55 protein-coding genes and 3 tRNA genes (1 of these 58 only partly in view) are annotated in these 54,984 nt (G+C 71.5%); 35 read left to right on the top strand and 23 right to left on the bottom strand.

Features of this window, described 5'->3' with window-relative positions:
• The 4 genes from Q7T15_RS05355 to Q7T15_RS05340 all read left to right on the top strand — a co-directional run.
• Window positions 1-1,088, top strand: the 3' portion of a protein-coding gene (locus tag Q7T15_RS05355; RefSeq protein ID WP_304694028.1) for an alpha-hydroxy acid oxidase. 118 nt of this gene lie to the left of the window's left edge; the window shows 1,088 of its 1,206 coding nt (coding positions 119-1,206); its start codon lies beyond the left edge, outside the window; its stop codon occupies window positions 1,086-1,088.
• A 17-nt stretch (window positions 1,089-1,105) separates the two neighbouring features.
• Entirely contained in the window at window positions 1,106-2,107 is a 1,002-nt protein-coding gene (locus tag Q7T15_RS05350) for an acetamidase/formamidase family protein (RefSeq protein WP_304694026.1), read from the top strand.
• A 67-nt stretch (window positions 2,108-2,174) separates the two neighbouring features.
• Window positions 2,175-2,744, top strand: a complete 570-nt coding sequence (locus tag Q7T15_RS05345) for an acetate uptake transporter (RefSeq protein ID WP_304694025.1) — start codon at window positions 2,175-2,177, stop codon at window positions 2,742-2,744.
• A gap of 24 nt (window positions 2,745-2,768) precedes the next feature.
• On the top strand, window positions 2,769-3,530 hold the full coding sequence (locus Q7T15_RS05340) for an SDR family NAD(P)-dependent oxidoreductase (RefSeq protein ID WP_304694023.1): 762 nt from the start codon (window positions 2,769-2,771) through the stop codon (window positions 3,528-3,530).
• On the opposite strand, the gene Q7T15_RS05335 is transcribed toward Q7T15_RS05340, so the two are convergent.
• Complete coding sequence (locus Q7T15_RS05335) at window positions 3,527-4,222, bottom strand: GntR family transcriptional regulator (protein WP_304694020.1); 696 nt, start codon at window positions 4,220-4,222, stop codon at window positions 3,527-3,529. The two genes, Q7T15_RS05340 and Q7T15_RS05335, sit on opposite strands and share 4 nt — an antisense overlap.
• A gap of 123 nt (window positions 4,223-4,345) precedes the next feature.
• Here Q7T15_RS05335 and Q7T15_RS05330 point away from each other — a divergent pair, with 123 nt between their 5' ends.
• Together Q7T15_RS05330 and Q7T15_RS05325 are read left to right on the top strand one after the other, a co-directional pair.
• The gene (locus tag Q7T15_RS05330) at window positions 4,346-5,350 is read left to right on the top strand and encodes a magnesium and cobalt transport protein CorA (RefSeq protein ID WP_304694019.1); all 1,005 of its coding nucleotides are present in this window, start codon (window positions 4,346-4,348) and stop codon (window positions 5,348-5,350) included.
• Between the two features lie 54 nt (window positions 5,351-5,404).
• The gene (locus tag Q7T15_RS05325) at window positions 5,405-6,367 is read left to right on the top strand and encodes an alpha-E domain-containing protein (RefSeq protein WP_304694017.1); all 963 of its coding nucleotides are present in this window, start codon (window positions 5,405-5,407) and stop codon (window positions 6,365-6,367) included.
• A 394-nt stretch (window positions 6,368-6,761) separates the two neighbouring features.
• On the opposite strand, the gene Q7T15_RS05320 is transcribed toward Q7T15_RS05325, so the two are convergent.
• The 3 genes from Q7T15_RS05320 to Q7T15_RS05310 all read right to left on the bottom strand — a co-directional run bounded on the left by Q7T15_RS05320 (window position 6,762) and on the right by Q7T15_RS05310 (window position 8,833).
• Entirely contained in the window at window positions 6,762-7,001 is a 240-nt protein-coding gene (locus Q7T15_RS05320) for a hypothetical protein (protein WP_304694014.1), read from the bottom strand.
• Window positions 7,002-7,088: 87 nt separating this feature from the next.
• Complete coding sequence (locus tag Q7T15_RS05315; RefSeq protein WP_304694040.1) at window positions 7,089-8,405, bottom strand: MFS transporter; 1,317 nt, start codon at window positions 8,403-8,405, stop codon at window positions 7,089-7,091.
• 5 nt (window positions 8,406-8,410) lie between these two features.
• A complete protein-coding gene (locus Q7T15_RS05310; RefSeq protein WP_304694012.1) occupies window positions 8,411-8,833 on the bottom strand; it encodes a MarR family winged helix-turn-helix transcriptional regulator in 423 nt (140 codons plus the stop codon).
• A gap of 151 nt (window positions 8,834-8,984) precedes the next feature.
• On the opposite strand from Q7T15_RS05310, the gene Q7T15_RS05305 reads away from it, so the two are divergent.
• The gene (locus Q7T15_RS05305) at window positions 8,985-9,857 is read left to right on the top strand and encodes an alpha/beta fold hydrolase (RefSeq protein ID WP_304694010.1); all 873 of its coding nucleotides are present in this window, start codon (window positions 8,985-8,987) and stop codon (window positions 9,855-9,857) included.
• On the opposite strand, the gene Q7T15_RS05300 is transcribed toward Q7T15_RS05305, so the two are convergent.
• On the bottom strand, window positions 9,854-10,216 hold the full coding sequence (locus Q7T15_RS05300; RefSeq protein ID WP_304694008.1) for a LuxR family transcriptional regulator: 363 nt from the start codon (window positions 10,214-10,216) through the stop codon (window positions 9,854-9,856). The two genes, Q7T15_RS05305 and Q7T15_RS05300, sit on opposite strands and share 4 nt — an antisense overlap.
• Before the next feature lie 45 nt (window positions 10,217-10,261).
• On the opposite strand from Q7T15_RS05300, the gene Q7T15_RS05295 reads away from it, so the two are divergent.
• Both Q7T15_RS05295 and Q7T15_RS05290 read left to right on the top strand, forming a co-directional pair.
• Window positions 10,262-11,152: a sulfurtransferase gene (locus Q7T15_RS05295; protein WP_304694006.1), complete on the top strand. Its 891-nt coding sequence runs from the start codon at window positions 10,262-10,264 to the stop codon at window positions 11,150-11,152.
• Between the two features lie 9 nt (window positions 11,153-11,161).
• A complete protein-coding gene (locus tag Q7T15_RS05290) occupies window positions 11,162-12,211 on the top strand; it encodes a lipoate--protein ligase family protein (RefSeq protein ID WP_304694004.1) in 1,050 nt (349 codons plus the stop codon).
• A gap of 41 nt (window positions 12,212-12,252) precedes the next feature.
• Here the strand turns inward: Q7T15_RS05290 and Q7T15_RS05285 are convergent, their stop codons facing one another.
• The 5 genes from Q7T15_RS05285 to Q7T15_RS05265 form a co-directional block, all read right to left on the bottom strand.
• Entirely contained in the window at window positions 12,253-13,101 is an 849-nt protein-coding gene (locus tag Q7T15_RS05285; RefSeq protein ID WP_304694002.1) for a polysaccharide deacetylase, read from the bottom strand.
• Window positions 13,098-14,075 (bottom strand): agmatinase, encoded by a 978-nt coding sequence (gene speB, locus Q7T15_RS05280; RefSeq protein WP_137736809.1) that lies wholly within the window; start codon window positions 14,073-14,075, stop codon window positions 13,098-13,100. Before speB ends, Q7T15_RS05285 begins: the two co-directional genes overlap by 4 nt.
• A gap of 62 nt (window positions 14,076-14,137) precedes the next feature.
• The gene (locus Q7T15_RS05275; protein ID WP_304693998.1) at window positions 14,138-14,905 is read right to left on the bottom strand and encodes an SDR family NAD(P)-dependent oxidoreductase; all 768 of its coding nucleotides are present in this window, start codon (window positions 14,903-14,905) and stop codon (window positions 14,138-14,140) included.
• Window positions 14,905-15,585, bottom strand: a complete 681-nt coding sequence (locus Q7T15_RS05270; RefSeq protein WP_304693996.1) for an SDR family NAD(P)-dependent oxidoreductase — start codon at window positions 15,583-15,585, stop codon at window positions 14,905-14,907. The genes Q7T15_RS05275 and Q7T15_RS05270 overlap by 1 nt, the downstream gene beginning before the upstream one ends.
• Before the next feature lie 47 nt (window positions 15,586-15,632).
• Window positions 15,633-17,105, bottom strand: a complete 1,473-nt coding sequence (locus Q7T15_RS05265; RefSeq protein ID WP_304693994.1) for an APC family permease — start codon at window positions 17,103-17,105, stop codon at window positions 15,633-15,635.
• A 117-nt stretch (window positions 17,106-17,222) separates the two neighbouring features.
• Between Q7T15_RS05265 and Q7T15_RS05260 the strand changes: the two genes are divergently transcribed.
• Both Q7T15_RS05260 and Q7T15_RS05255 read left to right on the top strand, forming a co-directional pair.
• Window positions 17,223-18,632, top strand: coding sequence for a PucR family transcriptional regulator (locus tag Q7T15_RS05260; protein ID WP_304693992.1), 1,410 nt, complete (start codon window positions 17,223-17,225; stop codon window positions 18,630-18,632).
• A gap of 80 nt (window positions 18,633-18,712) precedes the next feature.
• Complete coding sequence (locus tag Q7T15_RS05255) at window positions 18,713-19,021, top strand: hypothetical protein (protein ID WP_304693989.1); 309 nt, start codon at window positions 18,713-18,715, stop codon at window positions 19,019-19,021.
• 132 nt (window positions 19,022-19,153) lie between these two features.
• Here the strand turns inward: Q7T15_RS05255 and Q7T15_RS05250 are convergent, their stop codons facing one another.
• From Q7T15_RS05250 to Q7T15_RS05225, 6 genes are all read right to left on the bottom strand, one after another.
• Window positions 19,154-19,441, bottom strand: coding sequence for a GNAT family N-acetyltransferase (locus Q7T15_RS05250; protein WP_304693987.1), 288 nt, complete (start codon window positions 19,439-19,441; stop codon window positions 19,154-19,156).
• 87 nt (window positions 19,442-19,528) lie between these two features.
• On the bottom strand, window positions 19,529-20,551 hold the full coding sequence (locus Q7T15_RS05245) for a LacI family DNA-binding transcriptional regulator (RefSeq protein ID WP_304693985.1): 1,023 nt from the start codon (window positions 20,549-20,551) through the stop codon (window positions 19,529-19,531).
• Window positions 20,552-20,561: 10 nt separating this feature from the next.
• Window positions 20,562-22,031 (bottom strand): GH1 family beta-glucosidase, encoded by a 1,470-nt coding sequence (locus tag Q7T15_RS05240; protein ID WP_304693983.1) that lies wholly within the window; start codon window positions 22,029-22,031, stop codon window positions 20,562-20,564.
• Entirely contained in the window at window positions 22,028-22,981 is a 954-nt protein-coding gene (locus Q7T15_RS05235; protein ID WP_304693981.1) for a carbohydrate ABC transporter permease, read from the bottom strand. Before Q7T15_RS05235 ends, Q7T15_RS05240 begins: the two co-directional genes overlap by 4 nt.
• On the bottom strand, window positions 22,978-24,024 hold the full coding sequence (locus Q7T15_RS05230; protein ID WP_304693979.1) for a carbohydrate ABC transporter permease: 1,047 nt from the start codon (window positions 24,022-24,024) through the stop codon (window positions 22,978-22,980). Before Q7T15_RS05230 ends, Q7T15_RS05235 begins: the two co-directional genes overlap by 4 nt.
• 122 nt (window positions 24,025-24,146) lie before the next feature.
• The gene (locus tag Q7T15_RS05225) at window positions 24,147-25,439 is read right to left on the bottom strand and encodes an ABC transporter substrate-binding protein (protein ID WP_304693977.1); all 1,293 of its coding nucleotides are present in this window, start codon (window positions 25,437-25,439) and stop codon (window positions 24,147-24,149) included.
• A 209-nt stretch (window positions 25,440-25,648) separates the two neighbouring features.
• Here Q7T15_RS05225 and Q7T15_RS05220 point away from each other — a divergent pair, with 209 nt between their 5' ends.
• Both Q7T15_RS05220 and Q7T15_RS05215 read left to right on the top strand, forming a co-directional pair.
• On the top strand, window positions 25,649-26,458 hold the full coding sequence (locus Q7T15_RS05220; protein ID WP_304693975.1) for a D-alanyl-D-alanine carboxypeptidase family protein: 810 nt from the start codon (window positions 25,649-25,651) through the stop codon (window positions 26,456-26,458).
• Window positions 26,459-26,522: 64 nt separating this feature from the next.
• On the top strand, window positions 26,523-26,990 hold the full coding sequence (locus tag Q7T15_RS05215) for a hypothetical protein (RefSeq protein WP_304693973.1): 468 nt from the start codon (window positions 26,523-26,525) through the stop codon (window positions 26,988-26,990).
• 15 nt (window positions 26,991-27,005) lie between these two features.
• Here the strand turns inward: Q7T15_RS05215 and Q7T15_RS05210 are convergent, their stop codons facing one another.
• Both Q7T15_RS05210 and pgm read right to left on the bottom strand, forming a co-directional pair.
• A complete protein-coding gene (locus Q7T15_RS05210) occupies window positions 27,006-28,259 on the bottom strand; it encodes a MalY/PatB family protein (RefSeq protein WP_304693971.1) in 1,254 nt (417 codons plus the stop codon).
• A complete protein-coding gene (gene pgm, locus Q7T15_RS05205; protein WP_304693969.1) occupies window positions 28,243-29,853 on the bottom strand; it encodes a phosphoglucomutase (alpha-D-glucose-1,6-bisphosphate-dependent) in 1,611 nt (536 codons plus the stop codon). Before pgm ends, Q7T15_RS05210 begins: the two co-directional genes overlap by 17 nt.
• Window positions 29,854-29,950: 97 nt before the next feature.
• On the opposite strand from pgm, the gene Q7T15_RS05200 reads away from it, so the two are divergent.
• Window positions 29,951-30,610 carry a pentapeptide repeat-containing protein gene (locus Q7T15_RS05200; RefSeq protein ID WP_304693967.1) on the top strand — a complete coding sequence of 220 codons (660 nt, stop codon included), beginning with the start codon at window positions 29,951-29,953 and terminating at the stop codon, window positions 30,608-30,610.
• A 48-nt stretch (window positions 30,611-30,658) separates the two neighbouring features.
• Window positions 30,659-31,609, top strand: a complete 951-nt coding sequence (gene pheA, locus Q7T15_RS05195; RefSeq protein ID WP_304693965.1) for a prephenate dehydratase — start codon at window positions 30,659-30,661, stop codon at window positions 31,607-31,609.
• Here the strand turns inward: pheA and Q7T15_RS05190 are convergent.
• On the bottom strand, window positions 31,606-32,742 hold the full coding sequence (locus Q7T15_RS05190) for a diacylglycerol kinase family protein (protein ID WP_304693963.1): 1,137 nt from the start codon (window positions 32,740-32,742) through the stop codon (window positions 31,606-31,608). The two genes, pheA and Q7T15_RS05190, sit on opposite strands and share 4 nt — an antisense overlap.
• A gap of 73 nt (window positions 32,743-32,815) precedes the next feature.
• On the opposite strand from Q7T15_RS05190, the gene serS reads away from it, so the two are divergent.
• From serS to Q7T15_RS05145, 9 genes are all read left to right on the top strand, one after another.
• The gene (gene serS, locus Q7T15_RS05185) at window positions 32,816-34,081 is read left to right on the top strand and encodes a serine--tRNA ligase (RefSeq protein WP_304693961.1); all 1,266 of its coding nucleotides are present in this window, start codon (window positions 32,816-32,818) and stop codon (window positions 34,079-34,081) included.
• Between the two features lie 20 nt (window positions 34,082-34,101).
• Window positions 34,102-34,968: an HAD family hydrolase gene (locus tag Q7T15_RS05180; protein WP_304694038.1), complete on the top strand. Its 867-nt coding sequence runs from the start codon at window positions 34,102-34,104 to the stop codon at window positions 34,966-34,968.
• A 35-nt stretch (window positions 34,969-35,003) separates the two neighbouring features.
• Window positions 35,004-35,088: transfer RNA gene (locus tag Q7T15_RS05175), tRNA-Ser, on the top strand.
• Between the two features lie 37 nt (window positions 35,089-35,125).
• Window positions 35,126-36,412: an LCP family protein gene (locus Q7T15_RS05170; RefSeq protein ID WP_304693959.1), complete on the top strand. Its 1,287-nt coding sequence runs from the start codon at window positions 35,126-35,128 to the stop codon at window positions 36,410-36,412.
• 14 nt (window positions 36,413-36,426) lie between these two features.
• Complete coding sequence (locus Q7T15_RS05165) at window positions 36,427-37,704, top strand: LCP family protein (RefSeq protein ID WP_304693957.1); 1,278 nt, start codon at window positions 36,427-36,429, stop codon at window positions 37,702-37,704.
• A gap of 48 nt (window positions 37,705-37,752) precedes the next feature.
• Window positions 37,753-37,842: transfer RNA gene (locus tag Q7T15_RS05160), tRNA-Ser, on the top strand.
• 178 nt (window positions 37,843-38,020) lie between these two features.
• Window positions 38,021-38,542, top strand: a complete 522-nt coding sequence (locus Q7T15_RS05155) for a DUF1877 family protein (protein ID WP_304693955.1) — start codon at window positions 38,021-38,023, stop codon at window positions 38,540-38,542.
• A gap of 75 nt (window positions 38,543-38,617) precedes the next feature.
• Window positions 38,618-38,947: a type II toxin-antitoxin system RelE/ParE family toxin gene (locus Q7T15_RS05150; protein ID WP_304693953.1), complete on the top strand. Its 330-nt coding sequence runs from the start codon at window positions 38,618-38,620 to the stop codon at window positions 38,945-38,947.
• Between the two features lie 11 nt (window positions 38,948-38,958).
• Window positions 38,959-39,291, top strand: coding sequence for a helix-turn-helix domain-containing protein (locus Q7T15_RS05145; protein ID WP_304693951.1), 333 nt, complete (start codon window positions 38,959-38,961; stop codon window positions 39,289-39,291).
• Window positions 39,292-39,314: 23 nt separating this feature from the next.
• Here the strand turns inward: Q7T15_RS05145 and Q7T15_RS05140 are convergent, their stop codons facing one another.
• Window positions 39,315-40,988 carry a cell wall metabolism sensor histidine kinase WalK gene (locus Q7T15_RS05140; RefSeq protein ID WP_304693949.1) on the bottom strand — a complete coding sequence of 558 codons (1,674 nt, stop codon included), beginning with the start codon at window positions 40,986-40,988 and terminating at the stop codon, window positions 39,315-39,317.
• 104 nt (window positions 40,989-41,092) lie between these two features.
• Window positions 41,093-41,689: a GNAT family N-acetyltransferase gene (locus Q7T15_RS05135; RefSeq protein WP_304693947.1), complete on the bottom strand. Its 597-nt coding sequence runs from the start codon at window positions 41,687-41,689 to the stop codon at window positions 41,093-41,095.
• A gap of 156 nt (window positions 41,690-41,845) precedes the next feature.
• Between Q7T15_RS05135 and Q7T15_RS05130 the strand changes: the two genes are divergently transcribed.
• From Q7T15_RS05130 to Q7T15_RS05090, 9 genes are all read left to right on the top strand, one after another.
• Window positions 41,846-41,918 (top strand) — tRNA-Arg (locus Q7T15_RS05130).
• A 72-nt stretch (window positions 41,919-41,990) separates the two neighbouring features.
• On the top strand, window positions 41,991-43,025 hold the full coding sequence (locus Q7T15_RS05125; protein WP_304693945.1) for a hypothetical protein: 1,035 nt from the start codon (window positions 41,991-41,993) through the stop codon (window positions 43,023-43,025).
• A 122-nt stretch (window positions 43,026-43,147) separates the two neighbouring features.
• A complete protein-coding gene (locus Q7T15_RS05120; RefSeq protein WP_304693943.1) occupies window positions 43,148-43,927 on the top strand; it encodes an electron transfer flavoprotein subunit beta/FixA family protein in 780 nt (259 codons plus the stop codon).
• Between the two features lie 9 nt (window positions 43,928-43,936).
• Window positions 43,937-44,905 carry an electron transfer flavoprotein subunit alpha/FixB family protein gene (locus tag Q7T15_RS05115; protein WP_304693941.1) on the top strand — a complete coding sequence of 323 codons (969 nt, stop codon included), beginning with the start codon at window positions 43,937-43,939 and terminating at the stop codon, window positions 44,903-44,905.
• 6 nt (window positions 44,906-44,911) lie between these two features.
• Complete coding sequence (locus Q7T15_RS05110) at window positions 44,912-45,862, top strand: cytochrome b/b6 domain-containing protein (protein ID WP_304693939.1); 951 nt, start codon at window positions 44,912-44,914, stop codon at window positions 45,860-45,862.
• Entirely contained in the window at window positions 45,859-47,037 is a 1,179-nt protein-coding gene (locus Q7T15_RS05105) for an acyl-CoA dehydrogenase family protein (protein WP_304693937.1), read from the top strand. Before Q7T15_RS05110 ends, Q7T15_RS05105 begins: the two co-directional genes overlap by 4 nt.
• Window positions 47,034-48,134 (top strand): 3-hydroxyisobutyryl-CoA hydrolase, encoded by a 1,101-nt coding sequence (locus Q7T15_RS05100; protein ID WP_304693935.1) that lies wholly within the window; start codon window positions 47,034-47,036, stop codon window positions 48,132-48,134. The genes Q7T15_RS05105 and Q7T15_RS05100 overlap by 4 nt, the downstream gene beginning before the upstream one ends.
• Window positions 48,131-49,138 (top strand): 3-hydroxyisobutyrate dehydrogenase, encoded by a 1,008-nt coding sequence (gene mmsB / locus Q7T15_RS05095; RefSeq protein WP_304693933.1) that lies wholly within the window; start codon window positions 48,131-48,133, stop codon window positions 49,136-49,138. The genes Q7T15_RS05100 and mmsB overlap by 4 nt, the downstream gene beginning before the upstream one ends.
• Window positions 49,135-49,911, top strand: a complete 777-nt coding sequence (locus Q7T15_RS05090) for an enoyl-CoA hydratase (protein ID WP_304693931.1) — start codon at window positions 49,135-49,137, stop codon at window positions 49,909-49,911. The genes mmsB and Q7T15_RS05090 overlap by 4 nt, the downstream gene beginning before the upstream one ends.
• A 53-nt stretch (window positions 49,912-49,964) precedes the next feature.
• Here the strand turns inward: Q7T15_RS05090 and Q7T15_RS05085 are convergent, their stop codons facing one another.
• Both Q7T15_RS05085 and acs read right to left on the bottom strand, forming a co-directional pair.
• Window positions 49,965-50,495, bottom strand: a complete 531-nt coding sequence (locus Q7T15_RS05085; protein ID WP_304693929.1) for a MarR family winged helix-turn-helix transcriptional regulator — start codon at window positions 50,493-50,495, stop codon at window positions 49,965-49,967.
• A 230-nt stretch (window positions 50,496-50,725) separates the two neighbouring features.
• A complete protein-coding gene (acs, locus tag Q7T15_RS05080; protein WP_370689104.1) occupies window positions 50,726-52,780 on the bottom strand; it encodes an acetate--CoA ligase in 2,055 nt (684 codons plus the stop codon).
• Window positions 52,781-52,886: 106 nt separating this feature from the next.
• On the opposite strand from acs, the gene Q7T15_RS05075 reads away from it, so the two are divergent.
• Both Q7T15_RS05075 and Q7T15_RS05070 read left to right on the top strand, forming a co-directional pair.
• Window positions 52,887-53,804, top strand: a complete 918-nt coding sequence (locus Q7T15_RS05075) for a pseudouridine-5'-phosphate glycosidase (protein ID WP_304693924.1) — start codon at window positions 52,887-52,889, stop codon at window positions 53,802-53,804.
• A gap of 17 nt (window positions 53,805-53,821) precedes the next feature.
• Window positions 53,822-54,733: a carbohydrate kinase family protein gene (locus Q7T15_RS05070; protein WP_304693922.1), complete on the top strand. Its 912-nt coding sequence runs from the start codon at window positions 53,822-53,824 to the stop codon at window positions 54,731-54,733.
• The last annotated feature ends 251 nt before the right edge of the window (window positions 54,734-54,984 follow it).

The following is a 54,984-nucleotide window of genomic DNA, read 5'->3' as shown; positions in this document are numbered from 1 at the left end:
CGGACGGCGCGGCCGAGGCCGAGATCTCGCTCGCTCGAGCTCGCCAGGCGTACCTCGACATCGAGTTCCACCCATCGATCCTCCGCGACGTCTCCGAGGTCAGCACCGAGCGCACCGTGCTCGGCGGACCGAGCGCGCTCCCGCTCGCGATCGCCCCGACCGGCTTCACCCGGATGATGCAGACCGAGGGCGAGATCGCCGGCGCCCGCGCCGCCGACGCATTCGGCATCCCCTTCAGCTTGTCGACGATGGGCACGGCATCGATCGAGGCGGTGCGCGAGGCGATCCCCGACGGCCGCGCCTGGTTCCAGCTGTACCTGTGGCGCGACCGCGAGCGATCGATGACGCTCGTCGAGCGCGCCGCGCAGGCCGGCTACGACACCCTGCTCGTGACCGTCGATGTGCCCGTCGCCGGGGCGCGACTGCGCGACAAGCGCAACGGCATGTCGATCCCGCCCGCGCTCACCCTGGGAACGATCGTCAACGCCATCCCGCGGCCGGCCTGGTGGATCGACTTCCTCACGACCGAGCCGCTCGCGTTCGCGAGCCTGTCGGAGTGGGACGGCACCGTCGCCGAGCTCATCGACACGATGTTCGACCCGAGCGTCACCTTCGACGACCTGCGCTGGATCCGCGAGATGTGGAGCGGGAAGCTCGTCGTCAAGGGCGTCCAGTCGCTCGACGACGCCGTCGCCCTCGCGGCCCTCGGCGTCGACGGCATCGTGCTCTCGAACCACGGCGGCCGCCAGCTCGACCGTGCTCCCGTGCCCCTCCAGCTGCTGCCGGCCGTCGCGAAGGAGGTCGGCTCCGACCTCGAGATCCTCGTCGACACGGGCATCATGTCGGGCGCCGACGTCGTCGCGGCGGTCGCGCTCGGCGCACGCAGCACCCTCATCGGCCGCGCCTACCTCTACGGGCTCATGGCGGGCGGCCAGGAGGGCGTCGAGCGCGCGCTGAGCATCCTCTCGGATCAGATCACGCGCACCATGCGACTGCTGGGCGTGACGAGCCTCGACGAGCTCGGCCCGCAGCACGTCACGCTGCTCAACCCCCGCACCTCCCCCCGTACCTCCTCCCACATCGACTGATCGGAAGGACCGCCCTCATGCGCGAGATCGCGTTCACCCCGGAGCGTTCGCAGTACGTCTACACCTTCGGCGGCGCCGAGCCGGCGATGCGCATCAAGCCCGGCACCGCGATGCGCCTCTGGTCGGAGGACGCCTTCAACTTCGCCCTCACCTCCGTCGACCACCTGCCCAGTCAGCACATCGACATCCGGTACGTGAACCCGCAGACGGGGCCCTTCTACGTCGACGGCGCCGAACCGGGCGACACCCTCGCCCTCCACATCGTCGATCTCACCCCCGCCCGCAGCTTCGGGGCGTCGTCGACGATCCCGTTCTTCGGAGGGCTCACGGGCACCGATCGCACTGCCCTGCTGCAGGATGCCCTTCCCGAAGCCACCTGGATCTACGAGGTCGACACGGCTCGCCAGACCGTGGGCTTCCAGGCCCGGTTCGGCGACTTCGAGGTGTCCCTGCCGCTCGAACCGATGCTCGGGACGGTCGGACTCGCGCCCGGTGCGAGCGAGGTGCGGACGAGCCTCGTGCCGGAGCGCTTCGGCGGGAACATGGACACCCCTGAGATGAAGATCGGCACGACCGCCTACCTCGGCGTGAACGTCGAGGGCGCCCTGTTCTCCATCGGCGACGGCCACTACCGCCAGGGGGAGGGGGAGGCGTGCGGCACCGCCGTCGAGGGAGCCATGAACTCGGTCATCATCGTCGAGCTCATCAAGGGCTCCGCGCCGCTCTGGCCGCGGCTCGAGAACGACGACTACTGGATGGTCGTCGGCTCCTCCCGTCCGATGGAGGACTCGTGGCGCATCGCCCAGCTGGACATGGTCACGTGGTTCACCGAGATGTTCGGGCTCCACGCGATGGATGCCTACCAGCTCCTCACGCAGACCTCGCTCGCGCCGATCGCCAACGCCGTCGACGCCAACTACAGCGTCGTCGTCAAGGTCGCGAAGTCGCTCATGCCCGGCGGCGTCGCCTACGACGGCATCCACCACGAACTTCGCCAGGCGGCTCGACAGCTGCGCTAGCGATGGCCGCGCACCGCGGCGGAGCACCATTCCATCCACCCCTACCCACAATGAAGTGGAGAATCGCATGAACGAACAGAAGGCCGCCAACCCGGCCGTCCTCGGGCTCCTGGGCTACGGCGTCTCGACCGTGCTCCTGAGCCTCGCCAACAGCGGCCTGTACGCCGTCGACGGGATGGTGCTCATCATGGGCGTCTTCTTCGGCGGCATCGCTCAGACGATCGTCGCCGTCATGGCCTTCCGACTCGGCGACACGTTCGGTGTGACCGCCTTCGGCGGGTACTCGTTCCTCTGGCTGTCGTTCGCCTTCCTCAACATCGGCGCCATCAACGGATGGTGGACGGTGTCGTCCGTCGCGATCGGGTGGTACCTGCTCCTCTGGATGGTCTTCACGATCGGCCTCGTGTTCGCCTCGGCGGTCGCCCCGCGGATGCTCACGATCATTCTCGCGCTCACCGCGGTCCTGCTCGGCTCCCTCGGCATCGGCGCGCTCACGGGTAACGCCGCCATCAGCCTGTTCGGCGGGATCGAAGGAGTCATCACCGGCGCACTCGCCATCTACCTCGCATTCGCGTTCCTCATCAACGAGATGTACGCGAAGGCCGTCCTGCCCGTCGGCGCACCACTGCGCGCCTGACCGACCGAACCGAAGGAGAACGACATGGATCTGGGAATCACCGGCAAGACCGCCCTCGTCACGGGAGGCACCAAGGGGATCGGCCGCGCCATCGTGGAGGGGTTCGCGGCGGAGGGGGCCGACGTCGCCTTCTGCGCGAGGGACGCCGCGGAGGTGGAGAGCACGCAGGCCGCGATCGAGGCGATGGGCGTCAAAGCCATCGGGACCGTGCTCGACGTCGGGGATGCGGAGGGCGTCCGCGCCTGGGTCGCCTCGACGGCGAACGAGTTCGGAGGCATCGACATGGTCGTCGCCAACGTCAGCGCCCTCGCCATCCCCGACACCGACGAGAACTGGGAGGCGTCGTTCCGCGTCGACCTCATGGGAACCGTGAACCTCGTGAAGGCCGCCCTGCCGCACCTCGAGGCGAGCGATGTGAAGTCGGCGGTCGCGATCTCGAGCGTGTCCGGCCGCGAGGCGGACTTCGCCTCAGGGCCCTACGGCACGATCAAGACGGCGATCATCGGCTACATGGCCGGCGTCGCCCTCCAGGTCGCCGAGAAGGGCATCCGCGCCAACACCGTGTCGCCGGGCAACACCTACTTTCCCGGCGGTGTCTGGCAGAGCATCGAGGGCGGCAACCCCGACCTGTTCTCGTTCGCCATGGGGCTGAACCCCACCGGCCGCATGGGAACGGCGGAGGAGATCGCGGCCGGCGTCGTGTTCCTCTCGAGCCCGCGTGCGAGCCGCATCAGCGGCGCGAACCTCCTCATCGACGGAGCCCTGACCCGCGGCATCCAGTTCTAGCCGTCGACGCCCCGTTCGCCACCGCGTGCGGCGGGCGGGGCGTCGCGCTGCGCGTCGAAGTAGCCGAGCAGACGGTCGCGCGCCCCCTCGATGTGCGCGCGAGTCAGGTGGCCCGCACGCTCGGCATCGCCCTGCGCGACGGCGTCGAGGATGCCCTGGTGCTGGGCGATGACGTCGTCGAGCGCGAGGAGTCGATGAGCGAGGACCTGCCCGATGCACAGCTCGATCTCGCCCATCAGGAGCGCGTGGAGACGCGCGAGGCGCGGGGAGGGCTGCGCCTCGACGAGCGCGCGGTGGAAGGCGATGTCGGCGCGGGCGAGCGAGCCGGTGTCGGCTCCCTCGGCGTCGCTCGCTGCTGCCGACACGATGACCCGCTGCGCATCGATGGCGTCGGCGGGGGCGGATGCACTGGCGGCGAGCAGGCGCAGAGCGGCCTCCTCGATCACGGCACGATTGGCGTAGAGGTCGACGATATCGTCGCGGTCGAGCTGCGGCACGCGCGCGGTCTTGTGCGTGCTCCGCCGCAGGAGCCCTTCCGCGACGAGTCGCTCGAGAGCCGCCTTCGCGGTCGGCCGAGCGACGCCGAAGCGGTCGGCCACAGCCTTCTCGGTCACCGTGGCGCCCGGAGGCTCGCGCTGCGCGAGGATGCTCTCGCGCATCGCCTCGTAGACGGCGTGGGGCAGTGTCGTCACGGACAGCGACTCGTCCACGGCCCTCCTCTCGACGGACACCTTCGATGGCCTCCGTCATCTGCGCGCGGGGAGCCTAACAGCATTGTCAGACACTAGAGTCGGCGGCGACGCGAAGGAGGGCTCATGCCCGTGATCGACACGGCCGTCTACGTCGACGGCGCCCGCACCGACGATCCTCCCGCGCTCGACGTCGTCGCCGACCTGACGCGCGAGCGCGGCGGCATGGCCTGGATCGGCATGTACCGGCCCACCCCCGACGAGCTCGCGGGCGTCGCCGACGAGTTCGAGCTCAACGCCACCTCGGTCGAGGACGCGCATCACGGGCACCAGCGCTCCAAGCTCGACCGGCACTCCGGCGGCGACTTCATCGTGCTCAAGCCCGCCCGCTACGTCGACGAGGTCGAGCGCGTCGAGCTCGGCGAGCTGCACGTCTTCGTCTCGACCGACGCCGTCATCACCGTGCGGCACGCCGAGTCACCCGACCTCGCGGCCGTGCGCCGCCGCCTCGAGGGCGCCCCCGAGCTGCTCGCGCTCGGCCCGCGCGCCGTCCTCTACGCCATCCTCGACGAGGTCGTCGACGAATACGCGCCGGTCATGGCTGGGCTCGAGAACGACATCGACGAGATCGAGGACGAGCTCTTCGCCGGCGACGACGCCGTCAGCCGCCGCATCTACGAGCTCTCGCGCCAGGTCATCGAGCTGCAGCGCGCGGTGCAGCCGCTGCCGGGAATCATCCGCACCCTCTCGGTCGGAGCCCCCGACGGCCGACTCCGCGACTCCTTCGCCGACGTGCTCGACCATGCACTGCGCGTCGGAGAGCGCGTCGACACCTTCCGGGCCGTGCTGCAGAACGCCCTGCAGGTGAACTCCACTCTCGTGACGCAGCGGCAGAACGCCGAGATGCGGGCGCTCGGGGAGGCCTCGCTCGTGCAGAGCAATGAGGTGCGCAAGATCTCCTCGTGGGCGGCCATCCTCTTCGCACCGACGCTCGTCGGCACGATCTACGGCATGAACTTCACGTTCATGCCCGAGCTCGACGAGCCGTGGGGCTACCCGGCGGCGCTCGCCGCGATGCTCGCGACGAGCGTCGGGCTCTTCGCGATCTTCCGCGCCCGCCGCTGGCTCTAGACCCGTCACCCGCCGGAAACACTCGCGCAACACGCCCCGCTTAGGCTCCCCGGCATGGCGGGCATCGGCGAGCCCCTCGTGCGGGGCGCTGCGGGAGTCTCCGCGAGCGCGCCCGCGCACCTCCTCGCCCTGGGCCGCGGCATCGAGCGGGCCGACGCGACCGCCCGCATCGTCGAGGCTCACCTCCTCCTCGCGCGCGATCACCCCCTTCCCGACGCGGCCGACGCGCGACTCGTCCTCCGCGCGTGCGGGGCCGACGATGCGGCGGATGCCCGACTCGGCCGCGGCGCCGCGATCGACCTGCTCACCGCCGACCGCTCCCACCCCGCGTCGATCGCGCACGCGCTCGTCGAGGCCCGCGACGCCGCCCGGCTCGCGAGGGAGTCGCTGCCCGCCGAGCTCTCCGACATGCTCGTCGCGACGCGCGCCCGCCTGCCGCGGAAGGTCGTCGAGCCGCGCGTCCCCGATTTCCTCGCCTGGGTGCGCGAGCGCTCGGCGCTCGCCGTCGGGATCATCGAGTCCGCGGTCGCTCGCGACGGCGCCTTCGAGCTCATCGCCCTCGGCCGCCGCCTCGAGCGCGCCGCCGCGACGGCCCGCCTCCTCGCCGCCCATGCCGACGACCCCGAATCCGGCCCCGGGTGGATGTTCGTGCTCCGCAGCGCCGGAGCCCACGAGGCGCACGTGCGCGCCCACCGCGGCGCTCCCACCGCCGCGGCCGCGATCGAGCTCCTCGCCCTCGACGAGCGCTTCCCGCGCTCGGTCGCGCACGGGCTCGTCCATGCCGAGCGCAGCCTCCGCGCGATCGGCGTCGACGGAGGCGCTGCAGGTCTCGCCGCGAGCCGCCGGGCCGCGGCCGAGCTCAGCCTTCTCGTCGAGGCGAGCGCGAGCGCGGCCGCCGAGCTCGGCACCGCGCCCGCCGACGCGGATCGCGCCCGGGCGCGCCGCGCATCCGCCCTCCGCTCGCTGCACGCCGCGGTGCAGCAGGCGACGCGCGAGATCCTCGTCGCCCTCGACTAGCTCCGCGGCCTGGCCCACGCCCGCCCCAGCACGTCGCGCGAGAACCGAATGCAGTCACAGACGGCCCGATGCGGGCCCGGGCGGCCGGAGTTCGAACGGTACAGGCCACGCGAGACTGCATTTGGTTCGCGCATCGCGCATCGCGCATCGCTCGGCACCCGTCCCGTATCGCGCATCGCGCATCGCTCGGCACCCGTCCCGCATCGCGCATCGCTCAGCACCCGTCCCGCTCAGCACCCTCGACGATCCGCTGCCAAATGCACGCAGAAGCAGCCCAGCACGGCCTGCCGCCCACGGGCCCTCGCGGATCCGCTACGGGGGTGCCTGCATTCGGCATCGCACGGGATTTGAGTCATCGGGCTCGTCAGGACGCACGCGCGGCCTGCGACCCCGCTCAGACCGCGGCGGGCGGGCAGTGCAGCCGCGTCGCGGTGGTGCCGACGCCGCGCTCGATGACGTGATCGGCCATGAGGGCTCCGCAGAGCGGGCACGTCGGGTCGGCCGGGGCGACGTACGGTTCCTCCGGGCGGCCGATGCCGACCGCGGCGGGCCCGGCGATCGGGTAGAAGAACCGGTTGACCGCGGCCCAGAACCCGGGCTGACCCGTCCACGGGTTCGGAAGCTTCGACACCATGCCCCGATCCTCCCACTCGTTCCCCCCGGCCGGCACCGGCCGAAGGTCCCGCGCCCGTGCGGGCCCGACCGCGCGGCCACGCCCGGATCACCCCTTGCGCGCCGACGCCTCCACGATCGCGATCTCGCGCGTCGCCGTGTCGAGGTCGTAGTCGTCCCCGTCGTACCGCACGCGCACGCGCCACCACGGTCCGCCGTCGCGCCCGAGCCGCAGGTTGCGGGTCGAGCGCATCCACAGCCCGGCGACGGCGGCCGCCGCGAGGCCCGAGATCGCGGCGACGACGAGCGCCCAGCGCGGCCCCGCCTCGTTGGCGATGAAGCCGAGCAGCGGGGCGCCGAGCGGCGTACCCCCCATGAAGATCGTGAGGTACAGCGCCGTCACCCGCCCGCGGATCGCGGGCCGCGTCGTCGTCTGCACGTACGCGTTCGAGGAGGTGATCATCGTGAGCGAGGTGAACCCGACGAGCACGAGCGCGGCGGCGAAGCTCTCGAAGGTCGGCATGAGCGAGGCCGCGGCGGTGCTGAACGAGAACCCGAGCGCCGACAGCGCGATGACCCGCAGTCGCGGCCGTTCGCGCCGGGCGGACATGAGGGCGCCGGTCACCGATCCGATGGCGAGGATGCTCGACAGGAGCCCGAACTCGGTGGCGCCTCGGCCGAACTCGACCCGGGCCATCGTCGCGGTGAAGATGCCGAAGTTGAAGCCGAACGTGCCGACGAGGAAGACCATCGTGAACACGACGACGAGGTCGCCGCGGCGGCGCACGTACTGGATGCCCGCCTTGAGCTGCCCGCGCCCCTTCTTCTCCTTCTTGAGGCGGTGCAGCTGGTCGCCGCGCAGCATCGCGAGCGCGAGCAGCGTCGCGGCGTAGGTCATGCCGTTGATCGCGATGACCCAGCCGGCGCCGATCGTGGCGACGAGAAGACCCGCGACGGCCGGCCCGATGAGGCGCGCGACGTTGAAGGACGCCGAGTTGAGCGCGACCGCGTTGGGCAGCTGCGTCGGCCCGACGAGCTCCCCGACGAAGGTCTGGCGCACGGGCGCGTCGAGCGCGGTGGCGATGCCGAGGCCGAGGGCGAAGAGGTAGACCATCCAGAGCTCGGCGATGTCGAGGATGACGATGAGGCCGAGGCCGAGCGCGAGCAGACCCTGCAGCGCCTGCGTGGCCGCGAGCAGCTTCCGACCCGCGAACCGGTCGGCGATGATGCCCGCGTACGGGCCGATGACGAGCGCGGGGCCGAACTGCAGCGCCATCGCGACGCCGACGGCGGCGGCGTCCTCGTTCGTGAGGTCGGTGAGGATGAGCCAGTCCTGCGCGGTCCGGTTCATCCACGCGCCGATGTTCGACACCATCGCCCCGACGAACCAGATCCGGTAGTTCAGGAGCCCGAGGCTGCGGAACATCGTCCTCACGAGTCGGCGAGCTTCCGCAGCACGGGGCGCACGGCCTCGAGCGCCGCGCGCTCGTCGGGCTCGAGCGCGTCCAGCTGGCGGTGGAACCAGGCGGTGCGCAGTCGTCGGGTCTCGGCGATGAGGTCGTCGCCCGCCGGAGTGAGGCTCACCCAGACCTGGCGCGCATCCGTCTCGCTGGGCTCTCGGCGCACGACGCCGGCGGCCTCGAGCGCGTTGAGGGTGCGGTTCATCGAGGGCGGGCTGACGCGCTCGCGCTCGGCGAGCACGCCGGGGGAGGTGCGCCCGTGCGTCTCGAGCTGCCACAGCACCCCGAGCTGCGTGTCGGTGATGCCGTCGCCGCCGCGCTCGGCACGGATGCGCCGCGCCACCTTCTGGATGAGCACGCGCAGCTCTTCGTCGGGGTCGCTCGCAGTCGTCATGTCATCGTTAGCGTAGGTCATTACCCTGGCTAACGACTTGGTGCCGTCGAGCATTCCCTCAGCGTCCGACGCGCCCCCGGCGCCGCCGCGCCCGCGCACCCCTGCCGCGGCGCCCCCGCCGCCCCTACGATGAACGCAGGGAGGCCCGACCATGGTGAAGTTCATCGCCGAGCGCGAGCACCGCACGTTCGTCGACGCCCAGGGCGTCACGATCCACTACTACGTCTGGGCGCCCGGTCGGCCGAAGGCCGTCGTGCAGCTCGCGCACGGCGTCGGCGAGCACGCGCTGCGCTACGAGGTCCTCGCGCAGGGGCTCGTCAACGCCGGCTACGCCGTCTACGCCGACGACCACCGCGGCCACGGCATGACGGGCGTCGAGATGACCGACGGCGACTCCTCGAAGATGGGCAAGCTCGGCCCCGGCGGACTGCGCGCGACGATCCAGGATCTCCGCGACCTCAGCGCGATCATCCGCACCGATCACCCCGAGCTGCCGCTCGTGCTCCTCGGGCACTCGTGGGGCTCGCTCATGGCGCAGATCATCCTCAACGACCACGCCGCCGACTACGACGCGGCCGTCCTCACGGGCACGAGCTACCGGATGCCCGGCTACATGAACTCCGGAGACCTCAACGCCAAGCACGCCCACCTCGGCGACACGGGCGTCGAGTGGCTGAGCCGCGACCCCGAGGTGCACCAGCTCTTCCGCGCCGACCCGCTCACGTTCGACGCGAAGATCCTCAAGCTCTTCGGCGTGCGCGACGGGCTGCGGCTCTACGGCCGCCCGAAGCGCCTCGGCCGCGACATCCCCCTGCTCGTCATGGTCGGCGACGACGACCCGCTCGGCGGCGAGCCCGGCGCCGTGAAGCTCGTCGAGGAGTACGCGCGCCGCGGCGGCCTCACCGACGTCGAGCTCGCCGTCTACCCGGAGGCCCGCCACGAGGTCTTCAACGAGCTCAATCAGGCGGATGTCCGGCGCGACCTCATCGAGTGGCTCGACGATCGGCTGTCCCCGACCGACTAGTGCGCATGCCCGCCCGGGAGCGACACCGCGGTGAGGAGCATGACGCTCGGCTCGAGCGCCTCGACCCGGTGCGTCCCGTCGGGGATGCGCACGAGCATCCCGGGCTGCGCCTCGATCGCGTGATCGCCCTTCTCGCTCGCCCACGACAGCCGCACCCGTCCGCGCAGCACGCGCAGCGTCGCCTCGCCCGGGTTGCCGTGCTCGGGCAGACCGCCGCCCGTGTCGAAGGCCATCGCGAGGTGCCGCAGCGTCGACTGACCGAGATCCAGCTTGAGCGTCGCGCGCTTGTCGGGCGCGGAGAGCGCCTGCTCGAGCAGGTGGTCGGCGAGGCGGTCGAGGTCGTGCGCGACGGGGTCCATCCCCGCACCCTACGCCGACGCCCGCCCGCTGAGTAGCCTGGACCGATGCCGACGACTCTGCCTCCCTTCGTCTCCGCCGCCGAGCTCGAGGGCCTCATCGCCGAGGCCGGGCGTGACGAGCGCCGTCTCGTCATCGCCGACGTGCGCTGGTACCTCGACGGCCGCTCGGGCCGCGACGCCTTCCACGCCGGCCACATCGCCGGTGCAGTGTTCGTCGACCTCGACGAGTGGCTCGCGGGTCCGCCGAGCGCCGCGGAGGGACGGCACCCCCTCCCCGACCCCGAGCGCTTCGCCCGCGGCATGAGCGAGGCCGGCATCGGCGACGGCACGACCGTCGTCGCCTACGACGATGCGGGCGGCGTCATCGCGGCGCGCCTCGTGTGGATGCTGCGCGCACTCGGCGAGGACGCCGCCGTCCTCGACGGAGGCATCACGGGCTGGCCGGGCGAGCTCGGAGCCGGCGCGACTGTCGCCGGGCGTCGAGCGGCGCCGCGCGCCGACGCGACCTTCACCGCCCGCTCGTGGCCAGCATCCGCCCTCGCCTCGATCGACGAGACGCAGGCCCGCGCCGCCGACGGCAGCGCCGTCGTGCTCGACGCGCGCACCGCCGACCGCTTCGCCGGCGAGACCGAGCCGGTGGATGCCCGTGCGGGCCACATCCCGGGCGCCCGCAACCTCTCGGTGCGCGATCACATCGGCGGCGACGGCCGCCTGCGCGACCTCGACGAGCTGCGGGCCCGCTTCGCGTCGGTCGGTCTCGCCCCCGGCGGCGCGACCCCGGGCTCCGACGTCATCGCCTACTGCGGCTCGGGCGTCACGGCGTGCCACGAGCTGCTCGTCCTCGAGCACGCGGGTCTCGGCCGCGGCCGGCTCTTCCCGGGCTCGTGGTCGCAGTACGCCGCCGACGCCCAGCGCCCGGTCGCGACGGGTGCCTAGGCTGGCCCCATGCATGGTGAGTACAAGGTCCCCGGAGGCAAGCTCGTCGTCGTCGATCTCGAGGTCGACTGCGGCCTGATCACGGAGTTCCGCCTCGCGGGCGACTTCTTCGTCGAGCCCGACGAGGCCATCCCCGCCATCGAGGCGGCCGTGATCGGGATGCCCGCCGACGCCGATCACGCCGCCTTCGCGCGCGCGATCTCCGCGGCCCTCCCTCCCGGCGCCGTGCTACTCGGATTCAGCGCCGATGCCGTCGCGACGACGATCCGCCGCGCGCTCGCCGAGGCGACCGCCTTCACCGACTACGAGTGGAGCCTCGTCGTCGGCCCGCCGCTCACCCCGCAGCAGCAGATGGCGGCCGACCAGGTGCTCGCCGAGGAGGTCGGCGACGGCCGCCGCGGCCCGACCCTCCGCATCTGGGAGTGGGAGCGCCCCGCCGTCGTCATCGGCTCCTTCCAGTCGGTGAAGAACGAGGTCGACATGGACAACGCGCACCGCTACGGCTTCGAGGTCGTCCGGCGCATCTCGGGCGGTGGCGCGATGTTCATGGAGGCCGGGAGCGTCATCACCTACTCGCTCTACGCGCCCGTCGCGCTCGTGCAGGGCATGAGCTTCGCCGAGTCGTACGCCTTCCTCGACGAGTGGGTCATCGAGGGCCTGAAGGGGCTCGGCATCGAGGCGAGCTACCAGCCGCTCAACGACATCACGAGCACGAAGGGCAAGATCGGCGGCGCCGCGCAGAAGCGCCTCGGCTCGGGCGCCGTTCTGCACCACGTGACGATGAGCTACGACATGGACGGCGACCGCATGGTCGAGGTGCTGCGCATCGGCCGCGAGAAGCTCAGCGACAAGGGCGTGAAGAGCGCGAACAAGCGCGTCGACCCGCTGCGCAGCCAGACGGGACTGCCGCGCGAGGAGATCATCGACCGCCTCGTCGCGACCTTCCGCGCCCGCAACGGCCTCACCGAGAGCGCCATCACGCCGGAGGAGATGGAGCGCATCGACGCTCTCGTGGCGGAGAAGTTCTCGACCGAGGAGTGGCTCCACCGCGTGCCCTGAGCGGGCGAGTCGTCCCCGACGGGCTCCCGGTGAGGGGAGGGTCAGATCGGACGTATCGCTCGAGGCGCGAGTCCTTGGGCTCTGACGTGTCCGGCGATGTCGCGCAGTGGTGCCACCCACACGCCGGGGGTCGCGACGATATCCGCCATCAATCGGCCGAGGGACGCGGCGCGCCCTGGTCGTCCGGAGAGGAAGGGGTGATTGGTGAGGACCCAACATCCTCCGACGTCGTGGAGCCCGGCGAACTCGGCCTCCCAGAGCGCGCGAGCCTGTTCGGGCGTCGCGATGTACCCGGTGCCGCTGATCTCCGGAAGATAGCAGTACTGCTCCCAGTCATCGAGCGCCCAGTGGATGGGTATCTCCACGAGGGATGACGTCGAGTCGGAGATCGCGAGCTCGTAGGGCAGATCGGCGTCCATGAGGCTCGAGTCGTACAGGAATCCGCGTTCGAGGAGCAGCTCGGGCATCTCCCACGACAGGTCCCACATCGGCGCGCGATAGCCGACCGGTCGGACGTCTGCGATCTCCGACAGGACGTCTATCCCGCGCTCGAGAGCGACGATTTGCTCGTCGCGGGTCAGCGCGGATGGCTGCTCATGCAGATAGCCGTGATGACCGACCTCGTGACCGGCGGCGACGATGTCGCGGACGACCTCGGGGTAGCGCTCGGCGGTGTATCCGGGGATGAAGAACGTCGCAGTGATGCCGTTGTCGGCGAGCAGTGACAGAATGCGCGGAACGCCGATCAGTGGACCGTACGCCTGATGGCTCATCACGCTCATGCGCCCCGCGTTCTCCGGCGCGCCCCACAGCACCGCCGACTCCGCGTCCACGTCGAAGGTGAACGAGGCCGCGGAGCGGACTCCCTCGGGCCAGAGCCCGCCGCTCATCGGGCGGCCTGCTGCGACGACATGATCGTCACGAGCTCGTAGGCGAGATTCGCGGCGGCGACGGCGGTGATGTCGGCATGATCGTACGGAGGGCTCACCTCGACGATGTCGGCCGAGACGATCGGCGTCCCGTGAAGCCCGCGAAGCACCTCGAGCAGCTCGCGGCTGGTCATCCCTCCCGCCTCCGGGGTGCCGGTGCCGGGAGCGAAGCCGGGGTCGAGGACGTCGATGTCGATCGAGACGTAGAGCGGGGCATCCCCGATCCGGTCGAGGATTCTGTCGACGATGCCCTCCGCACCGATGCGGTCGAAGTCGCGGCAGTGCACGATCGTGAAGCCGAGCTCCTCGTCGTCGATCAGGTCCTTCCTGCTGTACAGCGAGCCACGGATTCCGACGTGCGCCGAGCGGTCCTTGCGCAGCAGCCCCTCCTGCGACGCGCGTCGGAACGGTGTGCCGTGGGTGTACGGCGCCGAGAAGTACGTGTCCCACGTGTCGAGGTGCGCGTCGAAATGGACGAGACCGACCGGTCCGTGTTCGGCGGCGATGGCGCGCAGGGCGGGCAGGGCGATCGTGTGGTCCCCCCCGAGGGTCATCACGGGTCTCCCGTCGCTCATCAATCGGCTGAACCCCGCCTGCATCTGGTCGAGCGCCGCCACGATATCGAACGGGTTCGCGTCGATGTCGCCCGCATCGACGACTTGCGCATCGGCGAACGGCATCGACTCGAGAGCCGGATTGTACGGTCGGAGGAGGCGCGAAGCCTCTCGGATGGACGACGGGCCGAACCGCGCACCCGATCGGAAGGTCACCCCCGCGTCGAAGGGCACGCCGACCACCGCGACGTCCCAGCCGCTCACATCATCGATGCGCGGCAGTCGGGCGAACGTGCTGAATCCGGCGTAGCGGGGCGAGATCTGGCCGTCGACCGGGCCGATGGGAGCGCCCGCGGGGCGCGGTGCGGAATTCGTGGTCATGTGCGACATTCCTCCTCGAGGTCGGGGCGGGGCGGGGCGGGGCGATGGATGCTCGGCGCGGGTCACGCGCGGGCGCGTGTCGACCCGCCGTTGGCCTGGAGCACCTGGCCGACCATCGCACCCTGGCGGAAGTCGCTGAGGAACACCACGGCCCTGGCCAGCTCATCGACCTCGCCGACGCGTCCGAGCGGGATCTCCCGGGCGTAGGAGCTGATCATCTCGGCGAGGTCGACGCCCGCCGCGCGCGCATCGACGGCGAGCTGCGGCGTGCGGGTCACCCCGGGGGCGAGCGCGTTGACGATGATCCCCTCAGGGGCGAGCTCGCGACCGAGGGTCTTCACGAGCGAGATCAGTCCGGCCTTCGAGGCGCAGTACGCGGTGGCTTCCGGCCATCCCGTCACCCCCCACTCGCTCGCGACGACCACGACGCGTCCGCGGCCCCTCGCGCGCATGCCCGGAAGAACTGCCTGGATGAGCGCGAAGGTGCCGCCGAGGTTCGTGTCGATGATTCGCCACCAGTCGTCGAGGTCGGCGTCGAGAAGCGGCGACATCGTCATGTAGGCGTGGTTCGCGACGAGCACATCGGGGGCGCCCGCCCACTCGGTGACGGCGGCGACGATCGCGTCGACGCCCGCGCGCTGGGACACGTCGCCGGGTACGGCGAGGCCGCCCAGCTCGTCCGCGAGCGCGACGAGTTCGGCGCTCTCCACGCGGTCGTTGATGGCGACGCGGGCACCTGAGGCGGCGAGGTGGCGGGCATGCGCGGCCCCCATCCCCTGGGCGGCCCCGGTGACGAGAGCGACGGCTCCGTCGAGGATGCGCGTCGTCATCAGATCACCGCTCCCGAGTTGGGGTTGAGAGTCTCGCCGACGCAGAACGTGCCGGCGTCGAGCAGGTAGGCGGCGCACAGCGCGACCTCCTCGGGTCGGGTGAGACGGCCCACTGGCAGAGTGAGCAGGTAGTCCGGTGCCCGCCAGGGCGAATCGGCCGCCAGCAGCGGGGTGTCGGTGGGTCCGGGGGCGACGGCATTGACTCGAACGCCTCTGGGCGCCACCTCGACGGCGAGACTGCGCATCATCCCCTGCAGAGCGCCCTTCGCTGCCGAGTAGTGGGCATCGCCTGGGCCGCCGCCTCCGACGGCGAGCTCGCTGGTGATCGCCACGATCGACCCCGATCCGCGAGCGAGCATTCCGGGCAGCACCGCCCGGGTGAGGTGAAGGAAGCCGCCGAGGTGGACCCTCAGCATGCGGCGCCACTGCTCTTCCGTGACATCGCCGAACGGGGTGGCCTCGTAGTAGCCGGCTGCCGAAACGACTCCACCGACGGGCCCGAGGCGCTGCTCGACGCGCTCGACCGCGTCCGCGATGGCTGCGGCGTCGGTGACGTCCGCGACGAGGCTGAGATCGCACCCCGCCGACTCGCGCAGGTCGATGCCAGCCACCTGCCAGCCGCCGCCGCGCAGCTCTGCCGCGATCGAGCGGCCGATGCCGCTGGCCGTGCCGGTGACCACCGCGATGCGCTGGGCCGAAGCATCGACCGTCGCCCCGCCCCCTTCGCTCACGGGGTGCGCGTCTCGTCGTCCTCGTACTCGACGCCGGTGACCGAGGGGATGCGCGAGCGCACGCTCGCCCACACCGCGACCCCGACGACGCCGATGACGACGGTGCCGATGATGATCGACCAGTCGAGGTAGGCCTGCTCGTAGACCGCGCGCGGCCAGGCGATGTTGACCAGCTGCAGGCTGGCCCAGATGACGGCAACCCACGCGACGAGGGCCGTGGCGCCGCCAAGGCTGAACGGACCGGCTCGCCAGGTCTTGCGCGTGACAACGACCACGAAGCCGATGAGGGGGAACAGGAAGGACAGGTAGAAGCCACCGGCCGTGAAGTTGACCATGAGCGTGTAGAGGTCGCTCGCGACGTTGCTGAGCAGGAACAGAAGGGTGCCGATGACGGTCGTGACGAGCAGAGCCATGGTCGGCTGGCGCCGCTGGGCGCTCAGGCGGGCGAGCACCGTGGCGCCGGGCAGGGCGCCGTCGCGCGCCTTCGCCCACAGCATGCGCGAAGCGGAGGTCTGCAGCGCGAGGAAGCTCGCGACGAAACCGATCACGAACAGGATCTCGATCGGCACGGCGATGCCGGCGCCGAGCTGAGCGGTCAGGGTCTCGTACACCGGGTCGCCGACCTCGCCATTGCGAACCGCCTCGAGGTCGGGGATGGCGAGGATGATCGCGAGGCTCGAGAACATCACGACGATCGCGATGAACGAGATCGAGATCAGGATCGCCTTGGGCAGGTTCTTGCGGGGCTCGGTGACCTCCTCGGCGATCGAGCCCGCGCTCTCGAACCCGACGAAGGAGAAGCCGATGAACGCCAGCGCGATGAGGAACGGTCCGGAAATCGCGAGGTAGTCGCTCGACCCGCCGCCGACGCCGTCACCGCCCGAGAACAGCACGGAGAGGTCGTTGACGCGGTGGAAGGCGAGCAGCCAGATGCCCAGCCCGATCGAGCCGACGACCTCGGCGACGATGCTGGCGAGCATGAAGACCTTCAGCACGGTCTGTCCGGCGAGGTTGACGATCGTGCCGAACACCAGGACGCCGAAGGCGATCCAGGCCCGATCCACCGCGGTCGGCTCCTCCAGGCCGAAGATGTTGGCGAGGAAGCCGGCGGCCCCGAGGGCCACGGTCGCCATCGCGATGACGAGGGTCCAGAAGTAGGCCCACCCGGCGAACCAGCCTGCGGTGGGTCCGGTGAGGCGTGAGGTCCACTGATAGATGGAGCCCTCCAGCGGCCAGCGCGAGACGAGCATCGCGAAGACGAGGGCGACGAGCAGCTGCCCGGCGAAGACGAGCAGGAACCCCCACCAGAAGCTCGGCCCGGCGGTGGTGAGCGCGAGTCCGAAGATGCCGTACAGAGCGACGATCGGGGAGATGAACGCGAACGCGAATGCGAACGATGACAGGAGCGTGAACTCCCGACGCAGGGTGGTGCCGCTCGCAGCGGGCGAAGCAGTGGTCGCGTGGGTCATGCGGGCCTCCTTTGGCTGCGCCCATTATTTTCCTGAGAGTGCTTGCGTACAACGTGTCCGCCCGCAGATTGGACGCACGGCTCTGAATCGGCACCTGAATTGGAGTATCGTACAACAATGATCGATTCGGCGGTCGCGCAGAACGCTACGATCGGCGACCTCGCCGCGGATCCGCGATTCGGACTCACGGTGATCGAGGCGAGACAGGAGGCGCTCGAGCGCCCGATCTCCTGGATCCATGTGACGGAGGTCGTCGACCCGAGACCGCACATCCGCGAGGACGAGCTGATCTGCACTGTCGGCGCCGCCCTCGTGGACCCCCGAGAGGCCGCCCGCTTCGTGCAGGCGGTGCGCGACGCAGGCTGCGTGGGGGTGTGCCTCGGCTTGGGGGAGGTGCACACGGAGGTCCCAGCAGCGTTGGAGCGCGCCTGCCGTCGATGGGGCGTCGCCCTGCTGGTCATGGCGCACGGCGTTCCGTTTCGAGCCATCAGCGACGCTCTCGTCGAGACGCGCATGCAGTCGTCTCGATCGGCTGATCCCCTCGCCGGGGCGTTGGAGCTGCTGCGCACGGGCGCAGGGGCCTCCGACATGCTCGCCCTCATCGCCGATGAGCTCGGGGGTCGCATCGACATCGCGCACCGGTCCGACAGCAGCGCGGACTCCGCGGAAGGTCGACATCGAGAGTCCGCGTCGCTGGTCGAGGTGGAGCTGGACGATGCCGAGCTGCTGCGCTGGTCCGGCGAGGGCTCGCCGCCCGATCGAGCTCTGCTCGAGCGGTTCGCGCGCGTCCTCCACATCGCGCGACGGGCGGAACTCGCTCAGGAGTCGAGTGCGCGGCGCCGAGTCGGGCAGCTCATGTCCCTGGTCGTCGAGGGGCTGGCGCACCCTGCCGCCCTGATGCCCGATCTCGATCCCGCGGGCCTCGACTCCGAGCGGCTCGTGGTCTCAGCATGGCCCGAAGGCACGGGGGCGCTCGTCGCACGTCAGCACTCGGGAGCGGTCGTCGCCGAGACCGCTCGGGACGTGCTCGTGGTCACCCAGGACGATGGCCAGGCGCGCGACATCTCCGACCGCCTGCAGCTCGTCTTCGGCTATTCGAGTCCCGTCGGTCTGACCGAGCTGGCGCACGGCATCGCGGAGGCGCGGGCGACGCTGATGCTCGCTCGGCGACGCGGGAGCATCGCGGGACCGGAGACTCTCGCGACCCTCGCCGCCCTCCTCGAGCAGCAGCCGCGGTCCCGCCTGCAGCCGTTCATCGCCCAACTGGTCCGTCCCCTGCTGGGGGAGGAGGTCAGAGGGGGGCCGGACCTCCTGGACACGCTCCGGGTGTTCATCGAGCAGGGCGGGTCCATCGCGGCGACCGCCGCGAGGCAGTTCCTCCACGTCAACACCGTGCGACATCGGCTGGCCCGCGTGCGGGACGTCGTGGGCCGGGACCCGCTCGCGGACGGAGACCGCACGGATCTCGCCATCGCGCTGTGGGCGCACGATCATTCCGCGCGACGGTCCGAGTCGACGGCTCGCTGACTGTCCGTCGCTCCGGTGGAGCCTCCGCGTTCACCGCGCGGTCACACAGCCTCCCATGGCATCCGGGTATCCTGACCCTCGTGCCGGTATGGGGGTGGGTCCTTCTCGTGGGCGCGGCGGTCGCCGTGGCCATTCTCGCCCACGCCCGCGGATGGATCGACCTGAGCGACAAGTCGCGCCGCGGCGGCGGAGGCCCCGGGGTGCTCGGCATCGGCGACGAGGTCTTCCACCCGACCCGTCACGAGGCGCAGGTCGAGCTCGATCGACAGACCATCCTTCCCGCCCCCGCCCCCGTTCCCGGCGACGGACCTCTGGGCATCGTGGATGCTCCCGCCGACGCTCCCGGATACGCGGGTCGCCTCCGCATCGACGTCCCCGCCGACCGCTAGCCCGCCGAGCGCGCGCGGCCCGCGCGGCAGTCCCACGGACGAGTGAGTGCGTTCGTTGCAGCTGAGCCCGAACATTCGACCTCAACTGCGACGAATGGACTCAATCTCGGCTGGGTGGGCGCAGGGCGACCGTCAGCGGGTCGTGAGGTCCGCGTACTCGGGGTGGCGGCGCATCCACATCACCACGAAGGGGCACGACGGCACGATGCGGTCGGTGCTCTCGGCGCGCAGGTGGTCGAGGATCGCCTGCACCATGTCGCCGCCGACGCCCTTGCTGCGCAGGAACGGCGGCACCTCGGCGTGGATCAGCCGCAGCTGACCGGGGGAGGAATCGTAGACGATGAACCCCTGGAGCTCGCCCGCGGCGTCGTGCACCACGTAGCGGTCGGCGTCGGGCTCGTGCGTGACGGTGAGACTCATGCCCGGCACCCTACCGAGGCTCGGTCGGCGGAGCCGGGGAGCGTGCAGGGCGCGCTCAGGCCGGCGCGACCCGGACTGGCGGTGCGTTCAGGCGCTCTGCCGCACGACGATGTCGGTCGGCATGATGACGCGACGCGGCGGGTCCTCCCCGCGCAGCAGCTGCAGGAGGGTGCGGGCGAGCAGTCGGCCCTGCTCCTCCGAGGGCTGGCGCACGGTCGTGAGGGCGACCTCGCCCGTGAGGGCGGCGGGGCTGTCGTCGAAGCCCATGACCTTGACGTCGTCGGGCACGCGCAGGCCGCGCTCGCGCAGCGCGGTGACCGCTCCGACCGCCATGAGGTCGCTCGCGACGAAGAGGCCGTCGAACGGCTCGCCCCGATCGAGCAGCTCGCGCGCCGCCCGCGCGCCGCCCGTCATCGTGAAGTCGCCGTCCGCGACCAGGTCGGCGGGCATCCCCGCCTCGGCGAGCGCGCGACGGAACCCCTCGAGGCGGTCGATGCCGGCGGGCATGTCGCCCGGACCGGTGATCGTCGCGATGCGCGTGCAGCCGGCATCGACGAGGTAGCGCGTACCGTCGTAGGCGGCGGCGACGTTGTCGATGTCGATGTAGAGGCTGTCGACGGACTCGGGGTCGATCGGGCGGCCGCCGAACACGACGGGCAGGTGCCGGCCGAGAGTGGAGAGGAACTCGTCGCCGCTGTGGTGCGAGACCACGAGCGCGCCGTCGACGTTCCCGCCCGTGAGGTAGGTCAGGGTCTTCTCCGCCGACTCCGAGCGAGCGAGGTGCAGGTTGAGCACGTAGTCGGAGGCGTCGAGCTCGTCGGTGATTCCCTTCACGATCGCGGCGAAGTACGGGTCGCCGAACAGGCGCGTGGTGTCCTCCGGCACGACGAGCGCGATGACCATGGATCGGCGGTTCGCGAGCGACCTCGCGGCGCGATTGGGGGTGTAGCCGAGTCGGAGGATGGCGGCCTGCACGGCCTCCACGGCATCCGGGCTCACCTTCGGCGAGGCGTTCACGACGCGCGACACCGTCGCGCGCGAGACGCCGGCCGCGGCGGCCACCATCTCGAGGGTCGGCGCGGTGCGCGCCTGACCCGCCTCGATCGTCATGCTCCGCAGTCTATTGAGGGGCGGCGTCGTGCTGGCGCACCCCGCGCTCCTCGATGATGCGCTGGTAGAGGCGGCCGCTCGTCTTCACCGTCCGCCCCTGCGTGTCGTAGTCGACGCGCACGAGGCCGAAGCGCTTGTCGTAGCCCCACGCCCACTCGTAGTTGTCCATGAGCGACCAGTAGAAGTAGCCGCGCACGTCGACGCCGGCGTCGATCGCGTCGAGCATCGCCGAGAGATGCTGCTCGAGGTAGGAGGCGCGCTCGACGTCGTCGACCGAGCCGTCGGGCTCGACGACGTCGTCGTACGCGGCGCCGTTCTCCGTGACGTAGAGGGCGGTCCCGGCGGGGGTCGCGTACTCCTCGTCGACGCGCACGAGCAGGCGGGTCAGGCCCTCGGGCTGGACCTCCCACTGCATCGCCGTCACGGGCAGTCCGCGCGGGTGCCAGTTCACGCCCTGGTCGACGGGGAAGGGCGAGCGCTTGGGGCGCTCGGAGGGCGCGGCCGGCGCGAGCGGCGTGCCCGTGAACGGATGCGCGCTCACGGCGTCGCCGTGGTAGTAGTTCACGCCGAGCGCGTCGATGGGCGCCGCGATAGCCGCGAGGTCGCGCTCGTGCACCGGGACCGTGACGCCGATCCCCGCGAGGTCGTCGACGATGTCGGCCGGGTACGCGCCGCGGAAGATCGGGTCGAGGAACCAGCGGTTGTGCTGGCCGTCGATGCGCCGCACGGCGTCGAGGTCGCCCGCGTCGGTCGGGTCGACGGGGTCGGCGACGGTGAGGTTGAGCGTGATGCCGAGCTGCAGCTCGGGGTCGCGACGGCGGAGCTCCTGCACCGCGAGGCCGTGGCCGAGCAGCAGGTGGTGCGCGGCGTCGATCGAGGCCTGAGGGTCCTGACGGCCGGGGGCGTGCTCGCCGCCGAGGTAGCCGAGGAAGGCGCTGCACCACGGCTCGTTGAGCGTCGTCCAGGCCTGGATGCGGTCGCCGAGCACGTCGTGCACGAGACCTGCGTACTCGACGAAGCGATGCGCGGTGTCGCGAGCGGGCCAGCCGCCGGCCTCCTCGATCGCCTGCGGGAGATCCCAGTGGTACAGGGTCAGCCAGGGCTGGATGCCCGCCTCGAGCAGGTCGTCCACGAGGCGGGAGTAAAAGTCGAGCCCCGCGGGGTTCGCGACGCGGCCGTCGGGCTGGACGCGCGCCCACGAGGTCGAGAATCGATAGGTCTGGATGCCCAGCTCGCGCATCATCGCGACGTCGTCGCTCGAGCGGCGGTAGTGATCGCACGCCGGCTCGCCGTTGTCTCCGTTCACCACGGCACCCGGCACGCGCGCGAACGCGTCCCAGATGGAGTCGGTGCGACCGTCGACGTGGGTGGACCCCTCGATCTGGAAGGCGGCCGTGGCGACCCCGAAACGGAAGTCGGCGGGGAAGGCGCGCACGCCGGGGTGAGGCGCCACAGCGGACGCCGGAGTCGAGAGGGTCATCCCTTGACAGCTCCTTGCATGATGCCGCTGACCAGCTGGCGGCCGGCGACGATGAACAGAATCAGCAGCGGGATGGTCGACAGGATCACGCCGGCCATCACCACCGAGTAGTCGACGAAGTAGTTGCTCTGCAGCAGCGAGAGCGCGACGGGCAGTGTGGGGCTCTGCCGGTCGAGGACGATGAACGGCCAGAAGAAGTTGGTCCAGGTCGCGATGAAGACGAACAGGCCGAGCATGGCCGCGGCGGGGCGCGCGGCGGGCAGGGCGACCGACCAGAAGGTGCGGATCATGCTCGCGCCGTCGACGCGCGCGGCCTCGATGAGCTCGTAGGGCAGCGCCTGGCTGAGGTACTGCGTCATCCAGAACACGCCGAACGCGCTCACGATCGCCGGCAGGATGACCGCGCTCAGCGTGCCCGCGAGCTGCAGCTGGCTCATCGCGATGAAGAGAGGCACGACGCCGAGCTGGGTCGGCACGGCCATCGTCGCGATGACGAAGATGAGCAGGCCGTTCCTGCCGCGGAACCGGAGCTTGGCGAACGCGAAGCCGGCGAGCGTCGAGAACCAGACGACCGAGGCGGCGACGACCGTCGAGACGATGATCGAGTTGGTGATCGCCTTCCAGAAGTTGACGCTGTCGTTCTCGATGACGGCGGCGGCGTTGGCGAGGAAGTTCCCGCCCGGCCACCACACGATGTCCTGTCGCGTGATCGTCGAGGCGTCGCCCGAGCCGATCAGGAACGACCAGTAGAGCGGGAAGATCGAGCCGAGCATGACGGCGAGGAGGAACCCGTAGGCCATCCAGCCGGGGCGCTGCCCGTTCTCGAGGCGGCGTCGGCGCGGACGGCGGCCCGCGGTGCGCGCCGCGGCGCGCTCGGCCGGGGACGACCCGAGCGGGGCATCCGGGCCGTTGTCGGGGACCGGGGCGAGGGGGAGGGCGGGGGCGCTCATCGGGCGAGCTCCTTCCGGGCGGCGCGACGCTGCGCGCGGGCGAGGACCTTCTCGGGGCTGTCGCCGCTGGCGATGCTCCGCGTGATGGCGAGGTTGATGAGCCCGACGATCACGATGATCAGGAACAGCAGCCAGGCGACGGCCGCGGCGCGGCCGAAGTTCAGCTGGCCCCAGCCGAGGTTGTAGAGGTAGATCGTGATGGTCATCCACTGACCGGATGCCCCGCCCTGGCCGAACTGGTCGTACATGCGCGGCTCATCGAAGATCTGGAGCCCGCCGATCGTCGAGGTGACGATCACGAAGATGAGGGTCGGACGCAGCTGCGGGATCGTGATGGAGAAGAACTGGCGCACGAGGCCGGCGCCGTCGAGCATCGCGGCCTCGTAGTAGTCGCGCGGGATGGCCTGCATGGCGGCGAGGAGGATGAGGGCCGTGTAGCCCGTCCAGCGGAAGTTCACCATCGTCGCGATCGCGAGGTGGCTCGGCAGGATCTCGGAGTGCCAGCCGATCGGGTCGAGCCCGATGCGGCCGAGCATGTTGTTGATGAGGCCGTACTGGTCGCCGAACATGTTGCTGAAGATCAGCGCGACCGCGACGGGTGCCACGACGTAGGGCAGCAGCACGCCCATGCGCCAGAAGGTCTTGCCGCGCAGGTTGCGGTCGAGCACGGCGGCGATCAGCAGGGCGGCGATGACCTGCGGCACGGCCGAGATGATGAAGATCGAGAAGGTGTTGCGCAGCGCGACCCAGAACGGCGGCTGCTGCAGCACGAAGGCGAAGTTCTCGAGGCCGACGAAGTCGCCCTGGCCGCCGATGAGGTTCCACTCGTGGACGGAGACCCACGCGGTGTAGAGCAGCGGAAAGAGGCCGACGATGGCGAAGAGGATGAAGAACGGCGAGATGTAGAGGTACGGCGAGAGCTTGAAGTCCCACCGCGAGAGCGTGTGCGAGAAGGCGATGCGCCGGGGCGAGCGCTCGCGGCGGGGCGCGACGGGCGGCGGGCTCAGGGCCGGCCGCGTGGGGCGCGGGGCGGTCGTCGTCATGGGGGCTCCCGGGGGCGGATCGAGGGGTGGATCGAGGGGGTGATCCAGGGGGGTGGATCGGAGGGTGGGGCCGCGCGGCGCGGTCGTCGCCGCGCGGCCCCGGTGCTGGGTCGGCCTAGGGCCTAGCCGAGCGAGTTGACGTCAGCGACGAACTGCTCCCACGACGACTCGATCGTGTGGGTCTTGTCCGAGTCGACGCGGGTGAGCGCCTTCTGCATGGCGTCGTTGATGGGGAAGTACTTCACGCTCTTGAAGGGAGCGACGTCGATCGCCTGCGAGCGCTCGATGAGGATCTCGCCGACGGGGGCGTCGTTGAAGTACGGGTTGGTCGCCGAGAGCAGCGTGTCGCTCTCGTAGGCCTCGACCTGGCTCGGGAACGTGCCGGCGGCCTCGAAGGCCGAGAGCTGCTGCTCGGGAGCGGTGAGCCAGGCGGCGAACTTCGCCGCGGCCTCGGTGTTCTCGCCCTGGGCGGGGACGGTCAGGTACGAGCCGCCCCAGTTGCCGCCGCCGCCGGGGAAGACGTTCGCGACGTCCCAGCCCGTGACGTCGGGAGCGTTGCCCGAGATGACGCCGAGCATCCAGCCCGGGCAGAGCATCGTCGCGAAGGCGCCGTTGGCGAGACCGGCGAACCAGTCGTCGCTCCACTGGCCGAGGTGGGCCGACTGCGTGGCACTGGCCTCGAGGACCTGCTCGTAGATGCCCTTGACCTCGTCGTTCTCGGTCGCGATGACCGTCCCGTCCTCCTGCTCGTAGGCGAACTCGACCTGGTTGATCATGCCCTGGTAGGTGGCGCCGGCCGAGTCGAACCAGGCGGCTCCGGTCGCGTCGACGTACTCCTGACCGACCTCGAAGTAGCGGTCCCAGTCGCCGTTGAGAAGCTCGGCGACCTCGGCGCGGTCGGTCGGGAGGCCCGCGGCCTCGAAGAGGTCGCTGCGGTAGCAGACGGCCTCGGGGCCGATGTCCGTGCCGTACGCGACGAGGCGGCCGTCGGCGTCGGTGGCGGCGTCGGTCTTCCAGTCGACCCAGCGGTCGGCGACGTCGTCGCTCGAGAGGTCGGTGAGCAGGTCGGAGTACTGCATCATCTCAGCGAACCAGTCGATCTCGACGGCCTCGACGTCGGCGAGGCCGGAGCCGGCGCCGAGCTTGGTGAAGAAGTTGTCGCGGGCGTCGTTCGACGTCGCGGCCTTGTTGTGCACGATCGTGACGCCGGGGTTCTCGTCCTCGTACTGCTGGAGCAGCTCGTCGGTGTACCCGAAGTCGTTGAACGTCGCGAGGGTGAGGGTGATCTCACCGTCGCTCCCGCTGCCGGCGGGGTCGGCGTCGCCGGTGCTCGCGCAGCCGGTGGCAATGAGGGTCAGGGCGGTCGCGCCGGCGAGGGCGGCGGCTGCGGTGCTGCGGCGTCGTGAAATCTTCACGGTCACTCCTTTGTGCGTGGGGGTGGGGCGGGGGTGAGAGCGCTCTCACATGCAGAACATGAGAGCGCTCTCATGATTGCGGCCACCGTAGGCCGCGCGTTGCAGAGATGTCAACAACGATTCTGGGATGCGTGTGAAATCCCCGGTCAGAGAGCGGATGCCCCAAGGCGGTCGGTCGGCGTGTCGCTCCCGCGGTTACACTCGGGCGCATGTCGCGCCGCCCATTGATCCGCGCCCGTGAGGGGGTCGTGCTGCTCGTCCTCGCGGTCGCGCTGAGCGGGTGCGCGCAGGGTGACGATCCGAGGGCGGACGAGCCGTCGGAGACGGCCACGGGCATCCCCGCCCCGGTGCAGTCGCCGACGGCGACGGGCACCCCGACGCCGACTCCCGAACCCGAGCCGGCCCCGACCTTCGATCGCGCTGCCCGCTCGATCGACGACCCGGCCTCGCTGTGGGTCGTCGCGAACAAGCTGCGCCCGCTGCAGCCGCTCGACTTCGCGCCCGGCGACCTGCGCACGGCGGCGATCCCGTTCGTGTACGAGCCCGTCCTGCGCGACGAGGCCGCGACGGCGGCCGAGCAGCTCGTCGCCGCGGCGGCGGCTGAGGGCATCGCGCTCACGGCGCAGAGCTCGTACCGCAGCTACGGGAGCCAGCAGCGCGTCTACGCGGGATGGGTCGCGCAGCTGGGGCAGCAGGCCGCCGACCTCACGAGCGCCCGCCCCGGTCACAGCGAGCACCAGACCGGGCTCTCGATCGACTTCAGCGCCGTGCCCGCGAACTGCACGCTCGACCAGTGCTTCGCGCAGACACCGCAGGGGCAGTGGCTCGCTGCGAACGCCTGGCGCTTCGGCTATCACCTGCGCTACCCCGAGCGCGCGACGCCCGTCACGGGCTACGAGTTCGAGCCGTGGCACTTCCGATACGTGGGGCCCGAGCTCGCGGCGGAGCTGCACGCGACGGGCATTCGCACCCTCGAGGAGTTCTTCGGGCTGCCGCCGGCGCCCGACTACGCCGGCTGAGAGCGAGGTCACAGTCGCTCGGCACCCCTCGAGATCGGCCTGGACCCGCGGCTAGCGTGAACCGATGGCCACTCGACAGAACCATCGTCCCCTGCTCGTCGCCACCACGTCGCTTGTCGCCCTCGCAGGGCTCACCGGCTGCGCTTCCGACACCTCTGAACGGCTCGAGGAGCTCGAGGCGGTCAACCTCGGCACCAACGCCGAGGTCGGTTCGGTCTCGTTCGGCAACATGCTCGTCGTCACGAGCGGCGACGGTCAGCCGGCGCGACTCATGGGCGTGCTGCTCCACTCCTCGGAGGAGCCGGTGGACGTCACGATCGCCGACGCCGACGACTCCACCGATGTCACTCTCGCTCCCGGCCAGCAGTTCGCCTTCCAGGAGAACGCCGTCGTGTTCGACACCGCCGACGATCGGCCCGGATCTCGGATCGAGCTCACCCTCAGCGTCGGCGGCGAGCAGGACTCGGTGCCGGTGCCGGTCAGGAACGGAACCCTGGAGTGGCTGGAGCCGTACCTTCCCGAAGGCTCGTGAGCCGAGACTCTCCCCTCAGCGCACCTCGGCGGCGATGCGCTCGACGATGAGCTCGACGATCGGGGTCGGCGTCGCGAGGATCATGCGCACATGGCCCGCGCCGACCTCTCCGCACGCGCGCCCGTCGGTGAGCGCGATGCCCGCGCGGTCGCGCAACCGCGTCGCCGGGTCGTCGCCGAGCCCGAGCGCGCGCACGTCGAGCCACGCGATGTAGGTGCCCTCGGGCATCCGGTAGTCGACGTCCGGCAGCAGCTCGGCGAGGCGCTCGCCGAGCACGCGTCGATTGCGGTCGTAGTAGGCGACGGTGTGGTCGAGCCAGTCGCGGCCGTCGCGGTAGGCGACCGTATTGGCGATGACGCCGAGGGTGCTCGCGCCGTGGCTCGCGAGCGGGCCCAGGGCCTCCCACGTCTTCTCGGCGGCGTCGCTCGAGGTGATCAGCTGCGCGGTCTTGAGGCCCGGCAGGTTCCACGCCTTCGACGCCGAGACGGCCGTGATGGCGTGCCCGGCGGCGACCTCCGAGATGCTCGCGTACGGCACATGGCGCGCGCCGTCGAAGACGATCGGTGCATGGACCTCGTCGGCGAACACCGTCGCCCCGTGCCGTTCGACGACCTCGCTGAGCGCCTCGAGCTCGGTGCGCTCGAACACGCGCCCGCCCGGGTTGAGCGGGTTGCACAGCACGACCACGCCCGCGCCGTCCACGAGCGCCTCCTCGATCGCGACGAGGTCGAGCGTCTGGCGGCCGGCGTGCGAGGCGAGCGGCACCTCGATCACCTCGCGACCCATCGCGACCGGCACCGTCAGGAAGGGCATGTACGCCGGCGTCGGCACGACGACCGCCGAGCCCGCGCGCGAGTAGTGCTCGATCGTGAGCTCGAGGCCGCGGATCACGTCGGCGATCGGGTGCACCCGGCTCGACGGCACGGCCCAGTCGAAGCGCTCGCGCAGCAGCTTCGCCGTCTCGCGCGACATCTCGCGACCGATCGCGGGCGGCAGGTAGCCGAGCTGACCCGCGTCGATCGCGGCGTGCAGGGCGGATGCCACGGCCGGGGCCGTTCCGAGATCCGACTCGGCGACCCACGCGCCGACCGTGCCGGGGTGCATCGTCCACTTGAGTCCGCCGCGCGCGGACAGCTCGTCCGGGGTCAGCGCATCCCACTGCGCGAAGAGCCGCGCGCGCTCGGCCGCGAGCGCGGGGTCGAGCGGCGGCGGCCCGGCGGTCTCGGCGCGCTCGAGACCGGCGCCCGCCGGCTCAGCGGAGGGCGGCATCGACGATCGCCTTCGCCTCGCTCTGCACCTGCCGCAAGTGGTCCTCGCCGCGGAACGACTCGGCGTAGATCTTGTACACGTCCTCCGTGCCGCTCGGGCGGGCTGCGAACCACGCGTTCTCGGTCACGACCTTCACGCCGCCGATCGCGGCGCCGTTGCCCGGCGCCTCCGACAGGCGGGCCGTGATGGGCTCGCCGGCCAGCTCGTCGGCCGCGATCGCGTCGCCCGACAGCTTCGAGAGCTTCGCCTTCTGCTCCTTCGTGGCCGCGGCATCCACGCGCTGGTAGGCGGGAGCGCCGTACTTCTCGGTGAGCCCCGTGTACAGCTGGGAGGGGGTCGACCCAGTGACGGCGGTGATCTCGCTCGCGAGCAGCGCGAGCAGGATGCCGTCCTTGTCGGTCGTCCAGACGCTGCCGTCGCGGCGCACGAAGCTCGCACCCGCGCTCTCCTCGCCGCCGAACGCGACCGAGCCGTCGATGAGGCCCGGCACGAACCACTTGAAGCCGACCGGCACCTCGTGCAGGCGACGACCGAGGCCCTCGGCGACGCGGTCGATCATCGAGCTCGACACGAGCGTCTTGCCGATCGCGGCGTCGGCGCGCCACTCGGGCCGGTGCGTGTAGAGGTACTCGATCGCGACGGCCAGGTAGTGGTTCGGGTTCATGAGCCCGCCGTCGGGCGTGACGATGCCGTGGCGGTCGGCGTCGGCGTCGTTGCCCGTGAGCACCGCGTAGTCGTGCTGGTGCGCGAGCACGCTCGCCATTGCGCTCGGGCTCGACGGGTCCATCCGGATCCTCTCGTCCCAGTCCAGCGTCATGAAACTCCAGGCCGGGTCGACGAAGGGGTTCACGACCGTCAGGTCGAGTCCGTAGTGCTCGGCGATGAACTGCCAGTACTCGACGCTCGCCCCGCCGAGCGGGTCGGCGCCGATGTGCAGGCCGGCCTCGCGAATGCGATCGATGTCGAGGATGTACGCGAGGTCCGAGACGTAGTGCAACCGGTAGTCGTAGGCGTGCGTCTCGATCGCGGCACCGCGCTTCACGTCGCGCGAGCCGTTGGCGATGATGTCGTTCGCGCGATCCGCGATCCAGTTCGTCGCATCGGAGTCGGCCGGGCCGCCGTGCGGCGGGTTGTACTTGAAGCCGCCGTCGCGGGGCGGGTTGTGGCTCGGCGTGATGACGATGCCGTCGGCGTCGGCGAGGCCGCTGCGGTTGTGGGTGATGATCGCGTGGCTGAGCGCCGGGGTCGGCACGTAGCCGTCGTTCGCGTCGACGAACGCCGCGACCCCGTTCGCGGTGAGCACCTCGAGCGCCGTGCGCTGCGCGGGGATCGACAGCGCGTGCGTGTCGGCGCCGACGAAGATCGGCCCCGTCGTGCCCTGCGTCGCGCGGTACTCGACGATCGCCTGCGTGATCGCGGCGATGTGGGTGTCGGTGAACGCGCCGTCGAGGCTCGAGCCGCGGTGGCCGCTCGTGCCGAAGACCACGCGCTGGGCCGGGTCGTCGAGTTCCGGGACGCGGTCGTGGTACGCGGCGAGCAGCGCGTCGACGTCGACGAGGTCGGAGGACTGGGCGGGTGTTCCGGCGCGGGTCATGCGCCCATCCAACCACCGGGGGCGGCACGGGGCACAGGGTCTCGCGGGCTCCTCGCAGTCGCCGGCGGTCGTGGCTGCGCGCGGGTAGCCTCGCCGGATGGCCCGCGACGACCTGCGCCCACCGCTCGACCCCGACCTCCGGCTCGACGACCTCGAGACCGTTGACGGCGACGCGCTCGTCGCCCGCGCCGACCTCGCGGGCGTGCGCATCTCGGGCGTCGATCTTGCCGACCGCGACCTCACGGGCATCCACCTCTCGGAGGTCGCCCTCCAGGAGGTGCGAGCGGAGGGCGCATCGCTCCGGTCGGCCGTGATCTCCGAGTCGACGATCGAGCGACTGGATGCGCCCGTGCTCGACGCGGCACGCAGCCGCTGGCGCACGGTCGTGATCTCCGACTCGCGCCTGGGGTCGCTCGCGGCCGTCGAGTCGGACCTCGACGTGGTGCGGTTCGAGCGCTGCCGCATCGGCTTCGCGAACCTTCGAGGGGCCGCGCTCACCGACGTCGCCCTCGTCGACTGCACGATCGACGAGCTCGACGTCTCGGGCGCGACGATCTCGCGCCTCGCGATGCCGGGGTCGAGCATCCGCACCCTGTCGATCCGCGACGCGACCCTCGCCCACGTCGACCTGTCGGAAGCCGAGCTCGATGACGTCGACGACATCGCGAGTCTGCGCGGCGCGACGCTCTCGAGCGATCAGCTCTTCGCGCTGCGGGGCAGGGTCGCCGCCGCCCTGGGCATCCGCCTCGTCGACTGACCCCACGGCCGCGCGGCCGCCCGCGACCCCGCCCGTAGACTGCGGAGCATGAGCGCCGCCCCCGACAGCCCGCCCGCCTACAGCTACCTGGGCCCCGTCGGCACGTTCACGTGGGAGGCCCTGCGGCAGGTGCCCGAGGCCGAGGGCGCCGTGTGGCGCGGCGTCGCGAACGTCGGCGAGGCGCTCGACGACGTCATGACCGGGCGCAGCGTCGCGGCCATGATCGCGATCGAGAACTCGGTCGAGGGCGGGGTGAGCGCCACCCAGGACGCCCTCGCGACCATCCCGGGCCTGCGCATCATCGGCGAGTTCCTCGTGCCCGTGAACTTCGTGCTGGTCGCCCGACCGGGCACCCGCATCGAGGATGTCCGGGTCGTCTCCGCGCACCCGGTCGCCTACGCGCAGTGCCGCCGCTTCCTCGAATCGGCCATCCCCAGCCACGGGCACATCCCCGCGGCGTCGAACGTCGCCGCGGCCGCGGGACTGCTCGAGTCGGCGCTCGCCGAGGCGGCCGTCGCGCCCCCCGGCATCACCGACCACCACGACCTCGAGGTGCTCGCCGAGAGCATCGGCGACAATCCGAACGCCGTGACGCGGTTCGTGCTCGTCAGCCGCACGCTCGGCCTGCCGGAGCGCACGGGGGCCGACAAGACGAGCGTCATCGTCGAGCTGCCCGACAACGCGCCGGGCCGGCTGCTCGAGATGCTCGAGCAGTTCGCCACGCGCGGCGTGAACATGAGCCTCATCGAGTCGCGGCCGATCGGCGACGCCCTCGGCCGCTACCGCTTCGTCATTGACCTCGACGGGCACGTGCGCGACGAGCGCGTCGCCGACGCCCTGCTCGGCCTCAAGCGGTTCAGCCCGAACGTCATGTTCCTCGGCTCGTATCCGCGCGCGGACCAGCAGCAGATCGAGGTCGTCTCGCAGTACGGCGACGAGGTCTTCACGGATGCCCGCGACTGGCTGCGCGGGATCGTGAACGGCGAGCCGCCGGCCTAGTCGTCCTCGCCGAGCGTCGCCGGGACCCCCGAGCCCGAACGCTGCGGCTCGCCGATGTCGGCAGCCGCGACGCGGCCCTGGCGCTCGACCTCGATCTCCTTCGCCTCGGCCTCGGCCGCCTCATCCGGCTTGACCGAGTGCACGTCGGCGTCGCGCGGCACGCGGACGATGAGCGAGGCGGGGTCGACGTGCACGGCGAGCTGGACGATGCTCCCCATCTCCTCGCCGTCGATCTCGAACTCCTCCGGCCCGCGGAAGCGCAGGTCGCTGCGGCGGCCCTGGTAGTAGCGGAGCGGGCGCACGCGCTTGTCCGCGGCGATGAGGCGGCGGCCGAAGCGCGTCTTGCGCAGCACGCCGTTCTCCCAGATCACGGTGGTGCCGATGCGGATCCACCCGAAGAGGTTCTTCGGGCGCATCGCGACGATGTCGATGAGGCCATCGTCGACCTTGGCGTCGGGGAGGATCGGCACGTTGCCCGGCAGGATGCCGCAGTTGCCGATGAGGAGGGTGCTGACGGTCGTCGACCGGCTCGAGGCGCCGTCGAGCGAGTACGTCACGCGCAGCGCGTTGACGTCCTTGAAGATGCGCGCGACGGCCTCGACGTAGGCGAGCCAGCCGACCTTCTTCTTCAGCTCGGGGTTCGTCGCGGCGATCATCTTGGCGTCGAGACCGACGCCGACCATGACCACGAAGACGTGCGTCGAGGACCCGCCGTCGGCGTCGACGATGTCGGCGACGCCGACGTCGATCGCGCGGTCGGAGCCTGTGAAGGCCGTCTGCACCGAGCCGGGGACGTCGTTGAGCGCGAGGTCGAGGTTGCGCGCGAGCAGGTTGCCGGTGCCGGCGGGCAGCAGGGCGACGGGCGTGCCCGTGCCGCGCAGGCCCTCGGCCACGGCGCGGACGGTGCCGTCGCCTCCCGCGGCGAGCACGACGTCGACGCCCTCGTCGACCGCGGTGCGCGCCTGCCCCGCACCCGGGTCCTCGACGGTCGTCTCGATCCAGAGCGACTCGGCCCAGCCGTGCTCGGACTCGGCGGCGGCGACCGCCTCGCGCAGAGCATCCTCATCGATCTTGATCGGGTTGTAGACGACCGCGGCGCGAGGGCGCGCGGAATCGGTGCGAGGGGTGCTCATGGTCGTCAGGCTAGAGCATCGGAGGGCTGCGAGCGGAGGGGGTCGCCCTGCGAGCGCGTGACAGACTAGGGGAGTGATCGACCCCCAGCTGCTGCGTGAGAACCCCGACGTCGTCTCGGCCTCCCAGCGGGCGAGGCGATCGTCGGTCGAGCTCGTCGACGAGGCCGTCGCGGCCGATCGCGCTCGACGTGAGGCGATCACCGCGTTCGAGGCCCTCCGCGCCGAGCAGAACGCGCACGGCAAGCGCGTCGCGCAGGCTCCGAAGGAGGAGAAGGCCGCGCTCGTCGCCGCCGCTCAGGAGCTCTCGGCGCGGGTCAAGGCCGCGCAGCTCGCGGCGACCGAGGCCGACGAGGCGTTCACGCGCATCGCCGGCTCGATCCCCAACGTCGTGCTCGACGGCGTCCCCGAGGGCGGCGAGGACGACTTCGTCACCCTCCGCGAGGTCGGCGAGAGGCCCGCCTTCGACTTCGAGCCCCGCGACCACCTCGCGCTCGGCGAGCTGCTCGACGCGATCGACATGCCCCGCGGCGTCAAGGTCTCGGGCTCGCGCTTCTACTTCCTCAAGGGCGTCGGCGCGCGCCTCGAGATCGCCCTCATGAACATGGCCCTCGACCGCGCGCTCGAGGCCGGGTTCACCCCGCTCATCACCCCGACCCTCGTGAAGTCCGAGATCATGAGCGGCACGGGCTTCCTCGGCGCGCACGCCGACGAGATCTACCACCTGCCAGACGACGACCTCTACCTCACGGGCACGAGCGAGGTCGCCCTCGCCGGCTACCACGCGGGCGAGATCATCGACGTCGCGAACGGGCCGCTGCGCTACGCGGGCTGGTCGACCTGCTACCGCCGCGAGGCCGGCAGCTACGGCCGCGACACCCGCGGCATCATCCGCGTGCACCAGTTCCAGAAGCTCGAGATGTTCACCTACATCGACCCCGCCCAGGCGGAGGTCGAGCACGAGCGGCTCCTCGCCCTCCAAGAGGGGATGCTCCAGGCGCTGGGCCTCGCTTATCGCGTCATCGACACCGCGGCCGGCGATCTCGGCACGAGCGCCGCGCGCAAGTTCGACGTCGAGGCGTGGGTGCCGACGCAGGGCGCGTACCGCGAGCTCACGAGCACGAGCAACTGCACGACCTTCCAGGCCCGGCGCCTCGACACGCGCTTCCGCGGGGAGGACGGCAAGACGGCCCCCGTCGCGACGCTCAACGGCACGCTCGCGACGACGCGCTGGATCGTCGCCATCCTCGAGACCCACCAGCGCGCCGACGGCTCGGTCGCGGTGCCCGAGGCCCTGCAGCCGTACCTCGGCGGCCTCGCCGTGCTGGAGTCGACCGCGTGAGCGCGGCGACGAGCGACCCGATGCCGAGCATCCCCGCCGGCGACCGCTGGCTCGTCGCACTCGACATCGACGGCACCGTCCTGCACGAGGACGGCACGCTGTCGGACGCCGTGCTGCGCGAGGTGCACCGCGTCCGCGACGCCGGTCACGAGGTCATGCTCGCGACGGGCCGCTCGGTCGCGATGACGCTCCCCGTGCTCGAGCGCCTCGACATCGCCCCGCACTACGTCGTGTGCTCGAACGGGGCGATCACGCTGCGGCGCGACCCGGAGGCCCCGACGGGGTACCGGCGCCACCACGTCGAGACGTTCGATGCGACGGATGTCCTCACGCGCATCCGTCCGCATCTGACCAAGGCGAACTACGCCGTCGAGGACGAGACGGGCGTCTACCGGTACACCGGCTGGTTCCCGGACGGCGCGCTCGGCGCGATCAGCCACGAGGTGCCCTTCGAGGAGCTGTGCGCCGAGCCCGCGACGCGCGTCGTCGTCATCTCTCCCGGGCACGCGATGTCGGAGTTCCTCGCCGTGGTCGAGCTCATGGGCCTCCACCAGGTCAGCTACAACGTGGGCTGGACGGCGTGGCTCGACATCGCGCCCGACGGCGTCAACAAGTCGACGGCCCTCGAGCGGGTCCGGGATGCCCTCGGCATCCCCGGGGAGCGCGTCATGACCGTGGGCGACGGCCGCAATGACATCGAGATGCTCGCGTGGGCGACGGGTCTCGGCGGCCGCGGCGTCGCCATGGGGCAGGCGCCGCCCGAGGTCGTCGAGGCGGCATCCGAGGTGACCGAGCGCGACACCGCCGACGGCCTCGCGCTCGCGCTCGCCGGGCTGCGCGCCGCGGGGGCCCCTCGTTCGGGAGCAGGCGAACCAGCCGATTCTTAGCCCTCCTCGGTCTAGAATCGTGGTTTGGTGTCCAAGGAGGGCTGTCCGAGCGGCCGATGGAGCTGGTCTTGAAAACCAGTGGGCAGGAATGTCTCGTGGGTTCGAATCCCACGCCCTCCGCCGCGACGGCGTCCTCGCCGTGCCAGAGGGAGTGCGAATGACGGAGCAGGTGCGCGATCGGTCGATCCGCTCGCTGCCGACCGCGCACGTCCGCCACGGGCGCCAGCGCCGGTCATCCGGCTGGCGCACGGTGCTCTCGGTCTTCTCCTCCGCGCTCGCGGTCGTCCTCGTCAGCGGCGCCTCCGTCGCCGCGATCACGCTCAACCAGCTCGACGCCAACATCGACGAGGTCATCCTCACGGGCGCGAACGGCGAGGCGCGCTCCGTGCCGACGGTCGGCGAGTGGGAGGGCGGCTTCAACGTCCTCATCGTCGGCGTCGACAACGCCGAGGGCCAGCAGGACGAGAACCAGCGCGACGGCGCGACGCTCAACGACGTCAACATCCTCGTCCACGTCGCGGAGGACCAGCAGTCGGCGATCGCCGTGAGCATCCCCCGCGACCTCGTCGTGCCGATCCCGGAGTGCCCGCTGCCCGACGGCCGCACCTCGTACGAGATGAGCGCGCAGCCGTTCAACACCGCGTTCGGCGTCGGCGGCCTCAACTGCGTCGTGCTCACCGCGGAGGCGCTCACGGGGCTCGAGATCCCCTACGCCGGCACGATCTCGTTCGACGGCGTCGCCATGATGTCGACCGCCGTCGGAGGAGTGGACGTCTGCGTCGACGCGCCCGTCTTCGACCCCTTCACCGGTCTCGACCTCCCGACCGCGGGCACGCACACCGTCGAGGGCTACACGGCGCTCGCCTTCCTCCGCACGCGCTACGGCGTCGGCGACGGCTCCGACCTCAGCCGCATCTCCAGCCAGCAGGTCTACATGTCCTCCCTCATGCGCACCCTGCAGAGCGGCGGCACCCTCACCGACCCGACCAAGCTCTACGGCCTCGCGCAGGTCGCGACGAAGGCGATGTCGCTGTCGTCGAGCCTCGCGAGCATCGACTCGATGGTCTCGATGGCTCTCGTGCTCAAGGACATCCCGACCGAGAGCATCACGTTCGTGCAGTACCCCGCGACGACGGGTCTCGGCGGCGTCTACACGGGCAAGGCCGCGCCGGTCGAGTACCTCGCCGAGCAGCTGTTCGAGAAGATCCGCAACGACGAGCCGTTCCTCCTCGCGGAGGACTCCACCGGTAACGGCGCCGCGCTCGACCCGAGCGCCCCCTCCGCGCCCGAGCCCGCCCCGAGCGAGACCTCGACGGCCGAGCCGGGCCCGAGCGCGTCCCCGACCGTTCCCCCGCTCCCCGGCGAGGAGCCCGCCGAGGCCGAGGTGCTCGAGGGCGTGCTCGGCCAGACCGCCGCCCAGCAGACCTGCTCGGTCGCGAACTGAGGCGGGCCGCGACGATGACCGAGTCGAGACGTCGCGACCGCTCCGGCCTCCGCGCCGAGGCGGCGGAGGTGCGCCACGGCCGCCTGAAGCGCTCATCGGGGTGGCGGACGGCCCTGAAGGCGGTGGCCGGGGTACTGGCGGTCGTGCTCGTGAGCGGAGCATCCGTCGCCGCGATCGCGGCCTACCAGCTCGACAGCGGGATCGAATCGGTCGACCTGGGCGGAGAGGTTCCCACCGTCGGAGAGTGGGAGGGCGGCTTCAACGTCCTCATCGTCGGCATCGACAACGCCGAGGGCCAGTCCGACGCGGACGAGCGGGAGACGACGCTCAACGACGTCAACATGCTCGTGCACGTCGCGGAGGACCAGCAGTCCGCCGTCGCGGTCTCGATTCCGCGCGACCTGCTCGTCGACATCCCCGCGTGCGAGGCGGAGGATGGCACGACGTCGGAGCCGCTGGAGCTCGTCCAGATCAACGAGGCGTACGGCGAGGGCGGCCTCGCGTGCGTCGTCGACACCGTCGAAGATCTCACCGGGCTGGAGATCCCCTACGCCGGCACGATCTCGTTCGACGGAGTGGCGCGCATGTCGTCGGCCATCGGCGGGGTCGAGATCTGCATCGACGCGCCGATCTCCGACCCGTACACGGGACTCGAGCTCGAGACGGCCGGAACGCACGTCGTCGAGGGGTACGAGGCGCTCGCGTTCCTGCGGACGCGGTACGGCGTGGGCGACGGCGGCGACCTCGGACGCATCTCCAACCAGCAGGTCTACCTGTCGTCGATGATCCGCACGGTGCAGAGCGACGGCGTGCTGACCGATCTCACCGCTCTGTACGGCCTGGCGAAGGTCACGACGGAGTCGATGGAGCTCTCCACGAGCCTCCGCCCGCTCGACACCATGGTCGCCATGGCGCGCGTGCTCGCCGACATGCCGATCGAGAACATCGTCTTCGTGCAGTACCCCGGCGAGGTGCCGCTCGAGGGCCCGCTCGCCGGACGCGTGCTGCCCCTCGAGGAGGAGGCGGCCGAGCTCATGCGCCTCATCGAGAACGACGAGCGGTTCATCCCCGATGAGCCGCAGAGCGGGACGGTCGCCGACCCGAATGCGCCGACTCCGGTCCCGAGCGCATCGGGCGAGGCGACCGCCGAGCCCGCCCCATCGGAGTCCGCATCGGCCGACCCGTCGGCGGCCCCCTCCGGATCGCCCAGCGCGGCGCCGACACCCGAGGTGCTCGAGAACGTGCCCGGTCAGACCGCCGCGGATCGGCGCTGCTCGGCCGCGAACGGCTGAGCGCGAGCATCCGCCCCGCACGGGCTATAGTGGTGGAGGCTCACGCCAGGAGACGTCGCATAGTCCGGCCGAGTGCACCACCCTGCTAAGGTGGAGTCCCCGTTTAGGGGACCGAGGGTTCAAATCCCTCCGTCTCCGCTTCCGTGTCATCTGGTCCCGCCGCCGCTTCTGCGGCGTGACGCTTCTGCTCGGGCTCGACCTCTTCTGGGTTGTTCTGCCGCGTGGCGGCTCCTCCACATGAGCGCGGGTCATCCACCGCGTCCTCGGTTCGCCGGTCGCGGCTTTCCCGCCGCAAATACGACGCCACGATCGCGGCATGGGAATTCGCTACTACGCTTACGCCTTCGATGCCGAGCTTGTACAGCAGGCGATCAACGATCCGCACAGCATCCTTTCCAGCGATCCGCTCGCCGACGCATGGGGGTTGGAGCCGCACGCGAGATCGAGCGTCGCCGTGTTCGAGCAGGTCCCGCCGCCGTGCGACATGCTCTACCTCGACAAGGCGTGGTCGGCCCTCCAATCCCTCACGAGACCGGGCCCCGAGGGGCCCGCATCCGAATTCGCGTACCGGATGTTCGAGGGCAATGTGACCATGCACGGGCTGGGCTGGGAACCGTGGGTGCGGATGATCCTGCCGGAGGAGGTGCCCGGCATCCGCGACCAGTTGCGCGAGGTGGACGAGAAGCGGATCGACGATTGGGCTCGAACGTGGCGTAGCCCGCACGGCGCGACCGACGAGGAGGAACGCCGCTACGTCCTCCACTATCTCGAGCGAGCACAGGAGTTCGTCGAGTCGCTAGCGGCTGAGGGCCGCGGGATGGTCTACCTCATCGGGTGACCGGGCGCGGATGCATGGTTCACGCGAGCACAACTCCTCATATCGCACTTGTGCGATCATTTCGCGAGTGCGATCATGAACGCGACTGAAGTCGAGTTGCATGACGAGATCGAAGCGTGGCTCAGCCGTCTGGGCCAGCGCGACTGGGACCGGGTCGCGGTGATCATCGACAGGCTGGCGACCTCGGGTGCGGCAGCTCGCATGCCGTTGTCTCGCTCGCTCGGCGATGGTCTGTTCGAGCTACGGTTCACGCTCCGGCAGACCGCGAGACGCATCACCTACCGGTTCACGAGAGATGGGCGGATCGTCCTGCTAACGACCTTCCGCAAGCAGCGCGGTAACGAGCGGCATGAGGTTGCTCGCGCGAAGCGCGTTGCCGCGCAGTGCGCAATCGAGTACCCGTGATGGAGGGCATGATGGCGAACTACTCCCGTTGGGAAGATGTGAAGCAGCGGCGGGGTGCGGTGGGCGACGAAGTCCGCGGCGAAGTCCGCGGCGAAGTCGAACAGGATCTCGCGCTCGGGCAACTGATCTATGACCTGCGTACCTCGGCCGGGCTCAGCCAGCGAGAGCTGGCCGCGCGCATGAAGACGACCCAGTCAGTGATCTCCCGACTCGAGGAGGGCGGCGGAGCGAGGAACAGGATCGACACCCTCGCCCGGCTCGCCACAGCACTCGGGCGTCACCTCGTCCTCTCGTTTCCGGAGGAGGTCTCCGCGCGTACCGCCGACTCCGTCCAGGTCAACTGAGCGAGCGGCCCCGCGCCTGCGGGTCAGGCGGACTGAGGGATTCGGACCGTCACGGTCGTGCCGCGGCCCGGCTCGCTCTCGAGGGCGACCTCGCCGCCGTGCGCGTCGACGATCGCCTTGACGATCGCGAGCCCCAGACCGATGCCCCGAATGGCGGATGCCCGGGCGTCGGCCGCGCGGAAGAACTGCTCGAACAGCCGCTCCTGATCCTCCGGCGCGATGCCGACGCCCGTGTCGCTCACGACGAGGTGAAGGTGGTCGGCGTCACCGCCGACGGAGACGCTCACGCTCCCGCCCGCCGGCGTGTACCGCACAGCGTTGGTGAGCAGGTTCTCGACCACCTGCGCCATGCGGAGCGGGTCGACGTTGCCGGTCGCCTCGCCGGAGACGGCGACCGCGACGCCCTTCTGCTCGGCCTCGCTCCGCACGGCGAGGGCGGCCTCGTGAGCGATCGCGGCGAGGTCGCTCGGCTGCCGGTCGATGACGATCGGCGCGTTGCGGGTCGCGGCGGCCGCGAGCAGGTCGCGCACGAGCATGTGCTGGCGGCGGACGTTGCGATCGATCACCTTCAGCCAGGAGCGCACGTCGTCGCGGAACTCGTGCTCGCGTTCGATGAGCAGCTCGACGAAGCCGGAGAGCGTGGTCAGGGGTGTGCGCAGCTCGTGCGAGATGGTGCCGATGAACGCGTCCTTCGCCTCGAGCGCGTGCATGAAGTCCGTCACGTCGCTCACGACCAGGACGTTCGCGAGGTGCTCGCCGGCATCGGTGTGCACGGGGCCCGTCGACACCGACAGCGCGTGCTGCTGCTGGCCGGGGAGCCCCACCCAGACGAGCCGGTCGGTGACCGTCTCGCCGCGCGCCGCATGCTGGAAGGCGGACTGCTCCTCCTCGATGCGGGTGACGCGATCGACCATGAGCGCCCGGACCTCCTGGATCGCGTCCCACGGGTCCGCGCCGTCAGCCATGAGCTCGGGGCTCTCGCGCAGGCGGCGATTCATCAGGATCCGCTCCCCCGTCGGCGACATGACCACGACTCCGACAGGGATGGTGTCGAGGACGGCGTGGAGCAGATTCCGAGCCCGCTCGGCATCGGCTGCCGCCTCCGCCCGGCGGCGCTGCTCGTCGGCGAGCTCCATCTGCCGCCCGGCCAGGATCGATGACATCGCGTAGGCGGCTCCGGCCGCGAACATCATCACGATCGGGAAGGTCGCGATGAGCATGACCGCACGATCCGCAGTCGATTCGCTGAGGGCGCCCCGTGCGACGAGCAAGGCATCGGGGACGACGACGGCGAGGACGGCGGGCATGAGCATGGCGAGCGCGCGCCGCGACTTCACGAGCCCCACCCACACGGCGGGCATCGTGAGGATCATCACCATGGGGTTGGTGATCCCGCCCGTGCCCTCGAGCCGGATGAGCAGGATCGCGGCGAAGTCGAGGAGGGGCATCGCGATCATCCACGGGCGGTAGCGGACGTTGCGGAAGGCGGGGAGGAGCGGGAAGGCCGTAGCGACGAGCACCAGCGCCGCGCCGCCTGCGTAGAAGGGGTTCGTGACGGTCGCCGGCTCGAGGGCCACGACGACGAGCGTCGCGAGCAGGAACAGGAGGGCGAACGTGCCCTGCAGCAGTCGCGCCGTGTAGCGCGGGCTGACGAGCGGCCGGTCGTCGAGCGTGGGGGCATCGGTGGTCGCGGTCACCCGTTCTCCTTCGTGCGGTGCGTCGCCCAGCCTAGGGGGCCGACGGCTGCGAGGAGCGCCCGACGCTCGGGCCGCTGTCGCCGGACCTCTCCCGTCCCGCGCGATCATGCCGGCGCGACCGTCGTCCGCATGACTGTCTTGCTCTTGCCGATGCGGCGCTCGAAGGTGAAGCCCGCCTTCTCGAACATCGCGCGAGTCCCGTTGTGCAGGAACGACGACGACGTGCGGGTGTCGGGCTCCAGCTGGTTCGGGAACGAGACCACCTCGCCGCCTCCTGCCTCCGCGATGAGGGCGAGCGCGCCATCCAGTGCCTCTCGGGCGACGCCGGACCGCCGATGGTCGCGGTCGACGAAGAAGCACGTGATGCGCCAGGGCGCCGGGCTCGTCTCGCCCGCGTCGTACTGCTTGCGGTGGTAGATGCCGGGAAGCTCGATCGGGCTTCCGTACTCGCACCAGGCGATCGCGGCGTCGCCGTCGAAGACGAGCGCGGCGTGCGCCACCCCTTCCTCGACGAGCCGTCGCTTGAAGGTCGGGCGGTCGTACTCGCTCTTCACCGTCTGCTCGGTGTCGCCGTGGAAGTACGAGCAGTAGCAGCCGCCCCACACGCCGTTGTGCTTCTCGGCGAGGGCGAGCCAGGCGGGGAAGGTCTCGAGGGTGAGCGGCTTGATGACGTGCGTCGTCTGCGGGTCGTCCTCGACCATGGCCTGCTCCTCGTCTCGGGTCGGCCCAGTCTGCTCGCGAGCGTCGGCCAACGGCAAGGCATCGACGTGCTCGGGAGGCCCTCGCCGGCGGTGGTCGGCACGATTCGCGACCCTCTCGCGTCGCTGATATGCTCGCTCAGTCGCGAAAGTGACAGTGCGCCCGTAGCTCAATGGATAGAGCATCTGACTACGGATCAGAAGGTTAGGGGTTCGAGTCCCTTCGGGCGCGCAGATCGGAAGGCCCTCGCTTCGGCGGGGGCTTTTCTCGTTCCTCGGGCATCGAACGTGGGATGCTCGGCGCATGCCGCCCGGTGACGTCGATGCTCTGCTGGCCGGGCCTCGAGGCCGACGGCTCTGCCTCGAGGTCGCCGCCGGACTCGACTCGGATGTCGGTCAGCTCGTGCTCTGGAGCTCGATGGGCATGAGCCGGCCCGCTGAGTCCTGGACGTTCGGGTGGGCCGTCAAGGATTCGAGCTCGCCCGAACGGTCGGTGGCGCCGTGGGACGTCGCGCGCGCAATCGAGGCGGTGGCGCTGCGAGCGGCTGATGAGGTCGGCAACGATGAGGGGCTGCTCCGAGAAGCGCTCATCGCCTCGGTCGACTCGGCGCTCTACTGGCAGGAGCCCGACGCGGAGGATCAGCTGGCGGCGGTCCCCGAGGTGCGTGCAGCCCTCCGGCCGATAGCAGCCGCGATCGTCGCGACCGATGAGGCGCACTCGTGGGCGGCGCCGTGGGCATCCCGGGGGTGGATGACGATCTGGGGCGATGACCTATCGCTCGCTCCTCTGACCTCCGGTGCCGCGTCGGTCGCGCGGTGGGATGCCGAGCAGGAAGCCGATGAGGAGAGGGCCCGCCGAGAGCGTCCGGACGACGTGACGGCGAACTGGTCGGGGACGTGGTGGTCGCTGCCGCAGTCCGCGCGCTCCTGGCGTGAGCCGGAAGACGCGATGGCGCTGGTCGAGGACGCCGTCGCTCCGATGGCGGCCACGCTCGTGGAGGTCGTGGGCGAGGGCCGTGTGCGCGAGATCGGCTCGGCCGAGGATTGGGCGGAGCTGTGCCGCGAGCATCCCCTCGATGTCACGGCGTCGCGCCGCCACGACTGGTATCGCGTGACGGGGCGGGATGGGCGATGGGTCATCCCGGATCTCCGGGCGGTCTCCGCGCAGTGGGACGCGCTCCACCTCACGACCTTCGGATACCTCTCGGCGGCGACGACGACCATCCCCGTCGATGACGAGCGCGCGAGCGTCATTGCAGGCTGGGCCCCCGACTGCACGCAGTGGCTCGCTGACCGTTTCCACGAGACGGGGATGCGGCAGGGCGCCCGCAACTGCTGAGCGAGCGTGCGGAGCACGTGTGCAGATACAAGGAACCCCTAGCATTTCCTCTGCCGCCCGAGTATCGTGGCCGTCGCCCACAAGGCGCCGCGCTCGCGAGAGCGCAGAACGAGGGAGTTCCCATGAGGATCATCGTCCTGATCAAGCACGTGCCCGACACCTGGGAGGAGCGCGTGCTCGACCCCACGACCGGGCGGCTCGACCGCTCCGCGAGCGAACGGGTCGTGGACGAGATCACCGAGCGGGCCCTCGAGGCCGCCCTCGCGCTCAAGGATCGCGACAAGTCGATCGAGGTCGTCGCACTGACGATGGGTCCGAGTGAATCGACGGGCGCGATCAAGAAGGCGCTCTCCATGGGAGCCGATTCGGGCATCCACCTCGTCGATGACGCGCTCGCCGGGGCCGACGCGATGACGACCGCCGCGACGCTCGCCGCCGCGCTGCGCGACGCGAGTGCCGACCTCATCATCGCCGGCAACGAGTCGACCGACGGGCGCGGCGGCATGATCCCCGCGATGATCGCCGAGCACCTCGGCCTGCCAGCCCTCACCTTCGTGAGCGAGCTCGCGATCGACGGCGGCCGCGTGCGCGGCGAGCGCGCTACGGAGACCGCGACGAGCGTCGTGAGCGCCCCGCTTCCGGCGATCGTATCGATCACCGAGGGGATGCCCGAGCCGAGGTTCCCGTCGTTCAAGGGCATCATGGGCGCCAAGAAGAAGCCCGTCGCCTCCCACTCGCTCGCCGACCTCGAGCCCGCGCTCGCCGGGTCGCGCTCGAGCGCCTCCTCCATCGTGCTGACCTGCGAGCAGCGCCCCGGCCGCACCGGAGCCGACCCCATCGTCGACGAGGGCGACGCGGGCACGCAGCTCGCAGCGTTCCTCGCTGAGCAGCGACTCGTCTAGGAGGCCGCCATGACCACCGCACTCGTCCACATCGAGCTCACCGCCGACGGCGCTCCCGCCGACTCGGCCGCCGGTCTCCTCGGAGCCGCCGCCGCGATCGGCGACACCGTCGCGGTCGTGACAGTCGCGCCCGGCACCGACGCCGCCGGCCTCGCCGCGGCGCTCGGCTCGCTCGGTGCCGCGCGCGTCCTGGTCGCCGAGGCCGCCGAGGCCGCGTCGGTCATCGCGACCCCGCAGGTCTCGGCGCTCGCCGCGGCGATCGAGCGCGAGCAGCCCGGCGTCGTCCTCGTCGCCCACTCGATCGACAGCCGCGACGTCGCCGGCCGACTCGCCGTCCGGGTCGGCGGGGCTCTCGCGTGGGACGCCGTCGACGTGCGCCTCGACGGCGACCGCGTCGTCGCGAGCCACTCGGTCTTCGGCGGCGCCTACTCCACGACGTCCGCAGTCGAGGGCGGGCTGCCGATCGTCACCGTGCGGCAGGGCGCGATCGACGCGCGCGCCACCGCGGTCGACGCCCCCGTGGTCGAGATGCTCGCCGTCGAGGTCACGGGTGCCGCCACGACGGTCGAGTCCTCCACCCCCGTGCGCCCCTCCGGCCGCCCCGAGCTGCGCACCGCGAAGGTCGTCGTCGCCGGCGGTCGCGGACTCGGGTCTCCCGAGAAGTTCGCCCTCGTCGAGCAGCTCGCCGACGCCCTCGGCGGCGCGGTCGGGGCCTCGCGCGCCGCCGTCGACGCGGGCTACATCGAGCACGCGGCGCAGGTCGGCCAGACCGGCACGACCGTCGCGCCCGACCTCTACATCGCCCTCGGCATCTCCGGCGCGATCCAGCACAAGGCCGGCATGCAGACGGCGAAGACGATCGTCGCGATCAACACGGATGCCTCGGCGCCGATCTTCGAGGTCGCCGACTTCGGCATCGTGGGCGACGTGTTCCAGGTCGTGCCGCAGCTGCTGTCGGCCCTCGAGTCGCGGAGGTAGGCGAGCATGAGCATGACCCAGGGCCGCCAGAAGGCGGCGAGCGGCACGCGCCGCTCGCCGCAGCTGCCGACGAAGCTGCTCGTGAGCATCCTCGTCGCGATCGTCGGCCTCGTTCTGCTCGTCGTCGCCGCCCGCGCGCTGCGCGAGCTGCCCGCCGTGCAGGAGTTCATCGCCCGCTACCCCGGCGAGACCGAGCTGCCCGAGGGCGCCCCGGTCGGGCTGCCGGTGTGGCTCAACGCGACGCACTTCCTGTCGAGCCTGTTCCTGCTGCTGATCATCCGCACCGGGTGGCAGGTGCGCACGGCGAAGCGCCCCGCCGGGCACTGGACGCGCAACAACTCCGGCCCGCTGCGCACCAAGAACCCGCCGAAGAAGATCACGCTCGAGCTCTGGCTCCACCTCACGCTCGACGCGCTGCTCGTGCTCAACGGCATCGTCTTCCTCGTGCTCGCCTTCGCGACCGGGCACTGGGTGCGCATCGTCCCGACGTCGTGGGAGGTCGTGCCGAACGCCGCCTCCGCGCTGCTGCAGTACCTCTCGCTCAACTGGCCGGTCGAGAACGGCTGGGTCAACTACAACAGCCTCCAGCAGCTGAGCTACTTCGCGATCGTCTTCGTCGTCACGCCGCTCGCGATCATCACGGGGCTCCGGATGTCCGGGGCGTGGCCCGCGAACGCGCCTCGCCTCAATCGCGCCTTCCCCATCGAGTGGGCGCGCGCGGTGCACTTCCCGGTCATGCTCGTCTTCCTGGCGTTCATCGTCGTCCACGTCGCTCTCGTCCTCTCGACGGGCGCGCTCCGCAATCTCAACCACATGTACGCCGCGCGCGACGACGACTCGTGGATCGGGTTCGGCGTCTTCGCCGGCTCGGTCGTCGTCATGGTCGCCGCGTGGTTCCTCGCCCGGCCCGTCTTCCTGCGACCCGTCGCCAGCCTCACCGGAAAGGTCACCCGATGACCCTGCTCAACGACGCCCCCATGGCGGCGCCCGCCCACGGCCTGAGCGACGAGCAGCAGGCGCTCGTCGAGATGGTGCGCGACTTCGCCCAGCAGGAGCTCGAGCCGCACGCGATCGAGTGGGATCGCGAGAAGCACTTCCCGCTCGACGTGCTGCGTGCCGCGGGCGAGCTCGGCTTCGGCGGCATCTACGTGAAGGAGGAAGTCGGCGGCACCGAGCTCACGCGCGCCGACGCGGCCCTCATCTTCGAGGAGCTCGCCAAGGGCGACGTCACGATCGCGGCGTACATCTCCATCCACAACATGGTCGCCTGGATGATCGACACCTTCGGCGACGACGACCAGCGCGAGCGCTGGGTGCCGAGGCTCGCGAGCATGGAGCACCTCGGCAGCTACTGCCTCACCGAGCCCGACGCCGGCTCCGACGCCGCCGCCCTCGCGACCCGCGCGGTGCGCGACGGCGACGACTACGTTCTCACGGGCGTCAAGCAGTTCATCTCCGGTGCCGGCAGCACCGACGTCTACATCGTCATGGCCCGCACGGGTGCGGCGGGGCCTGCCGGGATCACGGCGTTCATCGTGCCCGCCGATGCCCCTGGGCTCTCGTTCGGGCCCAACGAGATGAAGATGGGCTGGAACGCGCAGCCCACCCGCCCCGTCATCCTCGACGGCGTGCGCGTGCCCGCCGCCGACCGTCTCGGCGCCGAGGGCGAGGGCTTCTCGATGGCGATGAAGGCGCTCAACGGCGGCCGGCTCAACATCGCCGCGTGCTCGCTGGGCGGCGCGCAGTGGGCGCTCGACCGCGCCGTGCGCCACATCTCGACCCGGCGCGCGTTCGGGGCTCCGCTGTCGAGCCAGCAGTCGCTCGTGTTCACGATCGCCGACATGGAGACGGAATTGCAGGCCGCCCGCCTGCTCCTCCGCAGCGCCGCGCAGTCGATCGACAGCGGGCATCCCGACGTCGCCGCGCACTGCGCGATGGCGAAGCGCTTCGCGACCGATGTCGCCTTCACGGCTGCGAACGCCGCCCTGCAGCTGCACGGCGGCTACGGCTACCTCGCCGAGTACGGTATCGAGAAGGTCGTGCGCGACCTCCGCGTGCACCAGATCCTGGAGGGCACGAACGAGATCATGAAGCTCATCATCGGCCGCAGCGTGCTCGAGAAGGTCTCGTGAGCGGCGGCGAGCCCGAGCTGCTCGTCGAGGTGCGCGGCTCGCTCGGGCTGCTGACCCTCAACCGGCCCCGCGCCCTCAACGCGCTCACCCGCGGCATGGTCGTCATGATGCGCGCCGCGCTCGACGAGTGGGCGGCGCGCGACGACGTGCTCGCGGTCGCCGTCGTCGGCGCGGGCGAGCGCGGGCTGTGCGCGGGCGGCGACATCGTGTCGCTGCACGCCGACGCGCGCGCTGGCGGAGGAGCCGCGGCCGCCGCCTTCTGGAGCGACGAGTACCGCCTCAACGCCGCGATCGCCCGCTACCCGAAGCCCTACGTCGCCCTCATGGACGGCATCGTGCTCGGCGGCGGCGTCGGCATCTCGGCGCACGGCTCGCACCGCGTCGTCACCGAGCGCTCGCGCATCGGCATGCCCGAGACCGGCATCGGCTTCATTCCCGACGTCGGCGGCACGTGGCTGCTGTCGCACGCGCCCGGAGAGCTCGGCACGCACCTCGCCCTCACCGGCACGATGATCGGCGCCGACGACGCCATCGCGGTCGGGCTCGCCGACGCGCGCGTGCCGAGCCGGAGCCTCGGCGAGCTCGTCGCCGCGCTCGAGCTGCTCGACCCGGCGGCCGAGAGCGACGCCTCGGCCGCGGTCGACGCGACGATCGCCGAGTTCGCCGAGCCGGCGGGCGCGGCCCCGCTTCTCGACGAGCGCGCGTGGATCGACGCGGCGTACGCCGGCGACGACGCGAGCGCCATCATGGGGCGGATGCGGGCATCCGATCACGAGGCGGCGAACGCCGCCGCCGATGCCCTCGCAGCCCGCTCGCCCAGCGCGATCGCAGTGACGCTCGCCGCGCTGCGCCGCTCCGCGCGCGCGGCGTCGCTCGAGGAGGCGCTCGCGCTCGAGTTCCGGGCCGCGCTGCGCGCGCTCGCGGCGCCGGACTTCGCCGAGGGCGTGCGCGCGCAGGTCATCGACAAGGACCGCTCGCCGCGGTGGAGCCCGCCGACGCTCGCCGAGGTCGATCCGGCCGCGGTCGAGGCGGCATTCGCTCCGCTCGACGAGGCCGAGCGGGTCAGATTCGGCACGGGGGAGTGGGAGGCATCATGACGAGCGAGAGAGCATCCGGCGGGGTCGACCGCACGGTAGGCGGGGCGGCGGCCGCGGGGCCGGTCGCGTTCATCGGGCTCGGGCACATGGGGGCGCCGATGGCGGCGAACCTCGCCCGCGCGGGCGTCGATGTGCGCGGGTTCGACCTGTCGGCCGAGGCCGTCGCGCACGCGCGCGAGGCGGGCGTCCCGATCGCGGCGACGGCGGCCGAGGCCGTCGCGGGGGCGCGCGTCGTCATCACGATGCTGCCCGTCGGGCGGCACGTCCTCAGCGCGTACAGCGGCAGCGGCGACGGAAGCGGCGACGCGGGTCTGCTCGCCATGGCCGCCCCCGGCACGCTCTTCGTCGAGTGCTCGACGATCGCGGTCGACGACGCGCGGCAGGCGCACGAGCTCGCCGTCGCGGCCGGCCACCGGAACATCGACGCCCCCGTCTCGGGCGGCGTCATGGGCGCCGAGGCCGCGACGCTCGCGTTCATGGTCGGCGGCGCCGACGACGACGTCGCCGAGGCGCGACCCCTCCTCGAGGCGATGGGGCGCCGCGTCGTGCACTGCGGCGGTCCGGGCCTCGGTCAGGCCGCGAAGGTGTGCAACAACATGATCCTCGGGGTGTCGATGATCGCCGTGAGCGAGGCGTTCGTGCTCGGCGAGCGGCTCGGGCTCACGCACGACGCGCTCTTCGAGGTCGCCGCGAACGCGAGCGGTCAGTGCTGGGCGCTCACGACCAACTGCCCCGTGCCCGGCCCCGTGCCCGCGAGCCCCGCGAACCGCGACTACCAGCCCGGATTCGCGAGCGCGCTCATGGCGAAGGATCTCGACCTCGCGGCCCAGGCCATCGCGTCGACGGGCGTGCACGCCGAGGCGGGATCGCTCGCCGCCGAGATCTACGCGCGCTTCGCCGAGGGCGACGGAGCGATGCGAGACTTCTCGGCGATCATCACCGACATCCGAGAGCGCAGCCTGACGACCGACGTCGCAGTCGAGCGCGGCGAAGGGACCTCATGACCGGCACGAGCACCATCCTCACCGAGCAGCGCGGCCGCGTCGGCCTCATCACGCTCAACCGGCCCGACGCGCTCAACGCGCTCAACTCGCAGCTCATGACCGAGGTCGTCGACCAGGCGCAGGCGTGGGATGCCGACCCCGGCATCGGCGCGATCGTCATCACGGGCGCGGGGCGGGCCTTCGCCGCCGGCGCCGACATCAAGGAGATGGCGAGCGCCACCTACGAGCAGGTCGCGCGCGAGCGCCTCTTCGCCGGGTGGGACGCCCTCGCCGCCGTCCGCACTCCGGTCATCGCGGCCGTCAACGGCTTCGCCCTCGGCGGCGGTTGCGAGCTCGCGATGCTCTGCGACCTCATCATCGCCTCCGAGGCGGCCAAGTTCGGCCAGCCCGAGATCAACCTCGGAGTCATCCCCGGCATCGGCGGTACGCAACGCCTCACCCGGGCGATCGGCAAGGCGAAGGCGATGGAGCTCATCCTCACCGGTCGCATGATGGATGCCCACGAGGCCGAGCGCACGGGCCTCGTCGCGCGCGTGGTCGCCCCCGACTCCCTGCTCGACGAGGCGATGGCTCTCGCCGAGACCGTCGCGTCGAAGTCGAAGCCCGTCGCCCAGGCCGCGAAGGCCGCAGTGAACGCCGCGTTCGAGTCGTCCCTCGCCGAGGGGGTCCGCGTCGAGCGGCAGCTCTTCTACGCGGGCTTCGCCCTCGCCGATCAGAAGGAGGGCATGGCCGCCTTCGTCGAGAAGCGTGAGGCGCGGTTCGAGCACCGGTAGGCCGCGGTCGCTTCTGCTCGGGCGGAGCGGGTCGTGCGGGGCGCGGCCGGCGGCTAGAGCGGGTCGGGCGTCGGCGGCGGGGTGACGAAGTCGCCCGCGCTCTCCCGGAAGCGGGCGAGCGCGCGCACAATCGACGCGACGTCGTCGCGCGGCATCCCCGGCTCGGTGAAGACCTCGGAGTTGAGCGCCGCCGTCGCCTGCGCCGCCACGGCCCGGCCCGCATCCGTCAGCAGCAGCATGGATGCCCGCCCGTCGCGCGGATGCGGCTCGCGCGCGATGAGGCCGTCGCGTTCGAGGCGCTGCACCGTGTTCGTGATGCTCGTCGGGTGCACCTGCAGGCGAGCGGTCGCGCTCGCCATCGGGATGACGCCGTCCTTCGTGAAGCTCAGCAGCTGCAGGAGCTCGTAGCGCGCGAACGACAGGTCGAAGCGCTTGAGCGTGCCCTCGACGCGCGCGAGCAGCAGCTGGTGCGCGCGCATCACGGAGGTGACGAGGGTCATGCCGTCGGCGGCGTCGCTCCAGCCGTGGGCGATCCACTGCCGACGCGCCTCGGCGAGCGGGTCGATCGGCAGGGGCTCGGGCACGACTCGAGCGTAGTCGCGGGGGGCGCGAGCGCCCCGGCGCCCCGCCCCGCGCACCCCCTCTCTTCAGTCCGTTACCAAATGCAGTCAGAACGCCGCGCGTCAGGGTTGTACGGCCCGCAAGGTCGTTGGGCAGGGTCTACCAAGACTGCATTTGGTACTGCGGTCCCGGCCACTGGTGAGCGGCTGCGGACATGCCGAGGCGCCCGCGCCCGCCGCCTCCGAACCGCGCCCTACCCGCGAGCGATCGCCGCGATCGCCGGGACGACCGACTCGTCCTGCAGCGAGGTCGTGTCGCCGAGCTCGCGCCCGTCGAGCACGTCGCCGAGGAGTCGGCGCATGATCTTGCCCGAGCGGGTCTTCGGCAGGTCGGGCACGAGCAGCACGTGCTTGGGCTTGGCGACCGGGCCGATGACCCGCGCGATGTGCGCCGCGAGCTCGGCACGGGCATCCGATGCCGCGGCGCGCCACGCGGCCACGTCGAGATCGGAGTCGCCCACGCCGCCGGCCCCCGCGTCGCCGCCCTCCGCACCGGGCCGCGTCACCGGCACGACGAACGCCGCGACCGCCTGCCCCGTCACGGCATCGGCGACGCCCACGACGCCCGCCTCCGCGACGAGGGGGTGCGCGACGAGCGCCGATTCGATCTCGATCGTCGACAGCCGGTGCCCCGAGACGTTGATGACGTCGTCGACGCGACCCTGCAATCGCACGTACCCGCGCTCGTCGATCGTCGCGCCGTCGCCCGCGAGGAAGAGGCCGTCGAACCGGCTCCAGTAGGCGGCGCGATACCGGTCGTGGTCGCCCCACACGGTGCGCGCCATGGCGGGCCAGCGCCCCTCGATCGTGATGTACCCGCTCGCGCCCGGCGCGACATCCGCCCCCGTCTCGTCGACGACGCGCACGGCGAGACCCGGCAGCGCGACGCCGGCAGCGCCCGGCACGCCCTCGTGCACGCCGGGCAGGGTCGAGACGATCGCGGCCCCGGACTCCGACTGCCACCACGTGTCGACGATCGGGGCGAGACCACCACCGACGTTCGCGTGGAACCACACCCACGCCTCCGGGTTGATCGCCTCGCCGACCGTGCCGAGCAGCCGCACGCTCGACAGGTCGAACGACGCGGGGAATCCGTCGGGGAAGCGCGCCATGAAGGTCCGGATGAGCGTCGGCGCCGTGTAGTAGACCGTCACGCCGAGCCGCTCGATGATCTCGGCGTGCCGCGTCGGCGTCGGGTGGTCGGGCGAGCCCTCGGCGATCACGATCGAGGCGCCGTTCGACAGTGGACCGTAAAGCACGTAGGTGTGCGCCGTCACCCACGCGAGGTCGGCGGTGCACCAGTACACGTCGGAGGGCTTCGCATCGAAGGCCGCCCAGTGCGACCAGCTCGCCTGCACGAGGTAGCCGCCCGTCGTGTGCACGACGCCCTTCGGCCGCCCGGTCGTGCCGCTCGTGTAGGTGATGAAGAGGGGATGCTCGGCGTCGAGCTCGGGAGCCGCGTGCTGCTCGGGCTGAGCACCCACCGCCTCGTGCCACCAGACGTCGCGACCCTCGATCCAGGGCGTGCCCGGGGTCTCGTCGCCGGTGCGCCGGACGACGAGGACGTGCTCGACGTGCGCGAGCCCCGCCACTGCCGCGTCGACGATGCCCTTCACGCCGACCGCTGCTCCGCGCCGGAACTGCCCGTCGCTCGCGATGACGACCTTCGCGCCCGTGTCGGCGACGCGGAACCGCAGCGCCTCGGCCGAGAACCCGCCGAAGACGAGCGAGTGCACGGCGCCGATGCGCGCGACGGCGAGGGCCGCGACGACCGTCTCGATGAGCACGGGCAGGTAGATGACGACGCGGTCGCCGGCCTCGACGCCGAGAGCCTCGAGCGCATGCGCCGCCTGCGCGACGCGGCGCTGCAGCTCGGCGTAGGTGACGGTCTCGCGGTCGCCGCGCTCGCCCTCGAAGTGCAGGGCGACGGTATCACCGCGGCCGGCTGCCACGTGCTGGTCGACGCACACGACGCTCGCGTTGAGCGCACCACCGGCGAACCAGGTCGCCCGCGGGCTCAGCGGGTCGTCCTCGCTCGGCGGCACCCACTCGTGCACCGACACCCAGGGCCGGGCCCACGGCAGGCGGTGCGCCTGCTCCTCCCAGAAGGTCAGCGGGTCGGCGGGGAGCGCCGCGAGGTCGGCGGGCGTGACGTTGGCCTGCGCGGCGAACGCGGCGGAGGGAGGGAAGCGCCGGGAGTCGTGCACTGTGGTGGCGGGCACGGGGGCGGATGCTGCGCTCGAGCTCATCGTGTCCTCCACGCTAGGCGGCCCGCGCGACGGCCGCGGGTCGGAGCGTCACGCGGCGTCACGGTCGCGCGCAGACGGGCGGGCGGCCGCCCGATAGCCTGACCCGGTGACCCAGCCCTTCCAGCTCTCCGACGAGGTGGCCGCGGCGCTCGCCGCCGGGCGCCCCGTCGTCGCCCTCGAGTCGACGATCATCAGCCACGGCCTGCCGCGCCCCCGCAACCATGAGGCGGCGCTCGAGTTCGAGGGCATCCTCCGCGACCAGGGCGTCACGCCCGCGACGATCGCGGTGCTCGACGGCGTCGCGCGCATCGGCCTCGACGCCGAGGGGGTGCGCCGCATCTCCGACGACGAGATGGCGAAGGCGAGCGTGCGCGACCTGCCCATCCTCGCGGCCCGCGCCGCGAGCGGGGCGACCACCGTCGCGGCGACCGCGCACCTCGCGGCGATGGCGGGCATCCGCGTCTTCGCCACGGGCGGTCTCGGCGGCGTGCACCGCGGCGCGAGCGAGACCTTCGACGAGTCGGCCGACCTCTCGACCCTCGCGGTCACGCCCATCACGGTCGTCTCGGCGGGAGTGAAGAGCGTGCTCGACATCGCCGCGACGCTCGAGCGGCTCGAGACCTACTCGGTGCCCGTGATCGGGCTCGGCACGACGGTGTTCCCGAGCTTCTGGCTGCGCGAGAGCGCCTTCACGCTCGACTGGTCGGTCGACGACGAGACGCAGGTCGCGGCGGTCATGGCCGCGCACGACGCGCTCGGGCACCGCCAGGGCATCGTCGTCGCGAACCCCGTCCCCGCCGATCAGGCCTGGGAGCCCGAGGAGCACGACCGCGTGCTTGCCGAGGCCCTCGCGCTCGCCGACGCCGCGGGCGTCACGGGCAAGGCCGTCACGCCGTTCCTCCTCGGCACGATCGTCGAGCTCTCGGGTGGGCGCAGCCTCGAGGTCAACCTTGACCTCGCGCGCAACAACGTGCGCGTCGCCGGCCGCATCGCGACGGCCTGGGCCGCGCGGCATTCGGCCTGAGCGGCCGGGACTCACCCGTGACCGGACCGCGCGCACTCCTCGTGGGCGACGTCATCGACGACATCATCGTCGTGCCCTCCGGCCCCATCCGGCCCGACACCGACACGACCTCGCGCATCACCCGCCAGCCCGGCGGGAGCGCGGCGAACACGGCCGCGTGGCTCGGCTGGCTCGGCACGGGCGTCGACTTCGTGGGCCGCGTCGGCGCGGGCGACGCCGACCGGCACGCCCGAGAGCTCGCCGCCGCGGGCGTCGACGCGCACCTGCACGAGGATCACGATCGGCCGACCGGAACGATCGTCATCCTCGTCGAGGGGCAGCAGCGCTCGATGCTCACCGATCGGGGCGCGAATGCGACCCTCGATCCCTCCCAGGTGACGGATGCTCTGCTCGCGACCGCGGGCATCCTGCATCTGACCGGGTACTCGCTCGTCGACGCCCTCTCGGCCCGCGCGCTGCGCGAGCTCGTCGACCGCGCTCACGCGCACGGCGCGAGCGTCTCGCTCGACCCCAGCTCGACCGGGTTCATCGCCGACTACGGCGTCGCGGCGTTCCGCTCCGCGATCACGGGCGTGGACGTCCTGCGGCCGAACCTCGACGAGGGGCGCCTGCTCGCGGGGCTCGACGCGGGCGCACCGCCCGCGCTCGTGGCCGAGGCGCTGCTCGACCTCGCGCCGGCCGTCGTGCTCACGTGCGGGGCCGCGGGCGTGACGATCGCCGAGCTCCGCGCCGAGGGGGGTGCGAGGGTCGCGTCGCTCGACGCCGAGCGCGTGCCGACGGTCGATCCGACCGGGGCCGGCGACTCGTTCACGGCCGGCTTCCTCGCCGCGCGCCTCGCCGGAGCCGACCTCGCTCACGCCGCGCGCGAGGGTCAGCGCGTCGCGGCCATCGCCGTGAGCCGCATCGGCGGCCGCCCGCCTGCGCGCTGAGTCGTATCGGCCGCCGCCCGCCGACGCGCTGAGTCGTATCGGCGGCCGCCCGCCGACGCGCTGAGTCGTGTCGGCGGCCGCCCGCCTGCACGCTGAGGCGTGTCGGCCGCCGTTGGGCGCGCGCCGCGCCGTAAGGAGTCGCACGATTGAGCCCCTTCGGCGCGAATGAGCCCGAACGTTCGGGCTCACGTGCGACTTTCCGGCTCGACCGCGGCCGGGGCGGGGCGGAGGGGACGCCTAGCGCTTCTGCG

Source organism: Microcella sp., from assembly GCF_030645145.1.
GTDB lineage: Bacteria > Actinomycetota > Actinomycetes > Actinomycetales > Microbacteriaceae > Microcella.
This window is presented reverse-complemented; position numbering and strand designations above follow the sequence as displayed.

Bases quoted from the DNA above. Each gene is read 5' to 3' on its own strand.
- mmsB (WP_304693933.1), top strand. From the start codon at position 48,131: ATGACGAGCGAGAGAGCATCCGGCGGGGTCGACCGCACGGTAGGCGGG.
- Q7T15_RS05265 (WP_304693994.1), bottom strand. From the start codon at position 17,105: ATGACCCACGCGACCACTGCTTCGCCCGCTGCGAGCGGCACCACCCTG.
- Q7T15_RS05245 (WP_304693985.1), bottom strand. From the start codon at position 20,551: ATGACGATCGAGGCGGGTCAGGCGCGCACCGCGCCGACCCTCGAGATG.
- Q7T15_RS05110 (WP_304693939.1), top strand. From the start codon at position 44,912: ATGAGCATGACCCAGGGCCGCCAGAAGGCGGCGAGCGGCACGCGCCGC.
- Q7T15_RS05135 (WP_304693947.1), bottom strand. From the start codon at position 41,689: ATGGTCGAGGACGACCCGCAGACGACGCACGTCATCAAGCCGCTCACC.
- Q7T15_RS05155 (WP_304693955.1), top strand. From the start codon at position 38,021: ATGGGAATTCGCTACTACGCTTACGCCTTCGATGCCGAGCTTGTACAG.
- Q7T15_RS05220 (WP_304693975.1), top strand. From the start codon at position 25,649: ATGTCGCGCCGCCCATTGATCCGCGCCCGTGAGGGGGTCGTGCTGCTC.
- Q7T15_RS05290 (WP_304694004.1), top strand. From the start codon at position 11,162: ATGCATGGTGAGTACAAGGTCCCCGGAGGCAAGCTCGTCGTCGTCGAT.
- Q7T15_RS05215 (WP_304693973.1), top strand. From the start codon at position 26,523: ATGGCCACTCGACAGAACCATCGTCCCCTGCTCGTCGCCACCACGTCG.
- Q7T15_RS05240 (WP_304693983.1), bottom strand. From the start codon at position 22,031: ATGACCCTCTCGACTCCGGCGTCCGCTGTGGCGCCTCACCCCGGCGTG.
- Q7T15_RS05295 (WP_304694006.1), top strand. From the start codon at position 10,262: ATGCCGACGACTCTGCCTCCCTTCGTCTCCGCCGCCGAGCTCGAGGGC.
- Q7T15_RS05260 (WP_304693992.1), top strand. From the start codon at position 17,223: ATGATCGATTCGGCGGTCGCGCAGAACGCTACGATCGGCGACCTCGCC.
- Q7T15_RS05145 (WP_304693951.1), top strand. From the start codon at position 38,959: ATGGCGAACTACTCCCGTTGGGAAGATGTGAAGCAGCGGCGGGGTGCG.
- Q7T15_RS05165 (WP_304693957.1), top strand. From the start codon at position 36,427: ATGACCGAGTCGAGACGTCGCGACCGCTCCGGCCTCCGCGCCGAGGCG.
- acs (WP_370689104.1), bottom strand. From the start codon at position 52,780: ATGAGCTCGAGCGCAGCATCCGCCCCCGTGCCCGCCACCACAGTGCAC.
- Q7T15_RS05180 (WP_304694038.1), top strand. From the start codon at position 34,102: ATGCCGAGCATCCCCGCCGGCGACCGCTGGCTCGTCGCACTCGACATC.
- Q7T15_RS05345 (WP_304694025.1), top strand. From the start codon at position 2,175: ATGAACGAACAGAAGGCCGCCAACCCGGCCGTCCTCGGGCTCCTGGGC.
- Q7T15_RS05325 (WP_304694017.1), top strand. From the start codon at position 5,405: ATGGCGGGCATCGGCGAGCCCCTCGTGCGGGGCGCTGCGGGAGTCTCC.
- Q7T15_RS05330 (WP_304694019.1), top strand. From the start codon at position 4,346: ATGCCCGTGATCGACACGGCCGTCTACGTCGACGGCGCCCGCACCGAC.
- Q7T15_RS05115 (WP_304693941.1), top strand. From the start codon at position 43,937: ATGACCACCGCACTCGTCCACATCGAGCTCACCGCCGACGGCGCTCCC.
- Q7T15_RS05150 (WP_304693953.1), top strand. From the start codon at position 38,618: ATGAACGCGACTGAAGTCGAGTTGCATGACGAGATCGAAGCGTGGCTC.
- Q7T15_RS05120 (WP_304693943.1), top strand. From the start codon at position 43,148: ATGAGGATCATCGTCCTGATCAAGCACGTGCCCGACACCTGGGAGGAG.
- Q7T15_RS05210 (WP_304693971.1), bottom strand. From the start codon at position 28,259: ATGCCGCCCTCCGCTGAGCCGGCGGGCGCCGGTCTCGAGCGCGCCGAG.
- Q7T15_RS05315 (WP_304694040.1), bottom strand. From the start codon at position 8,405: ATGTTCCGCAGCCTCGGGCTCCTGAACTACCGGATCTGGTTCGTCGGG.
- Q7T15_RS05235 (WP_304693981.1), bottom strand. From the start codon at position 22,981: ATGAGCGCCCCCGCCCTCCCCCTCGCCCCGGTCCCCGACAACGGCCCG.
- Q7T15_RS05310 (WP_304694012.1), bottom strand. From the start codon at position 8,833: ATGACGACTGCGAGCGACCCCGACGAAGAGCTGCGCGTGCTCATCCAG.
- Q7T15_RS05305 (WP_304694010.1), top strand. From the start codon at position 8,985: ATGGTGAAGTTCATCGCCGAGCGCGAGCACCGCACGTTCGTCGACGCC.
- Q7T15_RS05275 (WP_304693998.1), bottom strand. From the start codon at position 14,905: ATGACGACGCGCATCCTCGACGGAGCCGTCGCTCTCGTCACCGGGGCC.
- speB (WP_137736809.1), bottom strand. From the start codon at position 14,075: ATGACCACGAATTCCGCACCGCGCCCCGCGGGCGCTCCCATCGGCCCG.
- pheA (WP_304693965.1), top strand. From the start codon at position 30,659: ATGAGCGCCGCCCCCGACAGCCCGCCCGCCTACAGCTACCTGGGCCCC.
- pgm (WP_304693969.1), bottom strand. From the start codon at position 29,853: ATGACCCGCGCCGGAACACCCGCCCAGTCCTCCGACCTCGTCGACGTC.
- Q7T15_RS05125 (WP_304693945.1), top strand. From the start codon at position 41,991: ATGCCGCCCGGTGACGTCGATGCTCTGCTGGCCGGGCCTCGAGGCCGA.
- Q7T15_RS05230 (WP_304693979.1), bottom strand. From the start codon at position 24,024: ATGACGACGACCGCCCCGCGCCCCACGCGGCCGGCCCTGAGCCCGCCG.
- Q7T15_RS05300 (WP_304694008.1), bottom strand. From the start codon at position 10,216: ATGGACCCCGTCGCGCACGACCTCGACCGCCTCGCCGACCACCTGCTC.
- Q7T15_RS05320 (WP_304694014.1), bottom strand. From the start codon at position 7,001: ATGGTGTCGAAGCTTCCGAACCCGTGGACGGGTCAGCCCGGGTTCTGG.
- Q7T15_RS05170 (WP_304693959.1), top strand. From the start codon at position 35,126: ATGACGGAGCAGGTGCGCGATCGGTCGATCCGCTCGCTGCCGACCGCG.
- Q7T15_RS05190 (WP_304693963.1), bottom strand. From the start codon at position 32,742: ATGAGCACCCCTCGCACCGATTCCGCGCGCCCTCGCGCCGCGGTCGTC.
- Q7T15_RS05285 (WP_304694002.1), bottom strand. From the start codon at position 13,101: ATGAGCGGCGGGCTCTGGCCCGAGGGAGTCCGCTCCGCGGCCTCGTTC.
- Q7T15_RS05340 (WP_304694023.1), top strand. From the start codon at position 2,769: ATGGATCTGGGAATCACCGGCAAGACCGCCCTCGTCACGGGAGGCACC.
- Q7T15_RS05090 (WP_304693931.1), top strand. From the start codon at position 49,135: ATGACCGGCACGAGCACCATCCTCACCGAGCAGCGCGGCCGCGTCGGC.
- Q7T15_RS05105 (WP_304693937.1), top strand. From the start codon at position 45,859: ATGACCCTGCTCAACGACGCCCCCATGGCGGCGCCCGCCCACGGCCTG.
- Q7T15_RS05250 (WP_304693987.1), bottom strand. From the start codon at position 19,441: ATGAGTCTCACCGTCACGCACGAGCCCGACGCCGACCGCTACGTGGTG.
- Q7T15_RS05200 (WP_304693967.1), top strand. From the start codon at position 29,951: ATGGCCCGCGACGACCTGCGCCCACCGCTCGACCCCGACCTCCGGCTC.
- Q7T15_RS05350 (WP_304694026.1), top strand. From the start codon at position 1,106: ATGCGCGAGATCGCGTTCACCCCGGAGCGTTCGCAGTACGTCTACACC.